This window comes from Pseudomonas sp. F1_0610, assembly GCF_047470865.1.
Classification (GTDB): domain Bacteria; phylum Pseudomonadota; class Gammaproteobacteria; order Pseudomonadales; family Pseudomonadaceae; genus JAZDRH01.
In genome coordinates this window covers 1-40,726 of record NZ_JAZDRH010000029.1, presented here as the reverse complement: position 1 = coordinate 40,726, position 40,726 = coordinate 1, and the positions used below count along the sequence as shown (strand labels likewise).

Genomic DNA, 40,726 nt, shown 5'->3' with positions numbered 1-40,726 from the left:
GAATCATACAATAAGAACCTGAACTCTATAAAAATAAATTTTAATTATCATTGAAATTGCTAGGCATAGTAACTTTAAAATAAAAATTATAATCTTGTTTTTCGTCATAAAATATCAGTAGATACTTTATCCAAGGCAAGTTCAAAAGCCAATCTACTCAATTATGCTAAAGGAAGAATCAACACCATCTTGCAAAAATAGAAAAATATAAAATGGAATAAGCATTAAAAAGGTATAAAAATGCCGTTGTGATGCTGTTCAATTAGGATTTTCTGCATCCCAAAACAGAGTTTTCTGCCATTTCAATAGCTGTATATTCTATGTCATGCTAAGCCTATATTAGCCTTAAAAGGCTATTCAACATCATTGTATCTATTCTACTTTTGATTTTTAGCACCCCAACAAACAATATACAGCGTATGATGTTTCGACTTTTTATTAGCGGTTTTATACTATGCAAAAATTAATTATTTTTTTGTGCTCCCTGTTTTTTTTAATGCCTACAGCCTATGCTAACTCCTCTAGCAATAACGCCAGCGAATTAAACGCATTATTAGAGCAAGCCCAGCAGTACAATAATCCCCAAGCACAATTAGCACTGGCTGAGATTTATGCGCGAGGTGAAGTGGTTGAGCAAGATTTTAAACAAGCGCAGCAGTGGATGGAAAAAGCCGCTAAGCAGGGTTTAGTTGAAGCACAAGCACAGCTAGCAGATAGCTATTTTACTGGCACGGTTATACCGCAAGATTATCAACAAGCCAAGTATTGGGCAGAACAAGCCGCTAAGCAAAACCACACTAATACGCAAAATTTATTAGCCATTATCTATTTTCAAGGTAATGGCACCGCAAAAGATTACGAGCGTTCTAAATACTGGTTTGAAAAGGCAGCGCAACAAAACCATGCTGATGCTCAGGCTAACTTAGCCATTATGTATGCCTTTGGACATGGCGTAGGCGTAGATTATTCGCAAGCTAAACATTGGTTTGAGAAAGCCGCAGAACAAGGTAATGCCAATGCGCAATATAATCTTGGCGTAATCTACGCAGAAGGCAAAGGCACAGCCGTAGATCCTCAACAGGCTAAAAAATGGCTTGAGCTTTCCGCATTACAGAACAATCGTAACGCTCAATTTGAACTAGGCGATATTTACTACAATGGCATTGGGCTTGAGGCCGACTTACAGCAGGCAAAAGCATGGTATGAAAAAGCGGCCAAACAAGGTAGTGCACCTGCCCAGGCGGCCTTAGCCTACATGTATTTATTCGGCAAAGGCACAGCTAAAGACTATAAACAAGCTAAGCTACTTGCAGAAAAAGCGGCTGCACGTGGCAATGCTAAAGCACAAAACTTTCTGGGGATCATCTACACTGAAGGCTTTGATGTTAGCCCAAATACTGAACAGGCAAAATATTGGTTTGAGCAGTCTGCTGCTCAGGGTGATCGCATGGGGCAGCAGAACTTAGCTACGCTCTATATCGCCGGAAAAGGCGGACCTATTGACTATAATAAAGCCTTTTTTTGGTTTACAAAGTCAGCCGAACAGGGCAATGACGTTTCCCAATATAATTTAGCAACCTTATACAGAAACGGAGAGGGAACAGCGCCTAACCTTGAGCGCGCTAAGTATTGGTTTGAGAAAGCAGCACAACAAAATAATCTAGATGCGCAAGCGAGTCTCGCTGAGCTTTATAGCGATGAAAAAAACGATAAGCAAGCTCAGTTTTGGCTAGAAAAAGCTGCCGAACAAGGCTTAGTTCGTGCGCAATATAATCTTGGTATTATGTATTATCGAGCTGAAGCAACAGCAGCCAATAATCAACTCATGTTCCATTGGTTAGAAAAAGCAGCACTGCAAGGGCATATTGAGGCACAGTACAACCTAGGCATACTCTATTATGAAGGCCAACGTATTCCTCAGAATTTTGAACAGGCGAAACTCTGGTTAGAAAAGTCAGCATTACAGGGCGATCCCAATGCTCAATTGCAAATAGGCATACGCTACTACATTGGCCAAGGGACGCAACAGAATTACCAAACAGCAAAACTGTGGTTTGAAAAAGCCGCAGCACAGAATCATCCCGTAGCCCAGCTGAATTTAGGCGTGATTTATATTATGGGGCAAGGCGTTGAAAAATCACCGCAGCAGGCTAAAGCTTGGTTTGAAAAAGCTGCGGCACAAAACAATGCTCAAGCTCAGCATAGTCTTGGCCTTATGTATACCAATGGGGACGGTGTGGCACACAATACCCAAGAAGCAAATAAGTGGTTTCGACTGGCCTGCAGTAATGGCTTTAAAAATGCTTGTTCTTTAATCAAGGAAAACTGATGAACAGACTACTTCCCCTCGCTTTTTTATTCATGCTGTCGCTGCCAGCAGCCTATGCCAACCCCTCAGGTAGTGATTTTCAACAACTTGTACAATCGGCTGAGCAAACCAATGATCCTAAATTGCAAACACAGTTAGGGATAGCTTACGAAGACGGTGTAGGCACGAGTATAGATTTACAACTTGCTAAAAAATGGTACGAAAAAGCGGCCATACAAGATTTTGCTGATGCTCAATACAATCTTGGATTACTACATTATTCTGGCAAAGGTACAGAACAGGACTACCCACTAGCGAAAAGCTGGTTTGAAAAGGCCGCTCAGCAAGGCCATGCCAATGCGCAATACAATCTTGGTTTTATGTACGACTCTGGCTCAGGTGTACCTCAAAATTATCAAACAGCTAAAATGTGGTACGAACAAGCTGCATTACAAGGCCAAGTGAAAGCACAAAATAATTTAGCCAGCCTTTATTTTGCTGGGGAAGGGGTTGCGCAAGATTATCAAATGGCCAAACTTTGGTTTGAAAAAGCTGCCGAACAAGGGCATCCTCGCGCACAAAGCAATCTAGCCACTCTCTATCTTGACGGTCTTGGTGTGAAACAAGACTACGCACAAGCAAAGCTATGGTTTGAAAAAGCCGCTGCGCAGAATTTTAGACAAGCCCAATATGAACTCGGGATTATCTATGAATTTGGCTTAGGTGTACCTGCTAATGCATCACAAGCCAAACTATGGCACGAAAAAGCAGCCGTCCAGGGGCACGCTAAAGCACAGAATAACCTAGCTACCCTTTATTACACCGGTGAGGGGGTTGCTCAAGACTATGCTACCGCTAAGCTTTGGTATGAGCAGGCCGCCAGACAAGGTAACCCCAAAGCGCAATACAATCTGGCCTTAATGTACGATAAAGGTCGTGGCATGCCTAAAAATCCTGCTCAAGCCAAGCTGTGGTACGGGAAAGCCGCTGACCAAGGACATCCCAAAGCGCAAAATAATCTAGCTTACTTTTATTCTCAAGACGGTGCTTCTGAGGAAGATCTGCAATGGGCAAAGACCTTGTACGAAAAATCGGCTGAGCAAGGCGATAAAGAAGCCACTTATAATCTAGGCCTTATGTATTACCAAGGCAAAGGCGTTGTTAAAGACCTTCAACAAGCAAAAAAATGGTTTCACTTTGCCTGCGAAAAAGGCAACCAAAGCGGCTGTGTAAAATTTAATAATCTCAGTAAGTAATGATACAAAATGACCGAAGGCTTTAGTTGTTTTCGGTCGTTTGATGCTGTTATTTATCCATTCTGTTTGAATACAGAAGGCACATCCCAGCTTAAAAATGCCCACTGTGTAGGACGTCCACCTTCTGCGGCTCGTTGCGGGTTAGCCAAATACCATACTTCCAATGCGGCCAATTCTTCTAAGCTAAGCTCACCTAAGCGCCAGCTGACTTTGCTCGCAAACTCGCTAAAGTTCGCACAGCCTGCTAAGCGATTATGGCTTGGAATATAATCGAGCTTTGGGTATATCCCCTGCTGCCACAGTAAATTAATAACATAGATAGGATCAGGAAAGCTTTTTACATCTCGTCCTAACACATGGTAAATATCAGGATCAATAAACATGCCGCCAACCAAATGCGTCATATACACGCGTTGACGTGCATGGCGATTTAGCTTGTCTAACGCCTGTTGCATATCTGCCACAATGCTGGCGCGCGAAGCTACAGCAATATCGCATACGGGCACATCCGCCCAATCATCTTCCCATGACAAATGAATAGGCTGGATATTATCTAATTGTCGTTCACGCGCATTGTCTTGCAGTACATCCAACATGCCTTGGCTGTAATCTAAGGCATATACTTGGGTTAGTTTCTCTGCCGCCGGCAAAGCGATAGTGCCAGGGCCGCAGCCAATATCGAGTAAACTGTGGGCATTGGTAAAATCCATTTTAGCTAGAAACGCTTGGCTATAAGCGCCGCCCACTGCACTTTTACTTATGGACTGTGCTTTAGCTCCCCAGTCACTGGCAGGCTTTTCAGGGCGTTCGCTTTGGGCAAGGTGCTCTTTATATAAGCGTGCAAAATCAATTTCTGAATACCTCATCCGTCTACCTTTGTCTGTACTTTAAAATGCGCTTTAATTTGCATGCTTGTTAAACCATAAAGCTGTGCTAAATTTTCTACAGTAAGCATATCTTGCGCCTTGCCTTGTGTTTGAATCTCACCATGATTATACAAAGCAACACGATCAGCCACTTGCAACGCATGTTCAGGTTGATGCGTACACAGCAAAATAGCCATACCCTGCGCGCGTAACTGGCAAATACTGTCTAACACTAAAATTTGGTTAGCAAAATCTAGGCTGGCAGTAGGTTCGTCCAGCACTAAGATTTTTGCATTTTGTGTTAAAGCGCGGGCAATTAGCACCAATTGCCGCTGACCACCACTAATACGCATATAACTGGCATTGGCTAACTGCTCTATACCCAGTTGGCGCAAGCACGCTAGTGCAATGTGGCGATCTTTATTGCTCGGCTGAGAAAAACGTCCAATAGCTGCATAACGCCCCATGATCACCATTTCTTCAACAGTAAAATCAAAGCTACCTATTTGCGCCTGAGGCACATAAGCGGCTAGCTGTGCTATCTGTCTTCTTGAATAGGTATTTAATGCTTTATCTAATAAATAAACCGTCCCAGAAACAGGTTTAAGCAGTCCTAATAAAGTACGAAATAACGTGGTTTTGCCGCTTCCATTGGGACCTAATAACGCAAGCACTTCGCCTTCATGCAAGGCCAAGTCAATTGCACCGCCTAAGGCTTTATGCTGATAACCCACACGCAGCTGAACGGCCTTCAATAAGCTATGGCTCATGCTTTACGCCCTCCGCAGGCTAATAACAGCATGAAAAAAGGAGCACCAACTAAGGATGTCAGTACACCTAATGGCATTTCAACCGCAAAACAAGTACGGGCAATGGTGTCTGTTAATAACAGGAAAATAGCACCTAGCAATAAAGAGGCAGGGAGTAGCCTAGAGAAGTGCGCGCCTACTAATAAGCGAGCAGCATGTGGAATTAACAACCCTACCCAACCAATAATACCTGTAAAAGAAATAGCACTGGCGGTTACCATGGTAGCGGCGATAATCAGCAAAATTCGCGTTAGTTTAAGATTTACCCCCAAGGCGGCTGCTTCATCATCGCCTAAGGCTAAGAGGTTCATGCGCCAGCGTAAAACAAACAGCACTACTAGGCCGCCAATAATTAACGGCAGACTATAAAGCAAATCAGCCAGACGCACTGAGTTTAAGCTGCCCAACAGCCAAAAAGTAATAGTGGGTAACTGCCGATCAGTATCCGCTAATACCTTTACTAAGGAAATACCTGCGCCAAATAGGCTACTTAACGCCACACCTGAAAGCACCAACACCAAAACAGCATCATGTCGGCGAATCAACTGAGCCAGGCTATAGACCAAGGTAACAGCAGCTAATCCACCGAAAAGAGCAAAAAGCTGTACGTAAAATAGCGGCAGATTCGCATAAATTGCTAACACCGCCCCTAATCCAGCGCCCGTCGAAACACCTAAAATATCGGGCGACACTAAGGGATTGCGAAACATGCCTTGATAAGCAGCGCCGGCCACCGCCAAAGAAGCGCCCACTAACAGTGCGGCAAAAATGCGAGGAAAGCGTACTTGCCATAAAACTAATTGGTTGGCGCTATCGGCTGTAGGCGACAATAGTGCTTGGCTAATATCGTTTAAACTCAGTGGATATTTACCCGCCAAAGTCGCCACAATGAATAAGCCAAGTAAGATGGCGCACAAACAGCCATAAATTAAATAGGTTCTCATGTTCCCCACAGATTATACCTGCAAGCTAAGGGCGGTTTTTCCATCAAGCTTAACTCCGTAAAAAAGCTGATAAAAATCAGAAACTTGCTGTTCAAGCTCAGTTGTATGCTGTGGCTGAGAAAGCTGATGCATCAACCAGTTTATGCCCAGTAAACGATTTAAGCTGGGTGGACTATCTAACCAACCAAAAGGCAAGCGCGGCGCACAATAGATTTGCCCTGCTTGAACTGCGTTAAGTTGCTGCCATAATGGATCTGTTTTGGCATGCTGCACAAACGCCAGTTCTTCGGTAAAAATGTAATCTGGCTGCCATACCAATAATTGTTCTAAGGATACTCTAACCAAACCTTTATTTGCTTGCTTGCCCACCACATTCTGTAAACCTAATAACTCATAGGTTTCAGTATGAATAGAAGCTTCTACGGCTGTTTCTAAACCATGCTCTAAACGCGCATGATAAAAGCGTACAGGTTGCGCCTGTCGAGCTTTAAACTGTTGAGCTTTTTGTAAAATTCCTTGCGCATACTGAGCCAACTGCTCTGCTCTTGTTTCAACACCCAATAAACGCCCTGCCTGCCGTAGTTGCTCAGGTGTTTGTGCGAGATTCCCCGCAATTTGTAATGTTGGAATCCCCGTTTGACTGGCGATGTTTTGTGCTGCAGAGCGATGCGTTTGGTTAGCATTGCCCACATCCACAATCACATCAGGTTGCAGCACCATTAATTGCTCTAATGACAAAGTACTACCGCGGCCTGCTAAACGCCCAATAGCAGGTAACTGAGCATAATTTGGATGCAGATATTGACGTGTATTAGCGGATAAATCAGTTGGAAAGCCAAGCAGCTTTTCAGGGGCTAAAGCGTACAAGAACACCATAGCTGGTGCTCCTGCAGCAAACACCCTGTGTATCTTATTAGCAGCAGGTAAGCGCCCATTTTGCGCAATTAAATCTTCAGCCAAAGCCGTTAACACAGCGTTTGGCAACAATAAACCAGCGGCTAATAACTGGCTAAACAGACGCCTTTGCATGTTATTCCTTGAGTTTATCAACCCAATGTTTAATCGCATGAAAATCAAGAGGCAAGGTGTAGGCCAGATCTTGTGCAAAATGTAGCCACGCCGAAAGATAGCGCTCATTAATGAGTGTGAGCACAGGAATGCCATCGCTAATTAACTGGCCAAACTCCTGGGAAAAACCTTCGCCCTCTGCTTCGGCTGAACCAAATCTATTAATAATGACTAGATCAGGCTTTTCACGGACAGCTCGGCGTAACACTTCACTGGCCTGCGCCAGCCCGCCAAGATCTAAAACACAGGACGTAGATTCACTACCTAAACATTGAGAAATTCTAAAAATCTGCTGCGTATAAATATCACGCAGCAGCATGGGTAATTTACCTAGCGGGTCTTTCCCTCGTTCTGTAACAAGGCCGCGAACCCGCCAGTTTTTACTACGACAATATTTAATGACTTGCTGAATAGTTTCATCGCCTTCGCCATTACCCGCATGCACGACAGCGGCTAGTGGTAGAACCATGAACTCTCCTTAAAATGTATAGTTAGCCCCCGCAAACCATGTTCTGCTTGGTTGAGGATAACCATCTGCATAGGCGTAATTTTTATTCGTTAAATTACGCACGCCTGCTTCAAGGCTAAGCTCATCTAAAACATTCCATGTGCTTTTCAAACCAAAAGTAGTGAAGCCAGAAAGGGTTGTATAGGTATCTGACTGTCCTTTGTTTTGCCGTTGTGCAATACGACGGCCCGCCTCGACTTCCACTGTGGCTTGCAATGCAACCTTTTCTATCGGCCTCCACGTAGCATGGGTGAATAGCTTATGACGCAGAGTATCTGTTAATTTGATAGATCTATCGGTTAAATTTACACGATTTAGATAGGTATAAGCAGCTCCTAACTGCCAATTATCAGCAATACTTTGATCTAAGCTGATTTCTAAGCCTCTATGGCGCGCTTTTCCTGTATTTTGTAGCTGCTCTCTATCGCGATAAGGCATAAATTGCATTTCATTACGCACATGACTATAGAAAACACTCGCTTGCATATAACCGCCAGTCCAGACATTTCCTCTCACACCAAGTTCCGCATGACGTGCTGCTTCAGGTTTTAAATTAGGATTAGCATAGGCTTTTCCCATACGCGCAGAAAAACGGTCTTTCAAGGTTGGCATACGTGTTTTCTTGGCCACACTCATAAATAGCTCAATCTCTTCACTAAGGTCATGCATTACTTCTAGCAAGCCATAAGTAGAACGCGTTGTATCCTTTGTAAGATTAGGGTAATCCGTTGAAAACGCTTTACGTGCCGAGCGCTCTTCATGGCTTAAACTAATACGCATACGCCATGTTGGCGCTAATCTAATTAGATCTTCAATTGCTACTGCTCGAGTGACATCACGGAAATCTTTGGTGGATTTAGCATCAGCTGATTGATGGCGATCATCTTTATAATGCACTGCAATATGTAATTCATGATTATTAATTGAGGTATTAATCCACTCTAGCGCTGCGCCATAGGTTTTATCTTGGTAAGGGCTATTCTCATAACTCGCAAAAATCGCGTCGTCATACATGCGTAAAGTATTTTTATAATCATCGCGATACACCCGCGTTTTTATCGTATTTTGCTCATTCAACTGCGTTGAGCTTAAAAAATAGATACTTTCTTTATCCCATTGCGGCCAACGCCAAAAGCGCACCTGTTCATTTTTATTTTTCCCTGTGTACGCAGGCTGATTTTTATCGCCCTCTTGCTTGGAATAACCCATTACATATTCATCGGTATCGTTAGGCGTTAAGCCTAATTTAAACGAGCCTTTTTTGTCGCGATAATCTGCATTCTTTCGATAATTGCCTGTATCTGTTGGTTTATTTTTATAATCATGAAAGCCGCTTGGTAGCTTAAATTCACCTGACTCCAAATAAGAAACTCCCGCCTACAGTGTTGCGGTTAAAGCGTTCTAATTCCTGCGCATCAATCACTTGCTCTGTGGTTTTAGCTTTTTCAGCAGGTGCTTCAACAACTACCTTGCCTAAATTAAATACTGGACCTTGTGCAAAAGCACTGGTAGCTAACAGTGCAAAAAAAGGCGCTGCATATAACGCATACTAAACAGCAGATCTTAATTTTGAGTAAGCAGACATAAATTTCTCGTTATGTTTATTTAGATATAACGAAATATCTTAGCAAACAATAAATTATGCGTTAGGTGATATTTATCAGTGCCAGATGATTTTTACCTTTTAAAATCAGCCTATGAATACATTAAGCATCCGCTGCATTGAGCGGACACCTGAACGCCAAAATTTTATGCTGTTTATTGATGAGCAATCTCTCGATAGCCTGCTTAACATTGACCATTGTGAAGACATGCGGTTTTCGAATTTTGATCTGGATATTTTTCCTGTTGATAAACAACGCTTCCCTGACTACAACCACAAAGCCGTCATCATCAACACAATCGCCCAATTTTTAGGGCAAGCACCCATTTTTACTCAGTTTGGCAGTAACCGCTTGGTGATTTATCGCTGCCATTGTGGTAGCGATTATTGCGGTGTTATTTCGTGCGATTTACTGATTACACAAGACAGCATAACTTGGGCAAACATCCGCTATGAAGACGGCTCAGACTCAGACGACGCTGCCGATCTGGACGAAATAGACGTAACCCCCATCCCCCAATTAGTATTTGCTAAAACGCAATATGAACAAGCCTTTGCAAACTACTTTCAGCAGCATGTTTCAATGCTGTGATATGGGTAAAAAATCTAATAAATAGGCCTCTTCTACGACTAAAAAATCAGCTTCGTCAAGGTTGCAGGCAAAGGCTTCAAAAATAGCATTAAGTACCTGTACTACTGTGGCTTGGTCCATTCTTGGCGTTGTTAGCAGCAAATAAAAGGCTTGTGCAATGGCATTTAGGCTGTAGGAATACTCGTAACGTCCTACATTGATGTCTTGCAAAACAGCAGTATCTATTGTTGCTAAGTTCAATTTATGCTGAGGTTCAAGATAGACAAAGTATTCTTCTACGCCATCAAGCACGGCAAAGGGAAAACGGTCTTGATAACGCAGGGCATAACACAGCAATGGTACTCGCCATGCTTCAAAATCATCATTTTGTTGATCAATATAAGCGCCTAACGCTGTTCGCGCTAAGCGGTTTTCCCACATCATGCTGTTTTACCTCTGAGTTAAACAACCTAGGCTAATAAAAAAACCTCAGTATGAACTGAGGCTTATATCATTCAAGAGCTAGTTTAATTGAAGCAGCATTGTTTCAGGCTGTTCTAAGTAACTGCGCCATAGGTTATTAAAACGTGCGATAGTGCCGCCATCTAACACGCGATGATCGCCTGACCAGCACAGGTTCATTAGCTGTTGCTGGCGCACCTTACCTTTTTTGTTAAAGCGCGGTAGGCGTTGTAATTTGCCAAGTGCACAAATCGCCATTTCATTGCCGTTAATAATTGGGGTGGCTACTGTACCGCCCAACGCACCTATGTTCGACAACGTAATAGTGCCGCCCGTTAACTGTTCACGACTGAGTTTGCCGCTACGAGCTTGGGCAATTAATGCTGTGAGCTCTTGGGCAATGTGCAAAATACTTTTGGTTTGTACTGACTTGATATTAGGCACTAACAAACCAATAGGTGTATCCATTGCAATGCCAATATTAACATCTGCCAGATAGCTGATCTCAGTGCAGTCAGCGTTTAATTTAGCATTTAAAATCGGAAACTCTGTTATCGCTAACGCCAGCGCTTTCATAAAAAATGGCAAGAAGCTTAGTTGTATGCCTTGCTCTGCCAATGCAGGTTTTAGCTGTGCGCGAAGTTTAGCTAGCTTGTTTAAATTCAGCTCGTCAACATAGGTAAAATGCGGAATTTGATTGGCAGCCGTCATCTGTTTTGCCATTGCTGCGCGAATACCGCTGATATTTTCTACACGGTTGTGTTGCGTTGATGTAGCTGTTTCAACACAAGCTTCCGCTGGAGCATGCAATGCTTGGTGCTGAGTTAAATCTTCTTTTAATACGCGCCCGCCTTTGCCTGAACCCTGTACTTGCAATAAATCAATCTGTTGTTCGCGAGCTATACGGCGCACCGCTGGGGTGGCTAGTGCACGCTGCGGATAATCTTGTTCTTGGACTTTCTGCAAAGGTTGTTGTGAACATACTGTTTGCTCTTCTAGTTGAGGTAGAATAGCCTGCTTGGACTCCATGGTTGTCTGTGTTGTTACTGCTGTTAAACCTTCTATTTGTATTTGATACAAGGGCTTGCCCACTTTGGCAATTTCCCCTTGTTGATAATAGTGCTTGGTTAAAATGCCATTGTGCAGCGCAGGAATTTCGACTGTGACTTTGTCTGTCATTACATCAGCGATAACTTGATCTTCAAGCACAGCTTCGCCTTCTTGCACATACCAAGTGACCACTTCGCACTCAACAATGCCTTCACCAATATCTGGTAGGATAAAATCTTCGTACATGGCCATCTCCTTAATAATTCATACAAGCGTGAATAGCCTCTAAAGTACGCCACACATCGGGCATGTACTCTGCATCTAAGGCATATGGAAATGGTGTATCCCAACCTGTAACACGTGTAATAGGCGCTTCCAAATATAAAAAACAGACCTCTTGTAAACTCGCTGCTAACTCAGCCCCAAAACCACCCGTACGTGCCGCTTCATGATTGATGACCATGCGCCCTGTTTTTTTCAAGGACTGTGCTAATAAGTCTCTATCCCACGGAATAAGGCTACGTAAATCAATAACTTCGCAGGAAATGCCTTGCGCTTGTGCTTTATCCGCTGCTTCAACAATAGTAGCGACCTGTGCGCCCCAAGCAACTAAGCTAATATCTGTGCCTTCGCGCACTATTTCAGCCTTGCCCAGCTCAATTTGATAGTCATCTTCTGGTACTTCACATACAGCAGCGCGATAGAGCTTTTTCGGCTCAAAAAACAACACAGGATCAGCATCTCGAATAGAGGCAAGCAATAAGCCTTTGGCTTGATAAGGATCGCGAGGTACTACAATTTTTAAACCTGCCGCATGGGCAAAAAATGCTTCAGGCGATTGGCTATGGTACAAACCGCCGCTAATACCGCCGCCGTACGGTGTGCGTATAGTTAATGCGCCTACATTAAATTCATTGCCTGAACGATAACGGTACTTCGCTGTTTCATTCACAATTTGGTCGAACGCAGGAAAGATATAATCTGCAAACTGTATTTCAGCTACAGGTCTATGCCCTTGTGCCGCTAAGCCATTAGCAAAGCCTAGGATGCCTTGTTCGGTGAGGGGTGTATTAAAGCAGCGATGCTTACCATATTTTTCCTGTAAATTCTGGCTTGCACGGAAAACGCCACCGAAACTGCCGACATCTTCGCCAAAACACAGTACTTTATCGTCACTGTGCATGGCGATATCCAAAGCATTATTAATGGCTTGCAACAAACTCATTTGCGCCATTTAAATACTCCCTGCCGAATTAGGATAATGCTCTGCATACTTAGCCACATGTGCTGTTAGCTGAGCCAGTTGTTCTTGTAGATGCCATGGCATATTGGCATAAACATCTTCAAACAGCGTTTTCAATGCAGGGGCAGGTTTAACTTCGGCTACCTTCATCGCCGCTAAAACAGCCTGTTGATAATGCGCTTGTAGCGCTTGCTGCCGCTCTTCTGTTAACCAGCCTTGCGCTGTTAACCACAGGCTAAAACGCTGCATGGGATCTTTACTTTGCCATGCCTGTTCTTCATCTTTGGTACGGTACGCTGAAGGATTATCTGAGGTTGAATGTGCGCCCATACGATAAGTCATGGCTTCGATCAAAATAGGCTCGTCGTGCTCTAAAACATAAGCACGTGCAAGCTTGGTTGCCTCATAAACAGCCAGCATGTCATTGCCATCCACACGAATAGCCTTCATGCCATAGCCGGCGGCACGTGAAGCAATACCATCACCGGCAAATTGCTCATTGGTGGGTGTTGAAATGGCATAACCATTATTACGGCAAAAGAAAATCACAGGCGCTTTATGCACCGCTGCCATGTTTAAGCCAGCATGAAAGTCACCTTCTGAAGCTGCTCCTTCGCCAAAATAACAAATCACACAGTTTTGTTTGTTTTCGAGTTTTAAACCGTAAGCATAGCCTGCTGCTTGTGGAATTTGAGTCGCTAAGGGTGATGAAATAGTTACGTAGTTTAGGGCACGGCTGCCATAATGAATGGGCATTTGCCGTCCTTTGCCAAGATCATCTTGATTGGCAAACATTTGATCCATAAATTGCTCTAGACTAAAACCACGATACGCCAAAGCACCTTGTTCACGGTACTGCGCCATAATTACATCATCGCCGTCTAAAGCCGCGGCGCTACCAATAACGGCGGCTTCTTCGCCAATACAAGTCATGTAGAAACTAATACGACCTTGGCGCTGCGCTGAATTCATACGCTGATCTAAAGCCCGAGTCATTACACAGGCATCATAAATACGTTCAGCTGTAGCTTGGTCAAGTGAGATTGGTTGCGCATTGGCATAAAGCTTGCCATTGGTATCAAGCAAAGCCAAGGTAGGAATAGATTGCTCTGCTGGGTCCATAAATTGGGCGCGATGGACCAACGCGTTTCTAAGCGCCTGTAACATAGGGTGTCTCCCTTTGTTTTTGTTGTTATACCGCTTGGCTCGGGTAACAGCTCAAGCATTTATTAGTTTCAGAAGGTTCTTCTGAATAGATCTACTCACAAGCTAACTCGCTGGGTAAAGCGAGCTCATGGCTATATAGAATCAGACTCTTGATCCAGTGAAAACACCGCCAAAAGTCTATAGCCCAATTAAAGATGCGCCCTAGACAGATATCTTGCGTTACTGAATTATTTTATTAATCGCTTAATTTTGATTTTATCGTCATTTTTTATAAATATTTGACTATTTTTTGCGCTAATACTTCTAAAAACCAGGCTTCACGCAATTTTTATTCATTTATAGTTCAATCTGCTGCTTTGTTTGGATAGGCTGTGGCCACCAGAATGTCATCCAATTGGAACTGTTCTTTAATACACATAAAACAGCAAGCCACTAAACAACTAAGTAATCCTATTTTTAATGAAGGTATGAAACTGCAAAACAAGATGATGTGCCTATTTATTATGTAAACTTCGGTAGTGAACCAAACTATTTTGTTAGACTCACCCTGTCATAAACTACCGTCTCTTTTAGCCATTAACAAGGATCAGGTATGGGGCTCTCAAGCGATGTATCATTGACATTTAAAGATCACCTTTATGCGGATATCTAACAATTCAACAACGATGTCACAGCTCGTCAAATAATGGTGAAAAAAAATTCAAATCACTGGCAACCTGATGCTATAGCGGTCAATAGCCCACGTCTTTATCTACAGTATGAGGCTTGGGTAAAACCTGAAGATTTACTCGCCAACGAGCAACTGATAGAAGAAGATCAAGGTTGTTTTGATGAACCATCAGATAGTGACGGTTGGTACCAAGTGGAAGTTACTGCTGATTTAACAGCCGATAACGGAAAATACTTCACCGCTTTAGAACTGCTATTTAAAGCACAGAACCAACAAGCTAACAAATACTTAGGCGATCATATATTTCTAGAAGGTATTGAATTAGAGAAAGAAGGCGACATACCTCTTTACTATGTCGCTTGTGGTAGTTAAGCAAAACTAAAAAGGCACCCTTAGGTGCCTTTTTTTAGTACTGTCGTGCAGCTTTCTCAGCGGCTTTGTAATCTGCCAACGCTTTATTACGTTTTTCCTCGGCCTTACGACCGATAAACCAAGCAATAAAGGTAGCTAATGATACAAACAGCAAAATTAAGCTGGCAACGGCATTAATTTCAGGTTTAACGCCCAAGCGTACAGAGGAATAAATCTCCATTGGCAAGGTGCCTGATCCTGGGCCTGACACGAAGCTGGCTAAAACCAAGTCATCTAACGACATCGCAAAGGACATCATAGCGCCTGCGGCTAATGATGGCAGGATCATTGGCACTGTAATCAAGAAGAACACTTCCCAAGGGCGCGCCCCTAAATCCATTGCTGCCTCTTCCAGTGAACGATCCAACTCCCGCAAGCGCGAGGCCACAATAATCGCCACATAGGCTGTACAGAATGTGGTATGAGCAATCCAAATGGTAATCATGCCTTTTTCAGGCCCACCAATTAGCTGCTGCATTGCCACAAATAACAGCAACAACGATAGGCCCGTAATAACTTCGGGCATCACCAAAGGCGCTGTTACCATGCCACCAAAAAGCGTGCGTCCACGAAAATGCTTAATACGTGTTAGCACTAAGGCGGCCAAAGTACCTAAAGCCGTTGCTGAGATAGCCGTATAGGCAGCTATTTCTAACGAACGCCCTACTGCGCCCATCAATTGTTTATTATTTAACAAGCCAGCATACCAATGGGTAGACCAGCCTTCCCATACGGTGACCAACTTTCCTGCGTTAAATGAATAAATCACGAGGATAAACATTGGCAGGTAGATAAAAACCAAACCTAGCCACAGCATAAAGTTAGAGAAATTAAAGCGACGCATTAGGCTTTACCCTCCATTTCTTTAGCTTGATGACGGTTAAATAGAATAATAGGCACAATCAGGATTGCGAGCATAACCACTGCTAGTGCCGAAGCCACTGGCCAATCGCGGTTATTAAAGAACTCTTGCCAGAGCACTTTACCTATCATCAAAGTATCAGAGCCACCTAATAAGTCAGGGATGACAAACTCACCAACTACAGGAATAAAGACCAACATGCAGCCAGTGATAATGCCACCTTTTGACAAAGGAATTGTGATTAGCCAAAAACGCTTCATCACGCCTGCGCCTAAATCGGCAGCCGCTTCAAGCAGGCTTTGGTCATGTTTTGCAAGGTTGGCATATAGCGGCAGCACCATAAAAGGTAAATAGGCATAAACCACACCAATATAGACTGCGGTATTGGTATTCATAATGGTCAACGGCTCACTAATTAAGCCAATGCCCATTAGGACTGAATTGAGTAAACCTTCTTTGCTTAAAATACCCATCCATGCGTAAACCCGAATCAGCAAAGCTGTCCAGGTTGGCATCATAATCAATAACAGCAAAATAGGTTGATTGGAGGGTTTAGCACGTGCAATCGCATACGCCATAGGATAGCCAATCAACAAGCACAACAAGGTGCTAAAAAAAGCTACCTTAAGCGAGCCTAGATAGGATAACCAGTAAAGATCATCCTCACCTAATAGCGTGTAGTTAGCAAAGTTTAGCAGTATGGTTAACTTATCTTCTGCCCAGTCAAACACATCTGTATAGGGTGGAATGCTAACTTCAGCTTCGGCAAAACTAATTTTTAAAACAATGACAAAAGGCAGCAAAAAGAACAGCAGCATCCAAAAAAATGGAATGCTGATGACAATATGCCGCCCACCTAGAGGAAAACGCCATTTTGCATTGCGCTTAATCATGCTGGGAATACCACGCCGCTGTCATCTACCCAATGTACGTAAACTTGATCGTCCCATGTTGGGCGCTTCACGTTACGCTCCGAGTTTGCCATAAAGGCCTGCACCACTTTGCCAGAAGGTAGCTCAACGTAATACACCGAATGTCCACCAAGATAGGCAATATCCTGCACAGTGGCGCGCGACCAGTTAAAATCCGCATGCTCCAACTCTTCTGGAAATTCAGCACTAATCAGAAGCTTTTCAGGGCGCAAGGCAAAGGTAACATGCTTATTTTCAGCCGGCATAGTCACACCACGCCCAATATAGATAGGCTTATCTAAGTCTGGGCAAGCTAAGATGACATGGTCGACTTCGTCTTCCATGATTTCTGCGTCAAATAGATTTACGTTGCCAATAAACTCACATACAAAGCGGTTAGCTGGCGTTTCGTAAATATCCATCGGTGAGCCTACTTGCTCAATAATGCCCTGACTCATAATGGCAATACGCTCTGCCATGGTCATGGATTCTTCTTGGTCGTGGGTCACCATAACGCAGGTTACCCCCACCCGCTCAATAATCTCTACCAACTCCAGCTGCATTTGCGAGCGCAGTTTTTTATCTAATGCGCCCATCGGCTCGTCAAGCAGCAATAGTTTGGGGCGTTTAGCTAAAGAACGGGCTAATGCAACACGCTGACGTTGCCCACCTGATAGCTGATGCGGTTTGCGCTTGGCATATTGTGTCATATGCACAAGACGCAGCATTTCATCCACACGCTCGGCAATTTCTGGGCGAGGTAAGCGGTCCTGCTTTAAACCAAAAGCAATATTTTGCTCTACTGTCATATGCGGAAATAACGCATAAGACTGGAACATCATATTAATAGGACGTTGGTGCGGCGGCATATGAGTAATATCCTCACCATCCAGCCAAATACGCCCTTCTGTCGGTGTTTCAAAGCCTGCCAACATGCGTAGTAAGGTGGATTTGCCCGAACCTGAACCACCTAGCAGGGCGAAAATTTCCCCTTTGTTGATTTTCACAGAGACATCATCAACCGCTAGGGTATCGCCAAACTGCTTACTCACACGGTCGATTTTTACCAACACGTCTTTGGGCTTTTGCATATTTGCTAGGGCTTTCTTATAAGCTCCAGATGCTACTGCCATGAGCTACTCCTACAATAAGAGTGGCCCTGCTTAAATAAAAGCAGGGCGGGATAATCAATTATTTGCCAGTTTTAAAGCGAATCCACTGGCGAGTTTTAATACGTTGCACTTTGGCGGGTAACTGCTTAGAAATAAACATTTTATCCAGTACTGCTTGTGGAGGATAAACGGCTTCATCTTCTAATACCTCTGCATCCATGTATTGCGCCGCTTGTGTATTGGGATTGGCATATCCAACAAATTCACTTACGCCAGCAATCACTTTTGGATCCAGTATATAGTTTATATAAGCATGTGCTTCTTTCACATTTTTTGCATCTGCTGGCACGGCTAGCATGTCAAACCAAAGGTTACCGCCTTCTTTAGGAATAACGTAAGCAATATTGACGCCTTTGCCTGCTTCTTCTGCACGATCCCTGGCTTGTAGTACGTCACCAGAGAAACCAGCCGCCACACAAATATTGCCGTTAGCCAGATCAGATACGAAACGCGATGAATGGAAGTAGGTTACATAAGGTCTTACTGCCATCATTTTATCGACTGCTTTTTCGTAATCTTCTGCTTTAGTGCTATTAGGATCTAGGCCCATATAATTGAGCATTGCTGGCAACATTTCGTCTGCTGCATCTAAAAAAGACACGCCACAAGTTGACAGCTTTTCCATATTTTCCGGTTCAAAGAGCACTGCCCAAGAATCGATAGTATCTACGCCAAGTACTTCTTTAACTTTATCCACATTGTAACCAATGCCATTAGTACCCCATAAATAAGGTACTGCGTATTGATTATTTGGATCATTAGTGGCGACTTGCTGCATCAGCTTTGGATCTAAATACTTCCAATTGGGAAGCAGTGAACGATCTAACTTTTGAAAAACGCCTGCTTTAATCTGCTGTCCCAGAAAGTGATCTGAAGGTCCAACCACATCATAGCCTGAACGTCCTGCGAGCAATTTGCCTTCTAACGCTTCGTTTGAATCAAACACATCATAAACCACTTTAATCTGTGTTTTCTTACGAAAGTCATCTAGTGCTTGCTTGGTTATATAGTCTGACCAGTTATACACATGCACCGCCCCTTTGGCTTGGGATACGGCAGGTAACAAAGTCAGCCCCACAACTGCGCTAAGTGCAACGCGATACATCAATTTTTGCAATCAAGTGTCCTCTCTTCTTCGGTTTAACGAATTTCTAGTCAAATTAAACACAAAAAGCTGTTGCCCTTTTAAGAACAACAGCTTCTGTTGGGCAGTACTGGTTATTTACCAGACTTAATCTTGGTCCAGCTACGTGTCATTGCACGTTGCGTCTTAGCTGGTAGATCAGGGAATGTATAGATTTTTGCCATTACATCCGCTGGTGGATAAATGCCTGGATCATTACGAATTTCTGCTTTTAACAGATCCGTAGATACCGCATTACCATTTGGGAACTGCAAGTAATTTGTTAAATCAGCCATTACCTGAGGTTGTAACAAATAATTGATGAACTCATGTGCTTCATCAACATTTTTAGCATCGGCTGGAATACCGATCATATCAAAGAATCCAGCAGCACCCTCTTTTGGAATCGCATAACTAAGTGTTACACCACCCTTAGCTTCTGCTGCGCGTGATTTACTTTGATAAAGATCACCTGAGTAGCCTACAGCTAAACAGATATTACCGTTTGCTAAGTCAGAGATGTAACGTGATGAATGGAAATACGCCACATAAGGGCGAATTTTCAAAAATAACTCTTCAGCTTGTTTTAAATGCGCTGGATCTTGGCTATCCGCTGGTAAGCCTAAATAGTGCAACGCAGCAGGCAACATTTCTGTAGGCGAGTCAAGGAATACCACGCCACAGCCCTTTAATTTGCTGATATTTTCAGGGTTAAACACGATATCCCAGGTATCAACAGGTGCATTGCCACCAAAAGCAGCGTTTACTTTATCAACGTTGTAACCCAAACCAATAGTACCCCACATGTAGGGAATACCGTACTGGTTACCAGGATCGTTAACTTCTAATGCCTTGAGTAAGTCTTTATTAAGGTTGTCCCAACCCTTAATTTTGCTCTTATCAAGCTTTTGATAAACGCCAGCTTTAATTTGTTTGGCAAAAAATGGATTAGACGGGCCAACGATATCGTAGCCAGAACCACCTGTTAGTAATTTAGCCTCTAATGTTTCGTTACTGTCGTAAACATCATAGGTGACCTTGATACCTGTTTGCTTCTCGAAATTAGCAATGGTGTCAGGTGCGGCGTAGTCTGACCATTGGTAGACGTGTAATACGCGCTCTTGTGCCTGCACCACCGCTGTGGCGCTTAAACCAATGGCGGCAGCAAGCAAGCTTTTCGTTAACAATTTCACGCGCACAGCTCCTTTTATGTTGTATTAAAAAAATGTAAAAAACTTTAGGCTTTTCACAGGTGCGAAGTCTGTCAATGTATGACTCTACACTCAAGCCCTAACTGCAGTTTATTTGCAGTTTTTTTACTTTTTTTGTCATATTCCTAACCTACTATAACTTTTTATAGCCTTCGGGAGCTTTTTTAGTAATTTTTAGTATCAAAAAGCCTGTATTTATTTGTCCATCGTGCTACAAATGTGCGCGCATTTTACCTATAAATGCTTTTATCCATTCCTAGTCCAAAATAACATCGATAGGAGCTTTGCTAATGTCTCGTTTAGTAACTGTTGCTGCTACCCAAATGGCATGCACTTGGGATCAACAAGCCAATATTAAAAACGCAGAAAAGCTTGTTCGTGAAGCAGCTGCTAAAGGCGCCAATATAATTTTATTGCAAGAATTATTTGAAACGCCTTATTTTTGTCAAAAGCAAAATCCTGACTATCAGATGCTGGCCACTACTGTCGATGCAAATCCAGCTATTGCCCATTTTAAAAACATTGCAAAAGAGTTGAATGTTGTTCTGCCCATTAGCTTTTTTGAGCTTGCAGGCCGTGCTCGCTTTAACAGCATTGTGGTGATTGACGCTGATGGCAGTGTTTTAGGCTTATATCGCAAAAGTCATATCCCAGATGGACCAGGTTATAGCGAAAAATACTATTTTAACCCTGGCGATACAGGCTTTAAGGTTTGGAATACAGCCTTTGGTAAAATTGGAGTAGGCATTTGCTGGGATCAATGGTTCCCAGAGTGCGCTCGCGCTATGGCATTACAAGGGGCTGAAATCCTCTTCTACCCTACGGCTATTGGTACAGAACCGCACGATCATACGATTAACTCACGTGAACATTGGCAGCGTGTGCAGCAAGGCCATGCTGGTGCAAACGTTATGCCGCTTATTGCTTCTAACCGCGTAGGGCTTGAGCAACAAGAAGACAGCAGCATCACCTTTTATGGTGCTTCTTTTATTGCTGACCAGTTTGGCGCCAAAGTACAAGAGCTAAACCAAACTGAAACTGGCGTTATCACGCATACCTTTGATTTAGATGAGCTAGAAAAAATTCGCACCAACTGGGGTGTGTTCCGCGACCGCCGAACCAACCTATACAGCGGCCTAAAAACACTTGATGGCGAGTTAGAGGCTTAATAGGCATGACTGTATTAACAAGTACGCCACGCAAAGATGGCTTTTTTATGCCAGCAGAGTGGACACCACATCAGCAAATCTGGATGGCTTGGCCTGAGCGTCCAGATAATTGGCGTTTAGGTGGCAAGCCAGCGCAGGCCGCTTTTGCTTTAGTCGCTAAAACCATTGCTGAAACAACGCCTGTAACTGTTTTAGTTTCAGCCCAACAATACAGTAACGCCTGTATCCAACTAAGCGCTAGCAATATTCGTGTCATAGAAACAACAACTAACGATGCTTGGTTACGCGATACAGGGCCTACCTTTGTAACTAATAAAGCTGGGGAAGTACGTGGTGTTGACTGGGCCTTCAATGCATGGGGCGGTCTTGAAGGTGGACTCTACTTTCCATGGGATCAAGACGACTTGGTTGCCTCAAAAATACTCAACAATGAGCGTTTAGCGGGTTATCGAACAGATGATTTTGTATTAGAGGGTGGCGCCATTCATGTCGATGGTGAAGGTACTTTAATTACTACAGAAGAGTGTTTACTCAATCACAACCGCAATCCTCACCTAACTAAAGAACAAATTGAAAACCAGCTACGTGAATATTTATCTGTAGATAAAATTATTTGGTTAAAAGAAGGTCTGTATAAGGACGAAACAAATGGGCATGTGGATAACTTTTGCTGTTTTGTAAAGCCGGCCGAGGTTGTTTTAGCTTGGACGGATGATGAAACAGATCCGAACTACCAGCGCTGTCGTGATGCTGAGCAAGTTTTAATCAATACAACAGACGCGCAAGGTAGAAGCATCACTGTGCATCGGTTACCCTTACCGCAGGCTATTTATGCAAGCGAAGAGGAATGCAGTGGCGTAGACAAAGCCTTTGCAACTCAACCTCGTAACCCAAGTATTCGTCTAGCAGGATCCTATATTAATTTTTTGATAACAAATGGGGCTATTATAATGCCTACATTTAATGATCCAGCTGATCATTTAGCCGCTGCTAAGTTACAAATACTATTTCCGAACCATGCCATTAAAACAGTGCCTGGCCGGGAAATATTACTCGGCGGCGGGAATATACACTGCATTACTCAACAACAGCCAATGAGTGCAGTTTAACCGTGCTTCACCTTAAGGAGATAATGATGAAGAAACTATTAACCGGCAGCTTAGCTGCTCTTGTCATGGCTACTAGCTTTAATGCTGTTGCCCTAGAAGTAGAAGATCAAGTGTATTTCCGTAAAGCCGCTTATGGTTTTATGGCATGGAACACTGGCAAAATCAAAGCGATGCTTGATGGCGAAGCTCAGTGGGACATTAAACAAGTACAAGCAGCGGCCAATGCTATTGCTGGTGTAGCTAACTCAGGTATGGGCGCACTTTATGGCGCTGGCTCTGATAACAGCCAATTCAAAAATACACGCTTAAAACCAGATTTCTTCCAAAACCCTGAAAAGGCAATGGAAGCAGGCATGCAGCTAAATACAGCGGCTAATGAGCTGGCGAAAGTGGCTCAAACTGATGATAAAGCAGCCATTGCAAAAGCCTTTGGTGCTGTTGGCGCTAGTTGCAAAAACTGTCACGATCAGTTCCGTGCTAAATAAGCTTTAGCTCAATAATAAAAAACCGAGGTAGCAACCTCGGTTTTTTATTGGATTAAAAGTTAAATGCGGGAGCTGGCGGCGGTGGTGGTGGCGTATACCAATAACCTGACACCAAGTAGACCACTGCACCAGCAAAAACTAATGAAATAATAAAAGCTATAATTCCACCACCTTTTGCTGCTGTTTGAGCGGGGTTGGTTTGCTTGGTTTTACCCGTAATCATTGGTGTTACTAAATTGTTCTTTTTAAACAAAAAATACCCAATAATTGCCAACAGATGCAAACTAACTAGCCCTACAATTACCCATAAGCCTAAACGGTGCAGACTCGTAATATCATCGCTTAGATTACGATCAATTAAAAAAACCAATGGTCCTTTGATAGCGCCAAACTCTTGGCTCAATAGTCCACTAACCGCTTGCCAAGCAGTAAAACCTAATAAGCCAAACACAGATAACACGCCTAGCGGGTTATGTCCTAAACCATGCCATTGGCCTTTTAAATAACTAGGAATACTAAATAGTGACTTTAGGATAGTACTTAGTCGAGCATAGGTTGAACCACAGAAAAACCAAGCTAAACGAAAGGCTAATAAACCAATCACCACCAACCCAGCATTCAAATGAATGCTCATCCAACTACCACCTTTTACTCCTGTAATTACTGCTGTACTCACTGCCACAACTAACAGCCAATGAAACAGACGTAATGGTAAATCCCATACGCGTAGTTTCGTCATTATCACATCCTCATTTATTCAGTAATATCCAAATCCAACGACAGATCTGTATTACCATCAAGCATCTTCATTTCTTTATTCTTAGCACGTTCTGCTTGTAGTTTAATCATTAAACGCAAATCGTTTGGTGAATCAGCATAAGCTAATGCATCTTGATAAGAGATTTGGTCTTGCACATAAAGCCTAAACAGTGCTTGGTCAAAGGTTTGCATGCCCAGCTCTGTTGAGCGCGTCATAATCGCCTTAATTTCGCTGACTTCGCCTTTACGAATTAAGTCCGCTACCAATGGTGTATTAAGCAAGACCTCTACTACAGCACGACGCCCTTTACCATCTTTGGTAGGAACAAGCTGCTGAGCAACAATAGCTTTTAAGTTGAGTGATAAATCCATCCAAACTTGTTGGTGCCGCTCTGGCGGGAAAAAGTGGATAATACGATCTAACGCTTGGTTCGCGTTGTTAGCATGCAAGGTTGCTAAACACAGGTGTCCTGTTTCAGCAAAGGCTACAGCATAGTCCATAGTATCTTTACTACGCACCTCACCAATCATAATCACATCGGGAGCCTGACGTAATGTATTTTTCAGCGCAACCTCATAAGACTCAGTATCAATACCTACTTCGCGCTGAGTCACAATACATCTGTTATGACGATGTAAGAACTCGATAGGGTCTTCAATAGAAATAATATGTCCTGCTGAGAAGCTATTACGATGGCCTATCATAGCCGCCAAGGAGGTTGACTTACCCGTACCCGTTGCACCAACGAACAACACCAAGCCACGCTTGGTCATGGATAACTCTTTAATAACCTCAGGTAATTGTAGCTCATCTACGGTAGGGATAGTGGTTTCAATACGACGAATCACCATTGCGGCTAAGTTACGTTGATACAACGCACTTACCCGAAAACGACCAATACCGCGAGCACTCAACGCAAAGTTACACTCGTGGCGATCCGTAAACTCTTGACGCTGACTTTGGTTCATACAACCAAATACCATTTCACGAGTTACTTCTGGCGATAAGGCAACACTCCCTAGTTGCTCTAACACACCATTGACTTTAATCGAAGGAGGAAAGCCAGCGGTAATAAATAAATCCGAGCCACCTTGATCTACTAATAATTTTAAAAGGGTATCTAGTTGCATGAGGAATAGGACTCTTAAATACTATCAGGACTTTTCGCCAACGCTTTGGCTTGCTCAGCTGTAATAATACCTTTAGTTAGCAAGGACTTCAGTGCACTATCCAATGTTTGCATGCCAAGCGAACCGCCAGTTTGAATTGCTGAGTACATCTGTGCCACTTTATCTTCCCGGATTAGGTTACGAATAGCTGGCGTACCTAGCATAATTTCATGAGCAGCAACACGCCCGCCGCCAATTCGCTTAATTAAGGTTTGTGATATAACAGCTTGTAAGGATTCTGACAACATTGAACGGACCATAGATTTCTCTTCAGCAGGGAATACGTCAACAATACGGTCAATTGTTTTAGCGGCGCTGGTGGTGTGCAAGGTGCCAAATACTAAGTGGCCTGTTTCTGCAGCAGTTAGCGCTAGACGGATAGTTTCTAAGTCACGCAACTCACCCACAAGAATAATATCTGGGTCTTCACGCAGCGCACTACGTAATGCCTCATTAAAGCCCATGGTGTCACGATGAACTTCACGCTGGTTAATTAGGCACTTTTTCGACTCATGAACGAATTCAATAGGGTCTTCAATAGTGAGAATATGGCTATAATAAGTACGATTAATATAGTCCATCATTGCAGCCAGTGTGGTAGATTTACCCGAACCGGTAGGCCCTGTTACTAACACTAAACCACGGGGTACGTCAGAAACTTTACGGAAAACTTCGCCCATACCTAAATCTTCCATCGTTAGTACTTTTGATGGAATAGTACGAAATACAGCGCCAGCTCCGCGGTTTTGATTAAAGGCGTTAACCCGGAAGCGAGCCATGCCAGGCACTTCAAACGAAAAGTCAGTTTCCCAAAATTCTTCAAAGTCTTTGCGTTGACGATCATTCATAATGTCGTAAATTAACGCATGAACTTCTTTATGCTCTAGTGGAGGTAAATTGATGCGACGCATATCACCATCAATACGAATTAAAGGTGGCATGCCAGCGGACAAGTGCAAGTCTGACGCACCTTGCGTAGCACTAAATGCCAATAGTTCGGTAATATCCATAGAGTCCCCAAATTGTTTAAAGCAGGTAGAATGCTACCAACATCAGCCTAACGAGGCTTTAACTATACAATGTCAATAGCAGAAAATATTACTAAAGTCAGAAAACAGATTCGTGAGGCAGCTCAAGCATTCTCACGAGAGCCAGCTCAAATTCATTTATTAGCAGTCAGCAAAACTAAACCTGCTAGCGCTATTCGTGAAGCCTACGCCTGTCAAATTACTGATTTTGGCGAAAATTACTTACAAGAAGCATTAACTAAACAGCAAGAGTTGAATGATCTTAAACTAACTTGGCATTTTATAGGACCGATCCAGTCAAATAAAACCAAACTTGTCGCAGAAAATTTTACTTGGGTGCATTCTGTTGATCGTTTAAAGATAGCTGAACGTTTAAGTAATCAGCGCCCTGAATACTTACCAGACTTGAATATTTGTCTGCAAGTTAATATATCTAATGAAGATAGCAAATCAGGGTGCGCTCCTGAGCAACTTGTAGAATTAGCTCGCCAAGTGAGTCAGCTACCTAAATTAAAGCTACGTGGTTTAATGGCTATTCCGGCACCTTGCGATGATTATGCTGAGCAGCAACAGAATTTTGCCCAAGTCCGTCAACTCTTGGAGCAAATCATCATTGAATTAAATTTGCCTTTAGATACATTATCCATGGGTATGACCCACGACTTACAAGCTGCTGTCGCCCAAGGTAGTACTTGGTTACGCATTGGTACAGCAATATTTGGCGAACGCCAATACAATAACTAGTTTTGTTGGTATTTATGAATGATTTAAAGATTGCCTTTATTGGCGGCGGAAATATGGCAGCCAGCCTTATTGGTGGATTACTGCAACAAGGCCTAAATGCCCAGCAAATTACTGCATGCGATATTAATCTTGCGCAACGTGAAGCACTAACGTCACAATTTGCTATAGCCACTTATGAAACGGCAGCTGAAGCTGTTGCACAAGCTAACATTGTTGTTTTAGCAGTTAAACCTCAAGTGCTTAAGCCAGTTTGTATGGCAATTAAGAAAGATATTCCAAGCACAGCTTTGATTGTTTCCATTGCAGCTGGTATTAATATTGCTAGCTTAGAAAACTGGTTAGGTAAACGCGCCATTGTACGTTGTATGCCGAACACTCCAGCCTTGTTAAAGCAAGGCGTGAGTGGTTTATATGCCAATACGCTCACCTCTAACACCGAGAAGGCTCAGGCTGAACAACTATTAAGCGCTGTAGGCATTGCACTTTGGTTAGATAACGAAGCACAGATTGACGCCGTTACGGCTGTTTCGGGCAGTGGTCCTGCTTACTTCTTCTTGTTAGCGCAAGCAATGTCACAAGCCGGTGTAAAGCTAGGATTAAGTGCTGAAACGGCACACAAGCTAGCTAATCAAACCGCTTTAGGAGCTGCGCGTATGCTATGTGAAAGCGAAGTCGATAGTGCTGAGTTGCGTCGTCGCGTTACTTCACCTAATGGCACAACAGAAGCCGCTATTAATACTTTTTTAACGGGCGGCTTTATAGAATTAACCGAAAAAGCACTTACTGCAGCCTCTGACCGCTCGGCAGAACTGGCTCAACAGCTTGGAGACTAGAATCAATCATGGGTGATGTACTTTTTTACACCTTACAAACATTTGCACCATTATATTTAATGATTGTGCTTTTACGCTTTATGTTGCAAATGGTTAGAGCAGATTTCTACAACCCTATTTCACAGTTTGTAGTTAAAGCAACTCACCCTCTTTTAGCACCTTTACGCCGTATTATCCCTGGCTTTCGTGGGCTAGATATCGCTTGTCTTGTACTCGCGTTTTTTGTGATGTTTGTAACCTTATTATTAGCATTATCTCTTGTTGGCTTAGGCGATCAAATTGCTAATTTAATTCCCAACTTAATAGCATGGACCTTATTAGGCACTGCTACTATGTTTTTGAATATACTGTTTTATGCCTTAATTGCTAGCGTCATTATTTCTTGGGTTGCACGAGGTAGCCGCCATCCATTCGTAATACTGATAAACCAATTAATAGAGCCGTTGCTTCTACCTATTCGTCGGTTGCTACCTGATTTAGGTGGCCTCGATATTTCACCTATTTTTGCCTTCTTTGCTATCAATATACTGCAGCGTTTTGTCATTTTTCCTATTGCCAATATGACTGTAGGTGAGGCACCGCAAGCCGTAATTAGTGTAGTTCAAGCCTTTGTGATTTAACTATGCACTTTTACTGGGATGGCAAGGATCTAATTCTTTCTTGTCATATCCAACCTGGAGCTAAGAAAACTGAGTTTGCTGGGCTACATGGTGAGCGCTTAAAAATTCGCTTAAAAGCACCGCCCGTTGATGGCAAAGCAAATACTGAGCTTGTAACCTTTATTAGCCGAACTTTTGGAGTTAATAAAGCAGCTGTTATTCTGGAAAGTGGTGCACTGAGCAGGCAAAAACGTCTGCGTATTGAAAACCCACAACATTTACCGCCAGATTCTCTAGTTCAAGCATAAGCTAAGTAGAAATAGCACTAGCGCTTCTTTATAAAATCATGCGTAATAGATAGCTATTAGCCAAATACCTGTGCTTTTAATGTAGGTTAAGCAACTGTTTAATCTAGCCTGCACCACTTACTTAAAGAGAGAGTTGTCGTGCCGTCCGTGTTTCCTGAAGATTCTGTTGGTTTAGTAACGCCACAAGTGGCGCATTTTAATCAAGCTTTAGAGCTCGCTTGTGGACGAATGTTGCCTAACTACCAATTGATGTATGAAACCTATGGCACGCTCAATGCTACAGCCAGCAATGCGGTACTTATTTGCCACGCGCTTTCAGGACATCATCACGCTGCTGGTTATCATACGCCTGATGAGCGCAAAGCGGGTTGGTGGGATACTTGCATTGGCCCAGGCAAAGCCATTGATACCAATAAGTTTTTTGTTGTTGCTTTAAATAATCTAGGTGGCTGTCATGGCTCTACAGGACCTAGCAGTATTAACCCAGAAACCCAACAACAGTACGGTGCAAGCTTTCCTGTTTTAACCATTGAGGACTGGGTTCATAGCCAAGCGCGCCTTGCAGACTATTTAAATATTAAACAATGGGCCGCTGTTGTCGGTGGAAGCATGGGCGGCATGCAAGCCATGCAATGGACTATTTCTTACCCCGAACGGGTACGCCACTGTATCGCCATTGCCTCTGCACCTAAGCTATCGGCACAAAATATTGCGTTTAACGAAGTCGCCCGCCAAGCCATTATGACCGACCCTGATTTCCATAATGGCGACTTTGCGCAGCACAATACCATTCCTAAACGTGGATTAATGCTAGCGCGCATGGTTGGCCATATTACCTATTTATCCGACGATGCTATGGGTGAAAAATTTGGTCGTGAACTAAAAAGTGCCCAGCTTACCTACGACTTCAACAGCATAGAATTCCAAGTTGAAAGTTATTTACGCTATCAAGGCGAACAGTTTTCATCACGTTTTGACGCTAACACCTACTTAGTAATGACCAAAGCCTTAGATTACTTTGACCCTGCCAGCCAGCATCAAGGTGATTTAGCGAAAACCTTTGCCACAGCTCAGGCCAATTTTTTTATTGCCTCTTTCACTACTGATTGGCGTTTTTCACCACAACGCTCACAAGAAATCGTCAATGCACTGATTTCTGCCAAGAAAAATGTGAGCTACATTGATATCGACGCACCCCAAGGGCATGATGCCTTTTTACTGCCTATTCCCCGCTACTTGCAAGCATTTAGCAGCTATATGAATACAATTGAGGTTTAACATGCGTGCTGACTTAGAAATTATCCAACAGTGGATTCCTCAAGGTAGCCGTGTACTCGACCTAGGTTGTGGCGACGGTGAGTTTTTAGCTTGGTTAAAAACCAACAAAGCAGTAACTGGCTTAGGCTTAGAAATTGATGCTGAAAATATCAATACCTGTCTAACTAAAGGCGTGAATGTTTTACAGCAAAACCTTGATTTAGGCTTAGGCAACTTTGACAGTGACAGCTTCGATGTCGTGGTTATGACCCAAGCACTACAGGCGGTGCACTACCCAGATAAAATATTGCAGGAAATGCTAAGGGTTGGCAAAACCTGCATCATCACCTTTCCGAACTTTGGGCACTGGCGCTGCCGTTGGTACTTAGCCACCAAAGGCAGAATGCCGGTCTCTAAATTTATGCCTTACACTTGGTACAACACACCCAATATTCACTTTTGTACCTTTAAGGATTTTGAAAGCATGTGCAGCAATGGCAACATGCAAGTACTAGATCGACTAGCGGTAGACCGTGAGCACCACAATAGCCTAGGCGCACGCTTGTTACCTAACCTATTAGGTGAAATTGGTATTTACCGTATAACTCGTCGCGGATAAAAGGAGCAACACATGCGCAAATTAATCGCTTTATGCTGTGGTTTAGTCCTAGCTTTTTCTGCTCATGCTGAACGCAAGCAGACCTTTGATGGCATCGATATTCACTATAATGTTATCAATACCACCTTTTTGCAGCCTGATATTGCCCAAAGCGTCAATATTCCACGTAGTAAACAATTAGGCATGCTATTGGTATCACCTGTAAAAAACTCAGTGGGCAAAGAGGCCAAGAAAATTACTGGCGAAGTAAAAAATCTGCTTGGCCAAGCCACTAAGCTAGATTTCAAACTGATCAAAGAAGAAAACGCACTGTACTATTTAGCCACTTTCAAAAAAGATAGCCGCGAACAACTTGTTTTCACCATTAATCTAACTTTTGATGAAGGCAAGCAAGACACTATTAAATTCACTCAAGAAGTATTTCCAGACTAATGAAAGAACTTGTTTTAGCCAGTCATAACCAAGGCAAACTAAAAGAGCTACAAGCGCTACTGGGCCAGCAGATTAACATTCGCTCTATTGGTGAGTTTACGTCAATAGAAGCAGAGGAGACTGGCCTATCTTTTATTGAAAATGCCATTTTAAAAGCCCGCTATGCCGCTAAAATCTCAGGTTTGCCAGCACTTGCTGATGATTCTGGATTAGCTGTTGATTATTTAGGCGGAGCACCTGGCATTTATTCTGCACGCTATGCTGATGGGCAAGGCGATGCGGCTAACAACGCCAAGCTCTTAAAAGCTCTCGAAGGCGTTGCAAGCAGCCAGCGTACAGCCCAATTTGTGTGTGTGCTCGCGCTAGTCCAACATGCTGATGATCCGCTACCTATTATTTGTGAAGGACTTTGGCAAGGACAGATTTTACAGGCAGCTAAAGGTGAGCATGGATTTGGTTATGACCCTCTGTTTTGGGTTCCAGAAACTCAATGCAGCAGCGCAGAGTTAACCCCTGAACAAAAGAATCAATTGAGCCATCGCGCACGCGCTATGCAACTACTTAAAAAACGCCTTGCTTTATGAGTGGACCAATTCATCTACCGCCATTAGCACTCTACATTCATATTCCGTGGTGCATTCGCAAATGTCCGTATTGTGATTTTAATTCGCATGCTGCCAGCCAAGAGCTGCCTGAGTCCGCCTATGTGCAAGCGCTATTAGCCGATCTGGCGCAGGACTTAAACTATGTACAAAAGCGTCCGCTAGGCTCGATTTTTTTTGGTGGCGGTACGCCTAGTCTCTTTTCTGCACAAGCGCTTGAGCAGATTTTACAGGCCGTGCAGCAACTCATTCCTTTTACAGACGATATTGAAATTACTTTAGAAGCCAACCCAGGTACCTTTGAACAAGAAAAATTCAAAGCGTTCCGAAAAATCGGTATTAATCGCTTATCTATTGGCATGCAAAGTTTTCAAGATGAAAAGCTGATTGCCCTTGGCCGCGTACATAATGGTGCTGAAGCTCTGCAAGCGGCAGATATGGCACGCCAAGCAGGTTTTGATAATTTCAATCTAGACTTAATGCATGGCTTACCCCAACAAAGTGTTGAAGATGCACTCTATGACTTGCAACGTGCTATCGCCCAAAAACCTACACATATTTCGTGGTACCAGCTCACCATGGAGCCCAATACCGTGTTTTGGAGTAAGCCGCCTCTCCTTCCTGAAGATGAAATACTCTGGGATATTCAAGAAGCTGGGCAAGCACTGTTAGCTGAGCATGGCTACCAGCAATATGAAATCTCGGCTTATGCACAGCCGCAAAAACAAGCTAAGCATAATCTTAATTATTGGCAGTTTGGTGATTTTCTTGGCATTGGTGCAGGCGCACACGCCAAACTGACGTTACCCAACGGACAGATTAAACGCTTATGGAAAACACGCCAGCCAAAGGACTACCTAAACGCCACGCACAGCTATTTAGCTGGAGAAAGCTGGCTAAGCCCTCAAGAACTGCCCTTTGAGTTTTTAATGAATGCTTTACGTTTAACAGAGGGTGTTGCAAGTCATAGTTTTACTGAGCGAACTGGTTTACCTTTATCTACTCTTGCTAAAGCTCGCGCTATAGCTGAGCAAAAGCAACTACTTAATACTGACCCCACACGTTTGCAAGCCAGTGCTAAAGGTCATTTATTTTTAAATGATTTACTGCAGATATTCTTAGAATAGGTATTAAATATGGATGTCATTGCCGATTGGATTGTACAGCTATCAAACTGGAGCCGCAGCCATCTAAGCCAAATCAGCCTTGCCTTAATGGCTAGCATCTTAGTGCTAGGCGGGCCAAGCCTGCTCAGTTGGCTGCGTAGTTTTTTTGCGCACTGGCACTTTATATTTAGAACCTTGCTCTTTATTGTTATCTGCGTTGGCTTTGGTTTGGCCACCATTTATGTAACACCTTGGCTAGGCAAAGGGCTTAGTTACTTAAATAACTACACCCTTTCCCCTGTGTTATTGGTGGTATTTATTCTAATTGGTGTATTTGCAGACAGGCGTTAATCGCGCAATGCGCGGCGCAGCACTTTACCCACTGTAGTTTTAGGTAATTCCTCAACCCTAAACTCGATAAACTTAGGCACTTTATAGCCCGTTAAATGCTGACGACAGTGCTCTAACAGTTGCTCTTGCGTAAGCTCAGGATCTTTTCGCACTACCACAATCTTCACCTTCTCCCCTGTTACCTCGTCAGGCACACCAATAGCAGCGACTTCCATTACCCCAGGATGCAAGGCAACTGCATCTTCAATTTCATTGGGATAAACATTAAAGCCAGATACTAAAATCATATCCTTAATACGGTCTACCAAATAAACAAAACCATCTTCTGTCATATAGCCAACATCACCAGTACCGAACCAGCCATTTTTATCTATTACTTTGGCAGTTTCTTCAGGACGTTGCCAATAGCCTTGCATAACCTGCGGCCCCCACACCTGTACCTCGCCACGCTCACCAATGGCCGCTTCGGTACCATCTTCCTTAATAAAACGCACCCAAGTTGAAGGCACAGGTACACCAATGCTGCCAGTAAAGTCCTCATTACGAATGGTCTCTAAATTAACTGGATTCATAGTGACAACTGGTGATGTTTCAGTTAAGCCATAGCCTTCTTTAATAGGCACCCCCGTTACTTCTTTCCAACGGGTTGCAATAGCCTTTTGTGTTGCCATACCTCCAGCAATAACAAGTTTTAATTCAGAAAAGTCACGTGCACAAAAATCTTTATTATTAAGCAGGCCGTTAAATAATGTGTTTACGCCAGCCATACCATTAAATTTTTCATTCTTTAATATCATAACCACGCGTTTTACATCACGAGGATTAGCAATCAGCACATTGCGCCCCCCCTGACAAGTGAACATAAAGCAGTTTACTGTGAGGGAAAAAATATGGTACATCGGCAATAACGTAACATTGGTTTCTTGCACATTCTCGTCGATCTGGCCATTAGTCCAAGCCTTTGCCTGCATGATGTTAGCCAGAATATTTCTATGGCTGAGCATAGCGCCTTTAGCATCGCCCGTGGTACCGCCGGTATATTGCAAAAATGCCAAATCATCCAACTGCATGCTAACCGGTGTTACTTGCATAGTAGAGCCTATTTTGAGCATTGTATTAAAACGCTCAAAAGACGGTAATTTATAGGCAGGAATTTGTTTTTCCACATGGCGCAATACAAAGTTGATCAACATGCCTTTCAAGCTACCGATCATGTCTCCAATACTGCCTAACACAATATTTTTGATTTTACTTTTAGCCGCCACTTGCTCAAAGGTATGGGCAAAGTTTTCAAAAATAACCAAGGTTTCTGCACCACTATCAATAAGCAGCTTTTCCATTTCGCTGGCAGTATAGAGAGGGTTAATATTAACCACCACAGCACCAATTTGCAGTGCGCCTAATAAACAAATAGGGTATTGCAAACAATTGGGCATCATTAACGCCACTCGATCACCTTTTTTAACGCCTTTAGATTGCAACCAAGCAGCAAAATACTTGGCTTTTTCGCCCCATTGAGCATAGGTCATAGCTACACCTATGCTGACAAAGGCTTCGCGTTGCTTAAACTTTTCAATATGGCGATACAAAATATCTTCTAAAGAAGTGTACTGCTCAATTTGATCATCAATATCACTCACCACTCCAGCCATATAGCTTTTTAGCCAAGGCCGTTCTGTAGTTGGACGTTGAAAGTTATGTCGACGGTAATTATGAGGAAACTGAGCAGCTTGGTTCATAGTAAATTCCTTATTATTTTTCTAGTATGGCAGTAATGCCTTGCCCACCTGCAGCGCAGATAGAAATCAAGCCACGACCGCTACCTTGTTGATTTAAGAGCTTAGCTAGCGTTGCTAAAATCCGACCCCCAGTGGCAGCAAATGGATGCCCACAGGCCAATGAACTACCCTTTACATTAAGTTTGCCAGCGTCAACTGCACCTAGCGCACCACTCCAACCTAAACGCTCTTGACAATACTGCTCATCCTCCCAAGCTTTCAGGGTACAAAGTACTTGTGCGGCAAAAGCTTCATGTATTTCATAAAAGTCGAAATCGCCAAAATCTAAACCTTCACGTTTTAACATCCGAGGTACAGCATAAACGGGTGCCATTAATAAGCCTTCTTCACCAGAAACGAAATCAACAGCAGCCGTTTCTACAGTTCTTAAATAAGCTAAAATAGGCATATTGTGTTGAGCTGCCCAGTCCTCGCTGGCCAGCAACACCATGGAGGCGCCATCTGTTAAGGGCGTTGAATTACCAGCAGTTAAGGTGCCATGCTGCTTTTCATACGCAGGTTTTAAAATAGATAGTTTTTCTAAGCTACTATCGGCTCGCAAATTATTATCACGCTCTAAGCCTAAGTAAGGTGTTAGTAGGTCATCAAAGAAGCCTTCATCATAGGCCGCAGCTAATCGCTGATGGCTTGTTAGTGCTAATAAGTCTTGGTCATAACGGCTGATATTCCAGCGCTTTGCCATATCCTCACAATGATCGCCCATGGACAGCCCTGTACGTGGCTCACCATTGCGTGGCAATAAAAACTTAAACAGCATTGAAGGCCGCACTTTTAATAATGTTTTTAACTTAGCGCCCGTAGTTTTTTGTCGATTTGCGGCAAGCAGTATGTGCCGTAGTTTTTCATTAATACCAATAGGCGCGTCCGAAGTAGTATCACTTCCCCCAGCAATACCCACTTCAATTTGCCCTAAGGCAATCTTGTTTGCTACATTGGCTTACAGCTTCCAGCCCCGTGGCGCAAGCTTGCTGTACGTCATAAGCGGGGGTGTAAGCTGATAAGTTAGTAGACAATAAAACTTCGCGAGCTAGGTTAAAATCGCGGGAGTGTTTGATCACTGCCCCCGAAACAAACTCTCCTAAACGCATACCTTGTAACTGGTAGCGGTCTATTAATCCTTGTAAAGCTGCTACCTGTAACTCTTGATTAGTAGCACTGCTATATAGCGTATTAGAACGTGCAAATGGGGTACGATTACCACCAATAATTGCTACTCTACGTACTGTTTTTGACGCTTCCATGGTCAGCATCCTTCTCGATTTTCAAGCCTAAATTATTGTTGTGGCTACATCGACAATGACAGATTGCCATTATTGAGTAACAGAAAATACTCCACTTAAGTGGGACAGCTGGCTGCCTTTGCGCCGAACTTCAAACTCGCTACTTAAGGCTGATGTGCCTTGTTTAAAAAACTCCACCGTTGCCGGTAGCAAAATAGGCTGCTTAAACTCAACCGACAACTCAGCTTGCTGCACGGCTGTATTATTTTGTAAAGCGGCTAAACTACGCCCTAAAGTCCACATGCCATGGGCAATCTTGCTAGGAAAACCAAATAATTTAGCGCCTAAATTAGAAATATGGATGGGGTTATAATCGCCTGAAACCTTAGCGAATCTATTACCTAAACTTGCATCCAATACCCAAGATTGGGTTCTCACAAGCTGGCGATAATTAATGGCTAAAAAAGGCCAAGGTGTTAACTGGCGAGCATTGTCTAATTTATATTTATGTAAATATTTACTACTGCTTTGCCAAACCAGTTGATGCTGCGTCCAAACTTTGCTTTCTAATACAACAACCAGCCCTTTTTCATGCTGCTCAACTTCACCACAGGCCACCTCAATACGAATCACGTCATCAAGTGTTACTGCTGAAAACTGCTTTATATAATTAGACAGATGTACCATGCCAACCATAGGAAAGGGGAAGCTTGGATGAGCCATCAACTCTAAATGTAATGGAAAAACCATTTGATGAACAAAGGTTAGGGGTACGATTTGTCTATTAGAAAAGCCGCAAATACGACGATAAGCCGCTAATTGATGAGCACCAATAGAAGTGTCTGAGTGACGTATCGTTATGTCAGGTAGCTGCCAATTATTTTTTGCTTTCTTGTTTAATGTTTTCACACCTTGCCACAAAACACTGGCTGTACTGGGCAAAGATGCAATTTCAATAACCTTTGGCATCTTAAGCTCCTAACAGACTTTGTCCACAAACGCGCACTATTTGCCCATTTACAGAGAGTGAGTCTGCCCGAGCCAACCAGCTAATAGTTTGTGCTACATCTTCTGGCTGCCCGCCCTGCCCCATGGAGTTCATGCGCCGTCCTGCTTGACGAATCATCATAGGAATCTGAGCTGTCATCTGTGTTTCAATAAAGCCAGGTGCAACTGCGTTAATGCTCATACCTTGGGCTGCAAAGCTATCCGCTAAGGCATCCACCATGCCTATCACCCCAGCTTTGGAGACCGCATAGTTAGTTTGCCCTAAGTTCCCTGCAATGCCTGAGATAGAGGATACGCAAATAACTCTCGCTCCTTGATTGAGCTGCCCCTGTTCTAGAAGTTGTTGTGTTATATGTAAAGGTGCTGTTAGGTTTACAGCCATTACAAGATCCCATGCCTCTTTGCTCATTTTGGCAATGGTTTTATCCCGTGTGATACCTGCGTTATGTACCAGTACGTCAAAAGCTCCATGCGCCTTTGCATAATCAACTAATACTGAACTGGCATGTTCACCAGTAATATCTAAAGCTAAGGCTTGTGCGCCTATACGTTTTGCTGTTTTTTCCAGCGCTGCTTGTGCTTGAGGAACATCCAAGCACACAACTTTTGCACCAAAATCTGCCATGGTTTGTGCAATGGACGCCCCAATTCCGCGCGCTGCACCTGTTACCAATACAGATTGTTGAGCCAATATTTGTATCGGATCAACCTGCTTATTCGATGGTTGTGTAATTCGTATCACCTGCCCTGATACATAGGCCGATTTTGCACTTAAGAAAAAGTCTAGGGTGCTAGATAAGGAGTGCTTTGCGCTTTCAGCAACATAGAGTAATTGGCAAGCAATATTTTTATGCAGTTCTTTACCCAGTGATCGTACCAACCCTTCTAATGAGCGCTGTACAATTTGTTGCTCGCATTGACTACATTGCTCTGGTGGCAAGCCTATAACCAATACTCTCCCATGTTGCTGTAAGCGTTTTACGTTGTTGTGGAAAAAACCATACAGCTGCTCAAGATCCTGCAAGCTTGCTAAAGCACTAGCGTCAAATACTAAGGCTGAAACCTTGGTCAAGTTGGCTGAAGCCTCTTGCGCTGGAGGTAAAACAACCCTTTTTAATTGCTCAAACTGTGTCATGAGCGCTGCTTGTAAAGGACTATTCTCTGTGCTGGCAAATACAATAGGGCTAACGACTTGGCTATTATTTGAAAAGCGTTGTAGAGGGAGCGGTTTAGGTAAACCTAGCCACTTTGTGATACGACTGCCTAACCCAGAGTTGGCGAACGCCATGTATTTATCTAATTTATTATGACTCATTTGAATTCCTTTAAAGTCATGCTGCTACTGGATTTGAATACTATTCTTTACGTTTCAGCATAAACGCATATCAAACGGTCGTTTAATTTTTAGTGGCGTTTTACAAAAGTACCAAGTTTATTCGCCTAAGGTTGTAGAGTGCAGATGTTAAAAACCCCGAAAAGTATGTCTAACTGTTCGGGGTTGGTTGATTAAGCTGTATTCGGATTTAACTGATTTTTTTAAACTTTAAGTCCCAAACACCATGCCCTAGGCGCTGTCCTCTACGCTCAAATTTGGTTTCTGGACGCTCTTGAGGGCGTTCAACCCACGTATTAGTAGGCGATAAGTTTTCATAACCTGGCGCTGCTGTCATCACTTCAAGCATATATTCTGCATAGTTTTCCCAGTCAGTTGCCATATGAAATACGCCACCTACTTTCAATTTTTTCCGAACTAGTTCAGCAAATGCGGGCTGTACTATACGGCGTTTATGGTGACGGGCTTTATGCCAAGGATCTGGGAAAAATAGCAGCAAGCGATCAAGGCTGTTATCAGCAATACATTCATTTAAAATATCAATTGCATCTGTGCTGTAAATACGCACATTACTTAGCTGGTTCTCTAACAACCCACCTAATAACGCACCAATGCCTGGGCGATGTACTTCAATGCCAATAAAGTCTTGCTCAGGTGCGGCTTGTGCCATTTCCAGCAAAGATTGCCCCATACCAAAACCAATTTCTAGCGTTTTAGCTGCAGATCGCCCAAATAGCTGATCAAGATTTTGCATGCCTTGCTCGCGTGTTAAGCCAAACTTTGGCCAACCAATATCTAAGCTACGCTGCTGTCCTGCCGTTACTCGACCTGCTCGCATAACGAAGCTTTTAACTTGACGCATATGCTCAGGAGGGATGTCACTCATATCAAACCTATGTAATAAAAAGCACCAAGCTAGCTTGGTCTCAAACTGAATTAACGAACCACACCATCGAGTGGCGAAGATGCGCTGGCATATAGTTTTTTCGGCATACGGCCAGCTAGATAAGCTAGACGTCCCGCTTCAATCGCATGCTTCATTGCCTTAGCCATGAGAACAGGATGTTGTGCATTAGCAATAGCACTGTTCATTAGCACCGCGGCACATCCCATTTCCATCGCAATAGTGGCATCTGACGCTGTGCCCACACCGGCATCAACTAACACTGGAACTTTGGCTTCTTCTAAAATAATGCGCAGATTATAAGGATTACAAATACCTAAACCCGTACCTATTAAGCCTGCCAATGGCATCACTGCAATGCAGCCAATTTCTTCTAATTGACGAGCAATAATAGGATCATCACTGGTATAAACCATGACATCAAAACCATCTTTTACTAAAATTTCTGCCGCCTTTAAGGTTTCGATAACATTAGGAAATAAGGTTTTCTGATCGGCCAGCACTTCTAGTTTTACCAGCGTGTGGCCATCTAACAATTCACGTGCTAAACGGCAAGTACGTACAGCTTCAGCAGCATCATAACAACCTGCGGTATTAGGTAAGATGGTGTAACGCTCAGGCGAAATCACATCTAGTAAGTTTGGCTCATTAGGGTTTTGCCCTATATTGGTACGACGCACAGCTACAGTTACAATATCAGCGCCCGATGCTTCAATTGCTTCACCTGTTTCGTTTAAATCTTTATATTTACCTGTGCCCACTAATAAGCGAGAGTTATAGGTTTTTCCCGCCAAAACCAGTGGTTTGTCAAGTTGTGATTGGCTCATCAAGTTCATCCCAAGCGTTTTTAATAAGGGTATTTACACGACTGATGACTAGCCACCACCAATAGCGTGCACCACCTCAACCGCATCACCTTCTTGTAGATGTGTGGTTGCATGCAAGCTACGGGGCACTATTTCAAGGTTTAGCTCAACGGCAACACGTCGTCCGGTTAGAGCAAGCTGCTCTAGTAAATCAGCGATACTTGCTTGCTCGCTAACTTCGTGTGGCTCACCATTTAACTGAATACGCATAAGGTAACCGTCAACTTTAAATCAATGCAGAATGGTCTAGTAAGAAGTAATTATTGTAGCAAATCTAGATTACTTTCCCATACATACGCGTACATAGTGGGTTATTTCCAGCTAGATCTATAGGATCCTTAGAGATATACAACCCCATAGTAGAATCATAATACCTAAAGCGGTTATAGTACAGTCCATTCAGTTCAATGTCCTTGTACTGTCCTAACTGACGAAAAGAGGGCAGAGCGCTTAGTAAACATCTAGTAGATGTTTATAACGAATGAGCCAAACTGTCGCGCGGGGTCGCTCACCCTCTAAGTTCCTTAATCTACCATAGATATCATAGTCAGTACTCCAGACCTTGATCCCTTGCTCATCGAATGCCTGTACTGAACGTCCGATATAATCGCTAGTAATGTTGTATAACCGAAATTTACTTACTAAGATTTTAAGAAAGTTTTTATTGATCCCAGATTGCACCAATTAGTACCATCTGCTAAAGACAACAGCTCTTCAAGTACAGCTTTTACAGTTATCATTTTATTTTTTTTAGCCTGTTCAAGGATAAAACCAAAATATAAATAAACCTCTCTTGAGTCAGTATGTAAA

Annotated in this window: 42 protein-coding genes and 1 pseudogene; 17 read left to right on the top strand and 26 right to left on the bottom strand. The window is 43.2% G+C overall.

What is annotated here, in order from left to right; all coding sequences use genetic code 11:
• Window positions 1-454: 454 nt before the first annotated feature.
• Together VQ643_RS13715 and VQ643_RS13710 are read left to right on the top strand one after the other, a co-directional pair.
• A complete protein-coding gene (locus tag VQ643_RS13715; RefSeq protein ID WP_414200430.1) occupies window positions 455-2,329 on the top strand; it encodes an SEL1-like repeat protein in 1,875 nt (624 codons plus the stop codon).
• On the top strand, window positions 2,329-3,564 hold the full coding sequence (locus VQ643_RS13710) for a hypothetical protein (protein ID WP_414200428.1): 1,236 nt from the start codon (window positions 2,329-2,331) through the stop codon (window positions 3,562-3,564). The genes VQ643_RS13715 and VQ643_RS13710 overlap by 1 nt, the downstream gene beginning before the upstream one ends.
• Before the next feature lie 53 nt (window positions 3,565-3,617).
• Here VQ643_RS13710 and VQ643_RS13705 read toward each other — a convergent pair whose 3' ends face one another.
• From VQ643_RS13705 to VQ643_RS13680, 6 genes are read right to left on the bottom strand one after another with little or no spacing between them, the layout of a single operon-like run.
• A complete protein-coding gene (locus tag VQ643_RS13705; RefSeq protein ID WP_414200426.1) occupies window positions 3,618-4,430 on the bottom strand; it encodes a class I SAM-dependent methyltransferase in 813 nt (270 codons plus the stop codon).
• Complete coding sequence (locus VQ643_RS13700) at window positions 4,427-5,200, bottom strand: ABC transporter ATP-binding protein (RefSeq protein WP_414200424.1); 774 nt, start codon at window positions 5,198-5,200, stop codon at window positions 4,427-4,429. Before VQ643_RS13700 ends, VQ643_RS13705 begins: the two co-directional genes overlap by 4 nt.
• Complete coding sequence (locus tag VQ643_RS13695) at window positions 5,197-6,183, bottom strand: FecCD family ABC transporter permease (protein WP_414200436.1); 987 nt, start codon at window positions 6,181-6,183, stop codon at window positions 5,197-5,199. Before VQ643_RS13695 ends, VQ643_RS13700 begins: the two co-directional genes overlap by 4 nt.
• Before the next feature lie 12 nt (window positions 6,184-6,195).
• A complete protein-coding gene (locus VQ643_RS13690; RefSeq protein ID WP_414200422.1) occupies window positions 6,196-7,212 on the bottom strand; it encodes an iron ABC transporter substrate-binding protein in 1,017 nt (338 codons plus the stop codon).
• Window position 7,213: 1 nt separating this feature from the next.
• Entirely contained in the window at window positions 7,214-7,720 is a 507-nt protein-coding gene (locus VQ643_RS13685) for a DUF2478 domain-containing protein (protein WP_414200420.1), read from the bottom strand.
• Between the two features lie 9 nt (window positions 7,721-7,729).
• Window positions 7,730-9,121 carry a TonB-dependent receptor plug domain-containing protein gene (locus VQ643_RS13680; protein ID WP_414200418.1) on the bottom strand — a complete coding sequence of 464 codons (1,392 nt, stop codon included), beginning with the start codon at window positions 9,119-9,121 and terminating at the stop codon, window positions 7,730-7,732.
• Between the two features lie 335 nt (window positions 9,122-9,456).
• Here VQ643_RS13680 and VQ643_RS13675 point away from each other — a divergent pair, with 335 nt between their 5' ends.
• Window positions 9,457-9,954 carry a hypothetical protein gene (locus VQ643_RS13675; RefSeq protein ID WP_414200416.1) on the top strand — a complete coding sequence of 166 codons (498 nt, stop codon included), beginning with the start codon at window positions 9,457-9,459 and terminating at the stop codon, window positions 9,952-9,954.
• On the opposite strand, the gene VQ643_RS13670 is transcribed toward VQ643_RS13675, so the two are convergent.
• The 4 genes from VQ643_RS13670 to VQ643_RS13655 all read right to left on the bottom strand — a co-directional run bounded on the left by VQ643_RS13670 (window position 9,943) and on the right by VQ643_RS13655 (window position 13,855).
• On the bottom strand, window positions 9,943-10,377 hold the full coding sequence (locus VQ643_RS13670) for a hypothetical protein (protein ID WP_414200415.1): 435 nt from the start codon (window positions 10,375-10,377) through the stop codon (window positions 9,943-9,945). The two genes, VQ643_RS13675 and VQ643_RS13670, sit on opposite strands and share 12 nt — an antisense overlap.
• 78 nt (window positions 10,378-10,455) lie before the next feature.
• The gene (locus VQ643_RS13665; RefSeq protein WP_414200413.1) at window positions 10,456-11,691 is read right to left on the bottom strand and encodes a 2-oxo acid dehydrogenase subunit E2; all 1,236 of its coding nucleotides are present in this window, start codon (window positions 11,689-11,691) and stop codon (window positions 10,456-10,458) included.
• A 10-nt stretch (window positions 11,692-11,701) separates the two neighbouring features.
• Window positions 11,702-12,679 (bottom strand): transketolase C-terminal domain-containing protein, encoded by a 978-nt coding sequence (locus VQ643_RS13660; RefSeq protein WP_414200411.1) that lies wholly within the window; start codon window positions 12,677-12,679, stop codon window positions 11,702-11,704.
• The gene (locus VQ643_RS13655; protein WP_414200409.1) at window positions 12,680-13,855 is read right to left on the bottom strand and encodes a thiamine pyrophosphate-dependent dehydrogenase E1 component subunit alpha; all 1,176 of its coding nucleotides are present in this window, start codon (window positions 13,853-13,855) and stop codon (window positions 12,680-12,682) included. It lies immediately after the preceding gene.
• 685 nt (window positions 13,856-14,540) lie between these two features.
• Here VQ643_RS13655 and VQ643_RS13650 point away from each other — a divergent pair.
• Window positions 14,541-14,897, top strand: a complete 357-nt coding sequence (locus VQ643_RS13650; protein WP_414200407.1) for a hypothetical protein — start codon at window positions 14,541-14,543, stop codon at window positions 14,895-14,897.
• Window positions 14,898-14,931: 34 nt separating this feature from the next.
• Here the strand turns inward: VQ643_RS13650 and VQ643_RS13645 are convergent, their stop codons facing one another.
• The 5 genes from VQ643_RS13645 to VQ643_RS13625 form a co-directional block, all read right to left on the bottom strand.
• A complete protein-coding gene (locus VQ643_RS13645; RefSeq protein ID WP_414200405.1) occupies window positions 14,932-15,780 on the bottom strand; it encodes an ABC transporter permease subunit in 849 nt (282 codons plus the stop codon).
• A complete protein-coding gene (locus VQ643_RS13640; protein ID WP_414200404.1) occupies window positions 15,780-16,691 on the bottom strand; it encodes an ABC transporter permease subunit in 912 nt (303 codons plus the stop codon). The genes VQ643_RS13645 and VQ643_RS13640 overlap by 1 nt, the downstream gene beginning before the upstream one ends.
• Window positions 16,688-17,842, bottom strand: coding sequence for an ABC transporter ATP-binding protein (locus VQ643_RS13635; RefSeq protein WP_414200402.1), 1,155 nt, complete (start codon window positions 17,840-17,842; stop codon window positions 16,688-16,690). The genes VQ643_RS13640 and VQ643_RS13635 overlap by 4 nt, the downstream gene beginning before the upstream one ends.
• A 58-nt stretch (window positions 17,843-17,900) precedes the next feature.
• On the bottom strand, window positions 17,901-18,986 hold the full coding sequence (locus VQ643_RS13630) for a polyamine ABC transporter substrate-binding protein (protein WP_414200434.1): 1,086 nt from the start codon (window positions 18,984-18,986) through the stop codon (window positions 17,901-17,903).
• A gap of 113 nt (window positions 18,987-19,099) precedes the next feature.
• The gene (locus VQ643_RS13625; RefSeq protein ID WP_414200400.1) at window positions 19,100-20,197 is read right to left on the bottom strand and encodes a polyamine ABC transporter substrate-binding protein; all 1,098 of its coding nucleotides are present in this window, start codon (window positions 20,195-20,197) and stop codon (window positions 19,100-19,102) included.
• Between the two features lie 308 nt (window positions 20,198-20,505).
• Between VQ643_RS13625 and aguB the strand changes: the two genes are divergently transcribed.
• From aguB to VQ643_RS13610, 3 genes are read left to right on the top strand one after another with little or no spacing between them, the layout of a single operon-like run.
• Window positions 20,506-21,384 carry an N-carbamoylputrescine amidase gene (gene aguB / locus VQ643_RS13620; protein WP_414200398.1) on the top strand — a complete coding sequence of 293 codons (879 nt, stop codon included), beginning with the start codon at window positions 20,506-20,508 and terminating at the stop codon, window positions 21,382-21,384.
• 5 nt (window positions 21,385-21,389) lie between these two features.
• The gene (aguA, locus tag VQ643_RS13615) at window positions 21,390-22,493 is read left to right on the top strand and encodes an agmatine deiminase (RefSeq protein WP_414200396.1); all 1,104 of its coding nucleotides are present in this window, start codon (window positions 21,390-21,392) and stop codon (window positions 22,491-22,493) included.
• Between the two features lie 26 nt (window positions 22,494-22,519).
• On the top strand, window positions 22,520-22,978 hold the full coding sequence (locus VQ643_RS13610) for a c-type cytochrome (protein WP_414200394.1): 459 nt from the start codon (window positions 22,520-22,522) through the stop codon (window positions 22,976-22,978).
• A gap of 52 nt (window positions 22,979-23,030) precedes the next feature.
• Here VQ643_RS13610 and VQ643_RS13605 read toward each other — a convergent pair whose 3' ends face one another.
• The 3 genes from VQ643_RS13605 to VQ643_RS13595 are packed head-to-tail and all read right to left on the bottom strand — an operon-like array spanning window position 23,031 to window position 25,917.
• Entirely contained in the window at window positions 23,031-23,717 is a 687-nt protein-coding gene (locus VQ643_RS13605; protein WP_414200392.1) for a cytochrome b/b6 domain-containing protein, read from the bottom strand.
• A gap of 14 nt (window positions 23,718-23,731) precedes the next feature.
• Window positions 23,732-24,868: a PilT/PilU family type 4a pilus ATPase gene (locus tag VQ643_RS13600; protein ID WP_414200390.1), complete on the bottom strand. Its 1,137-nt coding sequence runs from the start codon at window positions 24,866-24,868 to the stop codon at window positions 23,732-23,734.
• Between the two features lie 14 nt (window positions 24,869-24,882).
• Window positions 24,883-25,917 (bottom strand): type IV pilus twitching motility protein PilT, encoded by a 1,035-nt coding sequence (locus tag VQ643_RS13595; RefSeq protein ID WP_414200388.1) that lies wholly within the window; start codon window positions 25,915-25,917, stop codon window positions 24,883-24,885.
• Window positions 25,918-25,986: 69 nt separating this feature from the next.
• Between VQ643_RS13595 and VQ643_RS13590 the strand changes: the two genes are divergently transcribed.
• The 10 genes from VQ643_RS13590 (at window position 25,987) to VQ643_RS13545 (ending at window position 32,786) form a co-directional block, all read left to right on the top strand.
• Window positions 25,987-26,679: a YggS family pyridoxal phosphate-dependent enzyme gene (locus tag VQ643_RS13590; RefSeq protein ID WP_414200386.1), complete on the top strand. Its 693-nt coding sequence runs from the start codon at window positions 25,987-25,989 to the stop codon at window positions 26,677-26,679.
• Window positions 26,680-26,693: 14 nt separating this feature from the next.
• Window positions 26,694-27,512 (top strand): pyrroline-5-carboxylate reductase, encoded by an 819-nt coding sequence (gene proC / locus VQ643_RS13585; RefSeq protein ID WP_414200384.1) that lies wholly within the window; start codon window positions 26,694-26,696, stop codon window positions 27,510-27,512.
• An 8-nt stretch (window positions 27,513-27,520) separates the two neighbouring features.
• Window positions 27,521-28,132, top strand: a complete 612-nt coding sequence (locus VQ643_RS13580) for a YggT family protein (RefSeq protein ID WP_414200382.1) — start codon at window positions 27,521-27,523, stop codon at window positions 28,130-28,132.
• Window positions 28,133-28,134: 2 nt separating this feature from the next.
• Window positions 28,135-28,419 (top strand): DUF167 family protein, encoded by a 285-nt coding sequence (locus VQ643_RS13575; RefSeq protein ID WP_414200380.1) that lies wholly within the window; start codon window positions 28,135-28,137, stop codon window positions 28,417-28,419.
• A gap of 138 nt (window positions 28,420-28,557) precedes the next feature.
• Entirely contained in the window at window positions 28,558-29,697 is a 1,140-nt protein-coding gene (gene metX / locus VQ643_RS13570) for a homoserine O-succinyltransferase MetX (protein WP_414200378.1), read from the top strand.
• Between the two features lies 1 nt (window position 29,698).
• A complete protein-coding gene (gene metW / locus VQ643_RS13565) occupies window positions 29,699-30,295 on the top strand; it encodes a methionine biosynthesis protein MetW (protein ID WP_414200376.1) in 597 nt (198 codons plus the stop codon).
• Between the two features lie 12 nt (window positions 30,296-30,307).
• Complete coding sequence (locus VQ643_RS13560) at window positions 30,308-30,727, top strand: DUF4426 domain-containing protein (protein WP_414200374.1); 420 nt, start codon at window positions 30,308-30,310, stop codon at window positions 30,725-30,727.
• Entirely contained in the window at window positions 30,727-31,311 is a 585-nt protein-coding gene (gene rdgB, locus VQ643_RS13555) for an RdgB/HAM1 family non-canonical purine NTP pyrophosphatase (RefSeq protein WP_414200372.1), read from the top strand. The genes VQ643_RS13560 and rdgB overlap by 1 nt, the downstream gene beginning before the upstream one ends.
• A complete protein-coding gene (hemW, locus tag VQ643_RS13550; protein ID WP_414200370.1) occupies window positions 31,308-32,456 on the top strand; it encodes a radical SAM family heme chaperone HemW in 1,149 nt (382 codons plus the stop codon). The genes rdgB and hemW overlap by 4 nt, the downstream gene beginning before the upstream one ends.
• Before the next feature lie 9 nt (window positions 32,457-32,465).
• The gene (locus VQ643_RS13545) at window positions 32,466-32,786 is read left to right on the top strand and encodes a DUF3392 domain-containing protein (protein ID WP_414200368.1); all 321 of its coding nucleotides are present in this window, start codon (window positions 32,466-32,468) and stop codon (window positions 32,784-32,786) included.
• Here VQ643_RS13545 and VQ643_RS13540 read toward each other — a convergent pair.
• From VQ643_RS13540 to VQ643_RS13505, 8 genes and pseudogenes are all read right to left on the bottom strand, one after another.
• Window positions 32,783-34,525, bottom strand: coding sequence for an AMP-binding protein (locus VQ643_RS13540; RefSeq protein ID WP_414200366.1), 1,743 nt, complete (start codon window positions 34,523-34,525; stop codon window positions 32,783-32,785). The two genes, VQ643_RS13545 and VQ643_RS13540, sit on opposite strands and share 4 nt — an antisense overlap.
• A gap of 13 nt (window positions 34,526-34,538) precedes the next feature.
• Window positions 34,539-35,826 (bottom strand): annotated as a pseudogene (locus VQ643_RS13535) (acetyl-CoA C-acetyltransferase).
• Between the two features lie 69 nt (window positions 35,827-35,895).
• Window positions 35,896-36,774, bottom strand: a complete 879-nt coding sequence (locus VQ643_RS13530; RefSeq protein WP_414200364.1) for a MaoC family dehydratase — start codon at window positions 36,772-36,774, stop codon at window positions 35,896-35,898.
• Between the two features lies 1 nt (window position 36,775).
• Window positions 36,776-38,128, bottom strand: a complete 1,353-nt coding sequence (locus VQ643_RS13525; RefSeq protein WP_414200362.1) for a 3-oxoacyl-ACP reductase — start codon at window positions 38,126-38,128, stop codon at window positions 36,776-36,778.
• A gap of 208 nt (window positions 38,129-38,336) precedes the next feature.
• The gene (gene trmB / locus VQ643_RS13520) at window positions 38,337-39,032 is read right to left on the bottom strand and encodes a tRNA (guanosine(46)-N7)-methyltransferase TrmB (protein WP_414200360.1); all 696 of its coding nucleotides are present in this window, start codon (window positions 39,030-39,032) and stop codon (window positions 38,337-38,339) included.
• 50 nt (window positions 39,033-39,082) lie between these two features.
• A complete protein-coding gene (locus tag VQ643_RS13515) occupies window positions 39,083-39,877 on the bottom strand; it encodes a thiazole synthase (RefSeq protein ID WP_414200358.1) in 795 nt (264 codons plus the stop codon).
• Window positions 39,878-39,925: 48 nt separating this feature from the next.
• Window positions 39,926-40,126: a sulfur carrier protein ThiS gene (gene thiS, locus VQ643_RS13510; RefSeq protein WP_414200356.1), complete on the bottom strand. Its 201-nt coding sequence runs from the start codon at window positions 40,124-40,126 to the stop codon at window positions 39,926-39,928.
• A 64-nt stretch (window positions 40,127-40,190) separates the two neighbouring features.
• Window positions 40,191-40,361: an RHS repeat-associated core domain-containing protein gene (locus tag VQ643_RS13505; protein ID WP_414200432.1), complete on the bottom strand. Its 171-nt coding sequence runs from the start codon at window positions 40,359-40,361 to the stop codon at window positions 40,191-40,193.
• Window positions 40,362-40,726: the final 365 nt, after the last annotated feature.

What these genes read in the sequence shown, in the direction of transcription:
- VQ643_RS13715 (WP_414200430.1), top strand. Translation starts at nt 455, where the DNA reads ATGCAAAAATTAATTATTTTTTTGTGCTCCCTGTTTTTTTTAATGCCT.
- VQ643_RS13710 (WP_414200428.1), top strand. Translation starts at nt 2,329, where the DNA reads ATGAACAGACTACTTCCCCTCGCTTTTTTATTCATGCTGTCGCTGCCA.
- VQ643_RS13705 (WP_414200426.1), bottom strand. Translation starts at nt 4,430, where the DNA reads ATGAGGTATTCAGAAATTGATTTTGCACGCTTATATAAAGAGCACCTT.
- VQ643_RS13700 (WP_414200424.1), bottom strand. Translation starts at nt 5,200, where the DNA reads ATGAGCCATAGCTTATTGAAGGCCGTTCAGCTGCGTGTGGGTTATCAG.
- VQ643_RS13695 (WP_414200436.1), bottom strand. Translation starts at nt 6,183, where the DNA reads ATGAGAACCTATTTAATTTATGGCTGTTTGTGCGCCATCTTACTTGGC.
- VQ643_RS13690 (WP_414200422.1), bottom strand. Translation starts at nt 7,212, where the DNA reads ATGCAAAGGCGTCTGTTTAGCCAGTTATTAGCCGCTGGTTTATTGTTG.
- VQ643_RS13685 (WP_414200420.1), bottom strand. Translation starts at nt 7,720, where the DNA reads ATGGTTCTACCACTAGCCGCTGTCGTGCATGCGGGTAATGGCGAAGGC.
- VQ643_RS13675 (WP_414200416.1), top strand. Translation starts at nt 9,457, where the DNA reads ATGAATACATTAAGCATCCGCTGCATTGAGCGGACACCTGAACGCCAA.
- VQ643_RS13670 (WP_414200415.1), bottom strand. Translation starts at nt 10,377, where the DNA reads ATGATGTGGGAAAACCGCTTAGCGCGAACAGCGTTAGGCGCTTATATT.
- VQ643_RS13665 (WP_414200413.1), bottom strand. Translation starts at nt 11,691, where the DNA reads ATGTACGAAGATTTTATCCTACCAGATATTGGTGAAGGCATTGTTGAG.
- VQ643_RS13660 (WP_414200411.1), bottom strand. Translation starts at nt 12,679, where the DNA reads ATGGCGCAAATGAGTTTGTTGCAAGCCATTAATAATGCTTTGGATATC.
- VQ643_RS13655 (WP_414200409.1), bottom strand. Translation starts at nt 13,855, where the DNA reads ATGTTACAGGCGCTTAGAAACGCGTTGGTCCATCGCGCCCAATTTATG.
- VQ643_RS13650 (WP_414200407.1), top strand. Translation starts at nt 14,541, where the DNA reads ATGGTGAAAAAAAATTCAAATCACTGGCAACCTGATGCTATAGCGGTC.
- VQ643_RS13645 (WP_414200405.1), bottom strand. Translation starts at nt 15,780, where the DNA reads ATGCGTCGCTTTAATTTCTCTAACTTTATGCTGTGGCTAGGTTTGGTT.
- VQ643_RS13640 (WP_414200404.1), bottom strand. Translation starts at nt 16,691, where the DNA reads ATGATTAAGCGCAATGCAAAATGGCGTTTTCCTCTAGGTGGGCGGCAT.
- VQ643_RS13635 (WP_414200402.1), bottom strand. Translation starts at nt 17,842, where the DNA reads ATGGCAGTAGCATCTGGAGCTTATAAGAAAGCCCTAGCAAATATGCAA.
- VQ643_RS13630 (WP_414200434.1), bottom strand. Translation starts at nt 18,986, where the DNA reads ATGTATCGCGTTGCACTTAGCGCAGTTGTGGGGCTGACTTTGTTACCT.
- aguB (WP_414200398.1), top strand. Translation starts at nt 20,506, where the DNA reads ATGTCTCGTTTAGTAACTGTTGCTGCTACCCAAATGGCATGCACTTGG.
- aguA (WP_414200396.1), top strand. Translation starts at nt 21,390, where the DNA reads ATGACTGTATTAACAAGTACGCCACGCAAAGATGGCTTTTTTATGCCA.
- VQ643_RS13610 (WP_414200394.1), top strand. Translation starts at nt 22,520, where the DNA reads ATGAAGAAACTATTAACCGGCAGCTTAGCTGCTCTTGTCATGGCTACT.
- VQ643_RS13605 (WP_414200392.1), bottom strand. Translation starts at nt 23,717, where the DNA reads ATGACGAAACTACGCGTATGGGATTTACCATTACGTCTGTTTCATTGG.
- VQ643_RS13600 (WP_414200390.1), bottom strand. Translation starts at nt 24,868, where the DNA reads ATGCAACTAGATACCCTTTTAAAATTATTAGTAGATCAAGGTGGCTCG.
- VQ643_RS13595 (WP_414200388.1), bottom strand. Translation starts at nt 25,917, where the DNA reads ATGGATATTACCGAACTATTGGCATTTAGTGCTACGCAAGGTGCGTCA.
- VQ643_RS13590 (WP_414200386.1), top strand. Translation starts at nt 25,987, where the DNA reads ATGTCAATAGCAGAAAATATTACTAAAGTCAGAAAACAGATTCGTGAG.
- proC (WP_414200384.1), top strand. Translation starts at nt 26,694, where the DNA reads ATGAATGATTTAAAGATTGCCTTTATTGGCGGCGGAAATATGGCAGCC.
- VQ643_RS13580 (WP_414200382.1), top strand. Translation starts at nt 27,521, where the DNA reads ATGGGTGATGTACTTTTTTACACCTTACAAACATTTGCACCATTATAT.
- VQ643_RS13575 (WP_414200380.1), top strand. Translation starts at nt 28,135, where the DNA reads ATGCACTTTTACTGGGATGGCAAGGATCTAATTCTTTCTTGTCATATC.
- metW (WP_414200376.1), top strand. Translation starts at nt 29,699, where the DNA reads ATGCGTGCTGACTTAGAAATTATCCAACAGTGGATTCCTCAAGGTAGC.
- VQ643_RS13560 (WP_414200374.1), top strand. Translation starts at nt 30,308, where the DNA reads ATGCGCAAATTAATCGCTTTATGCTGTGGTTTAGTCCTAGCTTTTTCT.
- rdgB (WP_414200372.1), top strand. Translation starts at nt 30,727, where the DNA reads ATGAAAGAACTTGTTTTAGCCAGTCATAACCAAGGCAAACTAAAAGAG.
- hemW (WP_414200370.1), top strand. Translation starts at nt 31,308, where the DNA reads ATGAGTGGACCAATTCATCTACCGCCATTAGCACTCTACATTCATATT.
- VQ643_RS13545 (WP_414200368.1), top strand. Translation starts at nt 32,466, where the DNA reads ATGGATGTCATTGCCGATTGGATTGTACAGCTATCAAACTGGAGCCGC.
- VQ643_RS13540 (WP_414200366.1), bottom strand. Translation starts at nt 34,525, where the DNA reads ATGAACCAAGCTGCTCAGTTTCCTCATAATTACCGTCGACATAACTTT.
- VQ643_RS13530 (WP_414200364.1), bottom strand. Translation starts at nt 36,774, where the DNA reads ATGCCAAAGGTTATTGAAATTGCATCTTTGCCCAGTACAGCCAGTGTT.
- VQ643_RS13525 (WP_414200362.1), bottom strand. Translation starts at nt 38,128, where the DNA reads ATGAGTCATAATAAATTAGATAAATACATGGCGTTCGCCAACTCTGGG.
- trmB (WP_414200360.1), bottom strand. Translation starts at nt 39,032, where the DNA reads ATGAGTGACATCCCTCCTGAGCATATGCGTCAAGTTAAAAGCTTCGTT.
- VQ643_RS13515 (WP_414200358.1), bottom strand. Translation starts at nt 39,877, where the DNA reads ATGAGCCAATCACAACTTGACAAACCACTGGTTTTGGCGGGAAAAACC.
- thiS (WP_414200356.1), bottom strand. Translation starts at nt 40,126, where the DNA reads ATGCGTATTCAGTTAAATGGTGAGCCACACGAAGTTAGCGAGCAAGCA.